Here is a 57,671-nt window from a genome sequence, read left to right as displayed (position 1 = left end):
CCTGTCACGCAGGAGACCGCGGGTTCGAATCCCGTCGACTCCGCCATTTAAATCAATTATGTAAGGCTCGGTAGCTCAGTCGGTAGAGCAGAGGACTGAAAATCCTCGTGTCGGCGGTTCGATTCCGTCCCGAGCCACCATTTAGCAATACAAAGGAATATGCCGTTGTAGCTCAATTGGTAGAGCAACTGACTTGTAATCAGTAGGTTGGGGGTTCAAGTCCTCTCGACGGCACCACATGGAGGCTTAGTGAAGTGGCTAAACACGGCAGACTGTAAATCTGCTCTCTACGAGTTCGGTGGTTCGAATCCATCAGCCTCCACCATTTTTACCTATAGGGGCATAGTTTAAAGGTAGAACAAAGGTCTCCAAAACCTTTGGTGTGGGTTCAATTCCTGCTGCCCCTGCCACTTATGCAACAAAAGAAAATTTAAATTATGGCGGTCGTGGCGAAGGGGTTAACGCACCGGATTGTGGCTCCGGCACTCGTGGGTTCAAGTCCCATCGATCGCCCCATTTTTTTATCAAAAAATAAAAATAACGTTGGGGATTAGCCAAGCGGTAAGGCAACGGACTTTGACTCCGTCACCCATAGGTTCGAATCCTATATCCCCAGCCATTATATGCGGACGTGGCTCAGCGGTAGAGCATCGCCTTGCCAAGGCGAGGGTCGCGGGTTCGATTCCCGTCGTCCGCTCCATTTTTTTATCTGGCGCCATAGCCAAGTGGTAAGGCACAGCTCTGCAAAAGCTTTATCCCCAGTTCAAATCTGGGTGGCGCCTCCAACATGATTTTGCGGGAGTGGCGGAATCGGCAGACGCACAGGACTTAAAATCCTGCGGTAGGTGACTATCGTACCAGTTCAAGTCTGGTCTTCCGCACTTTTATGAATCATGCGCCCTTAGCTCAGCTGGATAGAGCGTTTGACTACGAATCAAAAGGTCAGGAGTTCGAATCTCTTAGGGCGCGCCATTATGTACCAACATTTTTTAATTTCATACGCCGGCGTGGCGGAATGGCAGACGCGCTCGACTCAAAATCGAGTGGGAAACCGTGGAGGTTCGAGTCCTCTCGCCGGTATTAGCTAAAAGAGTTCATTAGAGATTTTCTCTAGTGAGCTTTTTTTATTTGAGTTTTAGTACGCCACTCATTGCTTGAGCTGAAGATACCTTCGTTTACCGAGTGAATTTCTGGAACTAGCCCAAATAGGTGCCAAACTCTCTGGCGTAGCTGTACACAAGAAAACGGTTAAAATGATGATAAAGGTATGATCTTACCTATGCTGGGATTGGCTAGCGAGAAGAAACGTGTATTAGGTTTAGAAGTTGCAGGAACAATTGATGCTGTAGGGAAAAATGTGAACCAATTTAAAGCGGGAAACCGCGTATACTATCTGCGCAGCATTAATAATTTGGACGGCGGATTCGCAGAGTATTCCCGGACCACCACCCATACAGCCAGCAAGTTGCCCAGGGAGATTCCTTTCGGGGTTGCAGCGATGGTTCCGGCGGCAGGTTTCACAGCCTACCAGGCGGTCATTCAAAAGCTTAGACCCCTGCCAATAATATTGATTCACGGGGGAGCAGGCGAAGTAGGTGGCTATGCGATTCAACTGGCCAAAATTATCCTACGTGCCTAGGTAAAAATTTCGACTATGTTAAAGAACTAGGCGCGGACCAAGCCATTGATTTTATGTCGGAAGATGTGTACGCTGTGATTAAATCACTGACCCAACGGTAAAGGGATGGACTATGTCCTGAATAAAGTAGGTCCCGAAAGTGCAACGAAGATCTGGAGGTGCTTGCCTTTGGAGGAGAGATGGCAGTTACTGCGGGATTCCCTGATATGTCACTGCATGAAATTGCTTTGGTGCAGTTTATACCGACGAAGATGAAGAAGCGCAGGCAAATCTGGCGCAAATTGGAGACGAATTTGCCAAGTTATTGGCAGAAAAGAAAATCGTGCCTCCGCGAATTACTACCATTACGATGAAGGAAATCCCCGATTATTTGGTTAGATTGAAAGAAGGAAAAATTACTGGTAAGGTTGTTGCGAGAATCAATGAATAACCGCCAAATAGTAGTCCCCACCCAATGATTTTAACCCATGGGGTATCCTATGTTTCAGTATTTTTTACCACTGCCGACTTTAAAAAAGATCAAGGTGTTGTCACGAACAGCCCCTTGATCTTTTTTTGCTAGTTAAGTTCAAGAAATCGGGAAATAAATGTGCAGATAAAAAACGTCTTCCTCTGAATGAAATGACAGTGTTCCATTGTATTGTTTAGCAATATGGCGCATGCTTTTAATGCCAAAACCGTGACGGTTCTTATCTTTTTTGCTAGTTTGCGGCACCTGATCTTTAAAAGAAGAATCACTATTAAAATAGTTAGTGACGTGAATGCCAATAACACCGTTTTCTTTGCCTATAGAAACAGAAATCATCCGTTGATTGACATTACTAACAGCTTGCACGGCTTCCAAAGCATTCTCTATGGCATTGCTTAAAAGAGAATATAAATGTGTAGGCGATATAAAAGATAAACAACGGCCATCGGCCATACAGCTCATACGAATCTGATTTTTTTCACAGTAGAGCTGCTTCTTATATAGAATCACATCAAGGATATCGCTTCCAGTTTTTATTGTTGTATCGTAAACCTCAATAGCAGCTTTCAAAGAATCAACTTCCTGGTTGGTTAGTTTGTAGCTGATATTTGCCAGTTGTTGACGAAGGTCATGAGCTTTCATATTAATAATCTCAATTTCATTTCGCATACTGTCAAACTGTTTTTTTTCTGAATACAGTAATTCATCCATGATTAACAAATCCTGTTTAAGCTTGCTGGTCTCCAATATTCTTGTACGCAGCAATAAAGTAAGCAATGCATACAAAATTGCAAAAGTCCGAATGATAAAATCTAAGATATTGTTCTCGCCTTCAAAAGTGCGGCTAACAGAGTTAAGAATCACTGTAACAAGAATAAAAATTAACGAGAAAATAATGATTAATCTCTTGTTAGCTCTGTCATGTTCATAAACTCTGTTCCGGCGAAAAAGAAAAGCAAGCAAAGTACAGAAAATAAAATGGATCAAATAGTAAAGTGCCCAATCCCGCAATGGAACCATTTCTTTAAAAAGTGAAAGAGTTTCATAAGGATTTTTATCCAAAACTATAATCAATATTTCGTATAAACGTCCTACAACCACCTGAATTGCTACTGCGCCACAAAGACACAGCAATAATTCCGAAATGGTTTCCCTGTAAAGCAAGTATAAAGCGGCCAAAACAAATAAATACATGAAAATATTCATTATCCCGGAAAACAGCTGAGGATAGAGCGAATTAATTACCGACATTAAGAGAATAAGCGGAAAGGCGAACGGAGTGATGATACCTAATTTCAATCCAAAACCGTTCTTTTTTTGAAATGGCAGTGTCAGCAGAAATACACAAAATATAAACTCAACTAGACTAGCCGAACGAATAATAAACTGCTTGGAGTAGTCACCTAATAAATCATATATAATTCCGCTCACAAGTCTTTTCTCCTAACATACTCCATTAATTTTTCCACAAAAGCTTTTTTTCTAGGCTGACTGATTTTCAAGTCGACGCCATCTAATATAACCGTATAACCTTGTATTCGTTGAACATACGCCAAATTAACAAGATAACAATTATTACATCTGAAAAAATCATAAGTCTGCAGTTTTTTTTCGATAGATGAGATTGTTGCATATTGCCGGAAATCGCCATCTGCTGTGTGATAAATGACGTGATGTCCTTCAGTTTCTACATAGCGGATACTTTTAGGCGAAACTTTACGGATACCATTGTCGGCAGTAATGAGAATGTCATTTCGTGATTCTTCGCTAATTCTCCGGATGGCGCGGGACATTTTCAGAGCAAAATCATAGTATTCAACCGGCTTTACAATATAATCAAGCGCTTCCACTTCATAACCATGAATAGCGTACTGGGTAAGATTTGTAATGAAGATCAGGATAACACTTTTGTCGAGGGCTCTAATACTGCGGGCAGCATCCATACCATTCATATAAGGTAGTTGAATATCCATAAATATAATATCAAAATTTGCTGTGTAATTTTCTAGCAGTGCTACAGCTTGCGGGAAATGCACAATGTTGAAAGAAAGCGCTTTCTCTGTGGCGTAATTTTTCAGGTGACTTTCTAACAAACGGGCTTGTTGAATATCATCTTCCACAATAGCAATCTTGATAATCATCTTTCACCTCTCCGGTTTTACTCAAGTCAACTTTCACTATATGAAGCAAACTTCACTTTGTCAATAAGGCAACCTGAGGCGTGTCACAAACTAAAAAAAAACCTCCTAAACTAAATGTATTAAGCTAAATTTTCTTTGATTGTTTGAGAGTATGCCAGGAATCACACAAAATAATGACGATCTAATACAATAGAAAAGCAATCAGGAAGCGTATACAAAACTTGATCAAAGGGGTAGAAACGATGAAAAAAAGAACAGTAAAGAAAGCTTTTATGGTAGTTTGCTTAACTGTGATGGTGATGGGACTGGCAGCATGTGGAAAAGGAGGGGATTCGGCTGGATCTGGATCAACCAAGCTAACAGGGTATTATGCTTCTACAACAAATGTCGGTTTTGTAAGTGCTTACCCGGAGCATACTTTTAAACAGGCTACTTTCGGCGTACAGAATATTGAGACATTTGCAGACAATACGTATGTTTTAACTAGCACTGAAACCTATTTTTCTGGTGCCTTAGATTTCAATGACAACGGGAAATATGATGTTGTTCCCAGAGGGGCAAACATCATGAAGTACTACGGAACCTTTACTTCAACTGATGAAGAAGGGCTAACTACACTTGAATTATCAAAGCCCACAGCAGTCATTATGAATAGTTCATACTCAGCAGGTGCGAATCCAATTGGTTACGTTAACACGAAAGAATGGACCGAAGAGATGGGTACAGCAGTTGGTGGCGAGGGACCGGCATTATCTGCTGAAGAGTATCTGGAATCCGTTGCTTACCCGGAGACCTCAATTGTCGTCGATGCAGCTAAATTCAGCTTCGATTATGTCGCGTTGACCGATGAAGCTGCAGCATCACATTAAGCCAATCAGCACCTGTGCGAGGAGGTAACACTTTTGAGAAGAAAATCAAACATCTGGCGTGGACTTACATCTGTTACAGCTGTTCTCTTAACATTTAGTATTCTTATGACGCAGCTGTTAATAAGCTGGAGCGGTCAAGTTAACGTCTTTTTAAATGTGACGGCACCAGTAATTGAAGCTGATGACAGTACTATGCATTATAAAAGCAATTACGAGTTATCTGATGCTGGTTTGCAAGCTATGCTGGAAGATTCTGATATGCATGATGTACAAACAATGGAAGAAGGTACGGTTCTATTAAAGAACGATCAGGCTGTTCTGCCACTGAGTTCTAAAGAACGCAGTGTTACACTTTTTGGCCGCTCAACAGCTGACCCTGTGTACAGCGGGAATTCCGGCGGACCGGGGATGGACGAAAAACGCCAGATCAGTTTGCATAGTGCACTTGCAGAGGCTGGATTCAAAATTAATGATAAGTTATTCGATGCCTATAAAAACAGCGAAGTTGCCAGAGTGAAGGCAGCTCCGGACTGGTTTATTGGAGAAGTTGAAAAAAGCTTCTATACCAACGATTTACAAGCCACATATCAGGATAATTTCAATGATGCGGCTATTGTAATGTTATCCCGTGATGGTGGTGAAGGCAAAGACTTAGCGACTTCTGACCGCGATGGAATTTCTTACCTTGCACTTCATGATACAGAAAAAGATTTATTAAAGATGATTAAGGATAGCGGCAAATTCTCAAAAACTATTGTCTTAATAAACAGTGCTTACGCCATGGAGCTTGGTTGGCTAGAAGAAGAGGAATATGGGATCGATGCTGCTCTCTGGATAGGAAATCCCGGTTTGAAAGGATTCACAGGCGTTGCCAATGTAATCACAGGGGCTGCTGATCCTTCAGGCAGGCTGGTAGACACCTTTGCGGCAGATTCACTGTCTGCACCAGCGGTCAGAAACGCAGGTGATTTTCAATATGCGAATGACGATGGTCATTATATTGTTGAAGCAGAAGGTATTTACCAAGGATATAAATACTACGAAACCAGATATCAAGATACTGTTTTAGGGCTTCATAATGCGAACAGCAATGCGGGGGCTTTTGTTAATAAAGACAGCTGGAACTATGCAGATGAAATGGTGTATTCGTTTGGCTATGGGAACTCTTATGCTAATTTTTCTCAAGAGTTAACAGCTGTGAATTGGGATAGACAAGCAAAAACAGTTACGGCTACCGTGAAGGTTACCAATGAAGGATATCCGGCAGAATCAGCCTATACTGGAAAGTCAAAGTCAGTAGTACAGGTATATGCACAGCTCCCGTATGAAGAAGGTCAAGCCGAGAAATCAGCGATTCAATTGATTGGCTTCGGGAAAACGGGTGAATTGGGCGCAGGCGAAACTGAAGAAGTGAAAGTTACTATTGACGAGTATCTGTTCGCTACTTATGACGCTAACGCTGTCAATGGAGCTGATACAAGCAAGAAGGGCAGTTATGTTTTTGATCCGGGCGATTATTACTTTGCCATTGGAAATGACAGTCATGATGCTTTAAATAATATCTTGGCTAAAAAAGAAGGCGCTAACGTACAAGGAAAACTAATCTCTGCAGATGGATCCAGTGTATCTGGAGCTCCGGACAAAGCAATCTCTGTTCCACTTGAGTCTCTGGATAATGTAACTTATGCCAAGTCAGAGTATACAGAAGAAATTGTTTCCAACCAGTTCGACGATGTTGACCTTAACTACTTTGCCGGAGATACAGTTACTTATTTAACACGCAATGATTGGAACACTTATCCCAAGCCTTACAGTGATCTTACAGCAACGGATGAACTGAAAGCAGTGATGTACGATCAAAAATATGAAAAACCGGCCGATGCACCTGCCTATGACAGCTTTACTCAAGGTGCAGAGGTCACCCTCAAGCTGCTTGATATGAAAGATGTTCCGTTTGAAGATGATGAAACATGGAATAAATTCCTCGATCAGTTAACAATCAGTGAACTTAGTGCAACGATTGGTGAGAATTTTGGTCAACCCGCTGTCAAATCGATTAATAAACCAGCCAACAAAAATACAGATGGCCCTTCAGGCTCACAATCCAATTATTTGTATGGCGGTAACCAGCCGGCAACTGCTCATGTTAGCCAAATAGTAGCAGCTTCCACATGGAACCAGGAATTATTGGCGGAACGCGGCAATTTTATTGCAGAGGATTGCCTGTTCAGCGGTACCACACAACTGTGGTCACCAGGCGCTAATATGCACCGGACTCCGTTTAGCGGACGTAACTTTGAATACTACTCCGAAGACAGCATTATGTCTTACCTAATGGGAGCTAATCAAGCAAAGGCGATGCAGGCTAAAGGATTAACAGCTGCCATTAAACATTTTGTATCCAATGATCAGGAAACGAACAGATCAGAACTAGCTACATTTATGACGGAACAGGCATACCGCCAAGGACCTTTAAAAGCTTTTGAGGGTGCTTTTACAGAAGGGGGAGCGCTTGGGACAATGATGTCATTCTCCCGGATTGGTGCCCGCCTCGCCTATGCAGATTCTGACACGATGACGCAGGTCCTCAGAAATGAATGGGGCTTCAAAGGTGTAACGATTACAGACTCAGTCAAGGGCAATCCCAATATTCCAACCATTGAATCACTTGTTGCCGGAACAGACACATTCAATGCGGATACCGGTCGTGCCAGTGAAATTCATAAATATCTTGCTAGTAAGAAAGACGGGTATGTGCTGCAAGAATTAAGACGGGCCAATAAACATTTTTATTACTCACTAGCCAAATCCAGCTTGCTTAATGGTCTGACAGATGAAACTGAAGTCGAAGGGTTTACACCATGGTGGCAAACACTGCTGAAAGTTATTAATTATGTACTTAGCGCGTTACTACTGATAAGTTTATTTTTCTTTATCAGAACCAGCCTTAAAAGAAGCGCAAAGGGAGGGAAAATAAATGGTCTTATTTAAAGACAGAACATTTGGCTTTTGGATTGGCTTTATGGCCGCATGTTTGATGCTTGTAGCTAACATTGTATTTATTATTTTGGACTATGGAGATCGGACCTTTTCCTTTGTAACCTTTGGCTTAATTATTGCTGGCGTTTTAGCAGAATTGTTGGTTCTAATTAAAAATTATTATTTGGCACCGTTGTTATCATCGATTTGTTTTGGCGTAGCGCTGTCAATGCACCTTTATTTGGGCTTTCCAACCTTGTCGGATGTTGTGAACGGGGTCAACTTCATTGGAGGAAACCCTCAAGCCGTCATTATTTTTGGGATTGCTTTCCTAATCGGAACCGTTGCTTCACTGGTCTCTTGCTTTATGAATCAATCCAAGTCAGAAGGATTAGTCCACACTGTTAATACTTCAAAATGAAAATATGGAGAAGAGTAAATGAGAAAAATTAGTATCTGTGATGGATGGAGTTTTATAGAGAATATTACTGATGAATTTTTCAACTTTACAGGAGAGGGGACAGCCGTAAGGCTGCCCCACACCTGTAAAGAAGTACCGGTGCACTACATGGAAGAAAGCTCTTGTCAGATGATATGCGGTTATAGACGTCATCTTGAAATTCCTGAGACTTTGAAGGGCCGGCGTCTGTTCCTGCAGTTTGATGGTGCTGCTCATGTGGCAGAAATTTTTGTTAATGACGAGAAGGTAATGACCCATAACGGTGGCTACACCGCATTCAGAGTGGAGGTAACTGATAAACTGGTGTATGGAGCCGAGAACAGAATTGTTGTCCGCTTAAATACACGGGAAGATGCAAATGTGCCGCCGTTTGGCCATGTCATTGATTATATGACCTATGGTGGACTCTATCGTGAAGCATGGTTGCTGTTAGCGGATCAGAGCTACGTGGAAGATGTGTTTGTTCGGACACCGGATATGAACCATGCGCTAATTGATGTTACCATCAGTCAGCCTGACACAAACCACACGCTGGAACTATATCTGCTGGATAAGCAAAAAAAAGTAGTTGGCCAAAAAAGTTTAAAGGTATCAGGGGCATCAATCACTAATTGCAGTATTGCTGTTTCAAACAGTCATGCGTGGAGTCCAGAAACTCCTTATTTATACACATTAGTAGCGATGTTAAAAAATCATAATGAGGACATTATTGATGAATACAATGTATCTGTTGGATTCCGTCAAGCCGTATTTCGCAGTGACGGTTTTTATTTAAACGGCAAGAAGTACAAGATTCGTGGAGTAAACCGCCATCAGAGCTATCCTCATGTAGGTTATGCTATGCCTGCATCAATGCAGATAGAAGATGTAAGAATATTGAAGGAAGAACTACATGTTAATGCAGTTCGTACCTCTCATTATCCCCAGTCTAAGCATTTTCTGGCTGCTTGTGATCGCATGGGATTGCTTGTATTCACAGAGACACCAGGTTGGCAGCATATCAAAAACGATGAAGAATGGAAACAAATTGTTTGTGAGAATGTAGAAGAAATGATTCTGCAGTATCGGAATCATCCTTCGATTATTCTCTGGGGAGTACGAGTTAACGAGTCACAGGATGATGATGTCTTATACTCAAAGACAAATGAAATAGCACGCCGTTTGGATCAGAGCAGACAGACCAGCGGTGTCCGTTTCCTATGGAGAAGTAGTCTGCTGGAAGATGTTTATGCGTTCAATGATTTCTCTCATACAGGGAAGAATGGTGCTTTACTGCCGAGATGGTTGATTTCACCAAATAAAAAGAAAGCCTATTTGATAGCAGAATTTAATGGTCATATGTTCCCGACCAAAGCAACGGATACTCCTACTCATCGGCTGTCGCATGCGATCCGCCATGCCAATGTGTTAAACGAGGTTTATAAAAGAGAAGATATTGCAGGGGCATTTGGCTGGTGTATGTTTGATTATCAAACGCATGGCGATTTTGGATCAGGAGACCGTATTTGTTACCACGGCATCATGGACATGTACCGTAATCATAAACTTGCCACTAAAGTGTATGCGAGTTTCTCGGAAGAAACGCCAGTTCTGGAAGTCGGTTCAGATATGCATATTGGCGATTATCCCGGAGGTTCTGTTGGTGAAAACTACATCTTCACTAATGCCGATTCAGTGCGCCTGTACAAAAATGAACGGATGATCAGGGAATTTATGCCGGTCAATAATAAATACCGTTATTTGCCGCATCCGCCTATTGAATTCTACGACACAGTGGGAAATGTAATTGAAGAGGGAGAAAAGTATTCCCATAAAAAAGCCGAAGCCATCAAAGAGTGCTTGTTAGCTATTCAACGCTTTGGTACCGCTTTACCACCAAAATACATTTTTAAAGCGATGTGGGTAATGCTGCGACATCTTGTATCGCCGGTAACGTTTTACAAGTTGTTCTTTAAGTATATTGAAAATTGGGGCGTATCCGCGCCGGTTTATCGTTTTGAGGCTATTAAAAATGGACAGGTTGTCGCTGAGGTAACCAAAGCTTCAAACGCAAATATTCACTTAGATACTACAGTCAGCGGAACTACTTTAACTGAAGTAAATACATTTGATGTCGCATCAGTCCGTATACGAGTAGTGGATGCAAATAATAATAACGCAACTTACTCCCATTTGCCTATTTTCTTGAAAGCTGAGGGTGCTATAGAAATTGTAGGTCCTGACTGTGTCACTGCAGAAGGGGGCATGTGCGGCACCTATGTTAAGACAACCGGGATAGTTGGAGACGGGACATTGACGATTACTTCCAATCAGACAGAACCAATCCAGTTACGCTTTAGTGTAAAAATAGAAGGAAGTGGTATTAGTGAGTGGAATTAAAGCGTTCTGGAGTAATTACAGTATAAAGCATCCCCAAATAGCGCAATTTATTATGTTTTTTATATTAAGCAACGGCATTACCGTTTTTCAGATGATCCTTATGCCAGTTTTGAAGGCGATTTTTAGTGGATCTGCTTTGGAAGCTCACAATTTTCAAATTCTACCGATTGGTCATAATTCTGATGGATCAGCCTATTATATTTTTAACTATCCGTCAGGCTCTATCGCCTCTGGTGGAGGCGGGGGGCTTGCCTACTTCATTGCCGTTCAACTGACTCTGGGAATCGCACAGGTGATTAATTTCTTTGCTCAACGCAATATAACTTTTCGGTCTAAAGGAAATATTTATAAAGCGGCTATCTGGTACCTTATAGCTTACATCTTGATAACAATTTGCGCTGGGGCTCTCCAGGGATGGTATAAGGACCCTATCTATCAATTCTTGATTGATAGATTTGGAGGAACCGGCGAAACAGCTGCAGATTTAATTACGATGATTATTAATGCCGCTATTTCATTCTGGGTATATTTCCCGATATTAAAAATTATTTTTAAAGATAGAAAGCAAAAGGCGGCCTAAAAAAGAAAAAAGAGGTTTTTGTTAATGAAACTATTATCTTTCATAATCCCCTGTTATAATTCGCAGGATTACATGGACCGCTGTATCAGCAGCCTGCTTGTTGAAGGAGAAGAAATAGAAATCTTAATCATCAATGATGGGTCCAGTGATTTGACTGGAAGGATTGCTGAGGACTATGTGGCAAAGTATCCATCTATTGTACGAGTGGTGCATCAAGAAAACTTAGGTCATGGCGGTGCGGTTAATACGGGTCTTAGGTATGCTGCTGGGTTATTTGTGAAGGTAGTTGATAGCGATGATTGGGTAGACAGAAATGCGTATCAAAAAATACTAATGACTCTAAAGAAATTGATTACGGAAGCGAAGTCCGTGGATATGGTGGTAAGCAATTTTGTCTATGAAAAACAGGGTAAAAAGCATAGAAAAGTAATGAGGTATGACAAAAACTTTCCTGAAGAACGTATTTTTACCTGGGAAGAAATCCAGGCCTTTCGTAAAGGTCAGTATATTTTGATGCATTCCATCATTTATCGAACGAATCTATTGAAGGAGTGCCACTTTAAGCTTCCAGAGCATACTTTTTATGTAGACAATCTGTTTGTATTTAAGCCGCTGGAAAAGGTAGAGAAAATTTACTATGTAAATGTAGATTTCTACCGGTATTTTATTGGAAGAGAAGACCAGTCTGTCAATGAGAAAGTGATGATCAAGAGGATTGACCAACAACTAAAAGTTAACAAACTCATGATAGACGGAATAAGTATTGAAGAAATTACAAATCCCAAGCTTCGCCAGTATATGTTGAATTATCTCGAGATTATAACAGTTATTTCCACTATATTGTTAATTCGTTCAGGCAAAAAGGAAAACTTGAAAAAGAAAAAAGAGCTGTGGAAGTACCTTAAGGAAAAAGATATTCAGCTATACAATACGATCAGATACGGTGTAATGGGAAGATTAATGAATATACCTGGTCGTTTGGGCCGCAGTATTTCCATATCTGCCTATAAATTATCACAGAAAATTGTTGGATTTAATTGAGAGAAGACATAATGCTAAACTTTTTATAACCTGTAGATATCATTTAGAATCCACGGGTTTATTTTTTATTTTCAAGTTGTGGATGAATGAAAGGCAGGGCGAAAATGAATGCAGTACGACTATCTGATCGTGGGCTCAGGACTATTTGGCAGTACATTTGCTTATGAAGCAGCTAAGCGAAAAAACGGGTAAAGGTTATTGATAAAAGAGATCATTTAGGCGGTAATATCTATACAGAAAAAATTGAGGGTATTCAGGTACACAAATATGGTGCGCATATCTTTCACACAAATAGTAAAGAGATATGGGACTATATTAATCAATTTGCAGAATTTAACCGGTACACCAATAGCCCCATTGCTAACTACAAAGGGGAAATTTATAATCTACCCTTTAATATGAATACTTTTAATCAGTTATGGGGGATCATTACCCCTGAGGAGGCGGTAACAAAGATTGCAGAACAAAGAAAAGCTGCAAGAATTGAAAGTCCGAAAAACCTGGAAGAACAAGCGATTTCATTAATTGGAACCGATATATATGAAAAACTGGTAAAGGGATATACGGAAAAACAATGGGGTCGAAAAGCAACTGAACTACCGTCCTTTATTATTAACCGAATTCCTGTCCGTTTTACATATGATAATAATTATTTTAATGATCGGTATCAGGGGATTCCTGTGGGAGGCTACACACAAATAATTAAGAGGATGCTTTCTAGTGAATTCATTGATGTAGAACTAAACCAAGACTTTTTTAGTAAAGAAGATTACCTGAAAAAATATCCAAAGATTGTTTATACAGGAATGATTGATCAATTCTTTAATTATAGATTTGGTGAATTAGAATACCGAAGCTTAAAATTTGAATCCTCAACATTAGACCAGGAGAACTATCAAGGTAATGCGGTTGTTAATTATACGGATGCGGAAACTCCATATACCCGGATTATTGAGCATAAACATTTTGAATTTGGCAATCAGCCGAAGACAATCATAACTAAAGAATACCCAACACCTTGGGGAAAATTCGATGAGCCTTATTATCCTCTAAATGACGACAGTAATAATGAGAAGTACAAAAAATACCTTGGACTGGCACAACAATACCCAAATGTTATATTGGGAGGACGTTTAGGTATGTATAAATATTATGATATGCACCAGGTCATTGCAGCTGCATTAAGTGCTGTGAAGAGGGAATTTAGTTGAAGCGCAGGAGAGGTGTTGTTATAAAAAGGGATATGTATGAAGATATGGAGGATTTGAAGTCCATTGGCACTTGCCAGAAAGATCTGCTCTGCGGGCACTATCCAAGCGTATGGGAAATGTCTCTGAACACGAATAATGCCCTTCCAACTTCCTACTGGGAAGCAAAAGGGCTGAAAAGTTCGATTTTGCGTTATCTGGAATTTTGTAAACCTTTTGAATCCTCCGCCTGCTGATCCGCAAGTAGGGTTGTGAAAGAGGGTAGGGGGCCGTCACTTCCTACTCGGTCATAGTCAATATTTTCTTGAAACTATTTCTTTAAGAAATGTAACTTAATTTTATCAAATGTTGCTCCTCCCATAGAATCCTGCTGGAGACCAGCTTGAGAGAGAATGCCCGAACCATAGTCAACAATCAGTAGGGCTCCGGAAATGTAAGAGGCCATGTGACTATTCAAAAAGACGGCAGGCTCGCCCATTTCTCGGGGAGTGGCAAGGCGGTCCGCAAATCCTGTATATTGCATTAATTTGTCTGCTCCTCCTGCTGCAGCACTGAACTCTCCAGTCAATCCTGTATCGGTTGAACCTGGAAGAATTGCATTAACTCGGATATGTTTTGATGCAAAAGTAGTTTGTAAATGAGCTACATAGTAGTTCATAGCAAGTTTAGCGAAGGAGTACCCTAAAGGACCCGGTAACCTGTTCAAGTCCAATTCATCCAATTTTGTGATGGCTTCTTCCCATGTTTTTGCCTTTATTAAAGGCATGTATTCTTTCTGGTTGTTTTCCTTTTCCCATCCAAGACCGCCTGTGGAAGTAATGAAGACAATACCGCTATCTTCTTTCATGCGATTGGTTAAATAAGCTTCACTTATATATTTGTTTGCAATAAAATCAATGATTACAGTCTTGTTAAAATCTGTTGTGATACCAGAAACACCGGCAATCCCGAAAAAAGAGTCAATCGTGTCCGGTAGCAGATTAAATGCTTCGTCGATGGATTCTTTGCTGCTTAAATCTACATGGATATACTTGAATATCCCTTTAACTTCAACTTGATTCCAATCCAAAGCATAAACTTCTGCTCCCAAATCTACTAACATTTCAGTGGTTGATTTGCCCATTCCAGATGCGGCGCCGGTAACCACACATACCTTATCCTTATACTTAAAGTAATCTCTCATGGTTTATATTCTCCCTTCAATACTATAGCCTCATCATAATTAATTGTTTACATTCGTTCAATTACGATAAAGTCAATTCATACACATTGTGTGGATTTGTAGGAATATGGAGGAAGGAATACTATGATTATTAATCCAAAATCAGAAAGGGCACGCCATAAAATAGTTGAAGCATTTCTTCACCTTTTAGGCATTAAAGCTTTTGAAAAAATTACAGTTAAAGAAGTGATGGAACAAGCAGGTGTATCGAGATCGGTTTTCTATTCCCATTTTGAATCAAAAGAAGCTGTCTTTAGTTACATCATGGATCATATATTTTATCCTTTTTTGAAAGAGCATATGATGGAAGAAGATTATTTTTCAAACGATCAAATAATTTGGGATTACATTAACCTCTACGATCAATACGGGCAGGTTTTTATTATGCTACAACGTTATAATGTCGATGTGATATTAACAAAAAAAATGATTGCTGAAATTGGGAGAACAATGTGCACATCTTTTGAACAGGATTCCATTATAAAAGAATATGCTCATTATTTTTTTCCTTATATTGTTTCATCAATTATCTCCGTGACAACTAACTGGGTCAGAGGCGGGAAAAGGGAAACGAAGGAAGAGTTATTTAAAATCATTAAACATTTTAAATATAAAGGTGTTGATGTTGGTTCTCTTAATCAAGGAGGAGTCAGAAATTAACGCTTCAAATGGGTTCCTACAACCGCACAGGATTCACTGCCAGAAGTCCTCTTTTTAGCTATCTGTTCTTCACAAAACAGGGAGAATAAAGGAGGATTTTTTTGGTACCAGCGAGATTTGTGTAGATGCTGCGGAAACTGAGACGCAATTTTTCTGTAGTACACAATGGATGATCTGAATCAAATATTTGCGACATTTAAGCTCATTAGGAAAATGCTTCTGGATTTCACACGAAAAATTGAACGCAACAGGCTGATTTTGGTGAATATGCAGAGACGTTCTGTCCTATCTCTACGAGAAAATTTCTCCCTCCTTGAAATTAAAATCGGTGAAAGCAAGCGGATTTTGGAACAAACAGAACTATCCATTGGGTAGGCCGTGAAATTACAGTTTAATCTAAATAGCTTTTTTTTAGCAATTCATTTTAGTAATTTAATTATTAAAAGTAAATTACTCCGAGGGGCTTACTCCAACAGTAATCCGTGTAATATACTCTGTTTCATTTTTTACTGCAACTTCGTCTATCAGGTATTCCTCATAGGCAAATTCGAGCATGCGAAGATGATTTTTTTCTGAAAATGCTATCAGCTTCTCATAGGTTCTGCCTATTGTTTCATAGCTTCCAGGGTGATAGGCGACGGCATACAATCCCTTTGGTTTTATGGCGATGGATAAGTTAGGCTGTCTATTGCTGCTGGTTTTTACAAAAAAGTAGGATTGATTGCTGTAATTACTGTTTAAGATATTCTCTCTACTTATCATTGCCCCAACAAAAGAGGTTTCTTTGGATTGGGTTCTGTTTTCGAAGCTCCTGAATGCCAGCATCCATTTGATATAATCTTCTTTCATATTTTCCTCATTGAGCAAAGTGCTGAGGATAATGCTCATTTCCTCCTGCTCTTCCACAATAATTTTTTCTAAATCTGCTCGCAATCTCTGATTTGTAAAGACAATGGTCTCCTCAAGGATGTGCTTGATATGATTTAATTTTTCTATCTCTCTTGCTACTTCCGCGATTTTCTGCTTGGATAACTCCAGTATACGTTCAGGAGTTCTCTCATCCAGATAGAGTTTGATCTCCTTTAATGGCACCTTCAATTCCTTTAAGATGGATATGATATTAAAAACATCAAACTGGTGATGCGAATAATAGCGGTATTCTTTATCATTTGTAATGGCAGGCTGAAACAGCCCGATGTCATCATAATGAAAAAGAGTTCTTTTATTTACTCCGCAAAGCTTTGCAAATTCCCCTGTTGTAAAATACGTTTGTGGATTTTTACTCATAATTTCCACCTCCTCTTGACTATCTGGTTACGTTATACCCTATTGTATAAATAACAACAAGGAAAAAGGGGATATATTGAGCCGTGCCACTACTAACGACCTAGAAAAAATTGCGGATAGTCTGCAGGACGGCTCCAATGTGTCTCAGGGGCAAAAGCAATTGCTGATCATCGCAAGAGCCATTCTTGCTAATCCAACAATACAGATTCTGGACGAAGCAACTTCCAGTGTCTATACAAGAACAGAAAATGAAATTCAAAAGGCAATGAAACATCTGATGCAAGGCAGGACCAGCTTTATGATTGCTCACAGATTGTCTTCCATTCGTGATGCGGATTTAATTTTAGTCATGCAAAACGGAACCATCATAGAGCAAGGAAAACACATAGAGCTAATGGATCGAAAAGAATTTTATGAGCAGCTATATAACAACCAGTTTGCAAATAAGGCAACCGCAGAAGTATAGTCCTTTGCGTTGCAGTTTGATGAAAAGGAGAAGAAGTATGAAAATCGAAATCAGAGAAAGATCAAAAGAAAACTTAAAAGAAATACTATCTTTACGTGTAAGTGAAGTCCAAAAATCATATATCGAATCTACGGAACAAAGCTTGGAAGATGCCACAGAATGTAATTTCTATCGGCCCGCAGGACTTTACCGGGATGGAGTTTTGGTTGGATTTTCTATGTATGGTTATTTTCCAACCGAAGGCCGCAATGGACGGGTGTGGCTGGACAGATTTTTGATTGATGAGAAATATCAAGGACAAGGGCTTGGAAGCATCATGCTGAAAGCCGTCATTTCACATCTCATTAAGCTCTATCAGTGTAATGAAATTTATCTCAGCCTTTATGAGACCAATCAAAGAGCGTTGCATTTATATCAAAAATTTGGTTTTCATTTTAATGGAGAAAAAGATATCAATGGAGAGTATGTAATGGTAAAAAAGATTTAGTATATCAAAATATTCTTATTTGGTGGGGGCTAATGGTTAAGGAGTTATACTGACTTAAAGTTCTTTTCAGCTTGTAATAGACTCCGGCAAGATCTCAAAAGAAATTCTCGAAGAAATTGTTCGTAATCAGGATTACGAAGAAGTAATTAAGCTATTAACCCGTATAATGGAATTGGGGATAGAGAGAGGAGAATTTATTCCCGGAATCGCTGAATATCATGCATTTTATTTTTTAACCATTCTGCAGGGCTCAGTTTCTATAAAAATCCAGAAAAATGCATAATGAGTCCTATGGTGTTAATATGTTAAGGTATCTTTTAACTAATAATTGAGTATCGTAAAAAACACGACAAAACAACCGATTAATTCTCGGTTGTTTTATTCATATTACAGATCGGATTCTGCTGAAGCTGCCGACAAACCGTTTAGTTATATTTTGACGGTGAATCGCGCTACCGTATTGCTGGCCGTCCATCTGTTCCAATTGGTTTTATGATGTATGCAAAAACTCTTCTATGAACCACAATAATCACCATCTACTGCTTCTATAATTTTATAGCAGAGCGTTGCCATTTCGGCGACTGATTGCTTTGCACCGCTTTTAATCCAATGAGCAGCTACACTGTAGACAGCACCGCTCCAAAAGTAAGCAGCGTAGTTGGTAAGTAAGGTTTTCTCAGTTGATGTATTCATCTGTGCGCTTTGCATTTCGTTAAGAATAGCATCAGCCAAGTTAACTTTCAGGATAATGCGTAAGCAGTCCATATGTTGTTCTAAAGTTTGAAATAAAGCAAGCCAATATTCGTATGAGTTTCTAATTGGATGATGCAGATTCATCGCAGTAACGATTTTATCTACAATCTCCTTCATCGTACTCTGTAGAATATCTTCTTTGGATTTGTAATTCCGGTAGTAAGCGGTACGGGACACCCCGGCTCGTTTAACAATACCTGTAATCGTTATTTCTTCAAAAGTCTGATCTTTCATTAGCAGCACCAAAGCAGATTCAATACTTGATCTAGTAATTCGATTGGATTCTTCATTAGACAACCTGAGCCCTTCCAAACGTTGTAATTCTGTAACTTCTTTCGTAGACATTACAATTCCTCCTGCTTTGTTTAGTCCGTTTTATAATGCATTGACCCTGTATGATATGATGTTACAATTGTAATGGCAGCTTAAATGTATGTTATTTATAGAATATTGTCAATTAAATATGGGAGGGAAATTCTTATGAAAGCACTTATTCTTGAGGAATCAGGTAGTTTAGATGGTCTTACTATAATAATGGACAGGGAGAAACCAGTACCTAAAGATAACGAAATAGGAGTTAAGGTATTTGCAGCGGGTTTAAATCCATCAGACTATCAGACTGCATCGTACGCTGGTTCCCTACCAACAAGTGAAAAAAAACGCGTATTAGGGCTAGAAGTTGCTGGAATTGTTGATTCAGTTGGAAGTAATGTGACCAACTTCAAAGTAGGAGATAGAGTCTACTATCTTCGTGACATAAACAATTTGGATGGAGGATTCGCAGAGTATTCTGTTACTACAGCTCATACTGCAAGTAAGTTGCCTGAGACAATAGCATTTGAAGTGGCAGCAGTAGCTCCCGCAGCAGGATTTACCGCGTACCAAGCAATAATTCAGAAACTCAGACCCCGATCCGGAAGTACAATACTGATTCATGGAGGCGCAGGCGGAGTAGGGGGCTATGCCATACAATTAGCAAAGCTCTCTGGCTTGAAGGTGATCACTACTTGTTTAGGTAAGGACATTGAATATGCTAAAAAATTCGGAGCAGACGAGGCTATCGATTTTTCATCTGAGGATGTATATGCTAGGATTTCAGAATTGACTAATGGAACGGGAGTTAATTATGTGTTGAATACGGTAGGTCCTGATAGTGCGACCAAGGATCTGGGTGTTCTTGCCTTCGGTGGAGAAATGGCGGTTCTTGCTGGATTCCCTGATTTTAACCAAATTAAATTTTATGATAAAGGGTTATCTTTGCATGAACTAGCTGTTGGTGCTATCTATACAAATGCTGATATTGAAGCACAATCCGAGTTGGCTCGAATTGGTGAGGAATTCTCTAGGCTATTAGAGCAAAAAAAGATTAATCCTCCACAAATCACTTCGATTACGATGGAAGAAATACCAGCATATTTAACCAAATTGAAGGAAGGCAAGATTACAGGAAAAGTAGTTGCCAAAATCGTTTAACCTATTTTAGCCAAAGGGGTGAATTGGTTGAGTTTATTGGATAATCGAGTAGCACTTGTCACTGGTGAAGTTCATAAGTTACGCGATCAAGTACGAAATAACGTTGGACTGATTCCATGAATCTATTGAAGGATGCTAAAGGAAATTAAGAAGTTATAAGATTCGTATCGCGCGGTACTCAAGTTATCTTGAAGGACTGCGCTTTTTTCATTTTCCAAAGTAATTATTCAACCCATAAACAATGGGGAATTGTGTAGTAGAATTCTTTATTTCATGAGTGACGCGCCACTGTCAGATAGTTCGAGCACTGCAGACAGCATTGGTTAGCTTTCGTATTTACGTCCTGCTATTGTATGGCAGATGCCAGCATCAGTTTTCATTGACATGAAAGGAACAACGGCGAGGGTGAAGTACTCCTTTAGAAGTTTAGCAGAATAAAGAAAATAAAGTTATAGACTGCATTTATTGATCCGTTCGGTCGCCGAGCCGTTACAAATACGTGTGTTCTGTAAAGTCCATCTGCGATCAGATTGACAATTACCCTTTCTTCTCGGATGTCATGATGAGAGGCTATTATCCGTCATATATGAAGCGATTCTTTAAAGAAAACAATATTAAAATTGATATGTTATCTGGAGATGAAGAATTAATTCAACAGTATACAACTGATTTTTTATCTTTTAGCTATTACATGTCCACTGTTATTGCTAGTAAGGCGGAAGAACAGCTAACAGGAAACTTCTCTTGGAGTGGATCTAATCCTTATTTGGAAACAAGCGATTGGGGCTGGCAGATTGATCCGGTAGGGTTGAGAATTTTGCTAAATCAGTTGTACGATCGTTATCAGAAACCTCTTTTTATTGTTGAAAATGGTCTTGGTGCTGAGGATCATCCGGATGCCCATGGTGAAATTGTAGATGATTATCGAATCAATTACCTGAGAAGCCATATTCATGCGATGAAAGAAGCAATAGAAGATGGAGTAGAACTGATGGGTTACCTTCCATGGGGCTGTATCGATCTCGTAAGTTGCTCTACGGGCGAGATGAGAAAGAGATATGGGTTCATTTATGTGGACAAAAACAATGAAGGTGAGGGTACTCTCGAACGCAGCCGAAAAAAAAGCTTCCTTTGGTATAAAAATGTGATAAAGTCGAATGGCCAGAATCTGTAAAATAAAGCCAAGAAGGTTTCTTAAAAAGAGGGTTACCTATGTGGTATGTTGGACTCGGTTGTTATCCAAAATCAAGGAGATTTTTCAGGGCGTTACAATTTCCTGATATATGTTTAGTCCATCTCTGTTTAATTGACGCTCAAAAATACTCGGTGTTAGTATAGTTATACTGATACAATAATTTAGAATTTTATTAATTCAAGTGAAAAATATCACATTTTCCGGAGGTTGCGAACATTATGAAATCAGCTATATACCATGGAATCAAGCAAATTAGTATTGAGGAAAAGCCTATGCCAAAGCCTGGTTTAAATGATGTTATTGTACAAATTAAACGTGCGGGAATCTGTGCCACAGATGTAACAGCATATAATTACAATGGTGATATTGTTTCAATTTTTCCAGGGGCAGAGTTTGGACATGAGATGGTAGGTGTTGTCTCAGAAGTTGGTGCTTCAGTGCAAGACATATTTGTGGGTATGCGAGTTTTTGTTAATCCTTTAACTTTTCGTAACCCAACTGATACTGATCGTGGTGGGGCTTTCTCAGAATATGTTCTTGTAGCAAATGCACAACTCAACTACAACCTGTTCGTATTGCCGGACAACGTTAGCTATGATGATGCCGTAGTCATTGAGCCATTTAGTGTAGGAGTTCATGGGAAAAATGTGCCTGGAGCAAAACCTGGCTCGAATATTGTGATCTATGGGGCTGGTGCAATTGGGCTTTGTACGTTATCTGCTCTTGTTGGCTCAGGTGTAAATAACGCTGTAATTGTGGATTTGGACGATCAACGTCTTGCACTTGCCAAAGAGATGGGAGGAGTGCCTTTCAATTTAAAAGAAAGCAATTTCAGAGAATTTTTAATTGGGCATTTTGGACAGTCAGACAACTGTGTTGGTTTACCGACTCCAAATGTCGACATTTATATTGACTGTGCGGGTGCATCGAATATACCGGATCAATTTCTAAGCATGGCGAAAGCGGGGGCAAAGCTATCAGTAGTGGCTGTGCATAAGAAGTCCCCTGAAGTTGCATTTTCAAGTCTGATGATGACTGAAGCCGTTATTATGGGTTCATTTATGTATACGCCAAAGGATATAAATGAAACCTTGGGCTATCTCAGTTCACACAGCACGCAGATTAACAAGATTATCACCCATCGCTATCCTCATAGCCAAATTACGGAGGCTTTTGAGATGGCATGTGATGCATCCCAAGCAATAAAGGTAGTTATAGATTACGATCTATAGTTGAATGTGGGGATTCCCGAGCGACCGATGAAGGAACGTAGACCAAGTGAAACGTACAATTGTTTTATCGTACCTTGTAATGCCAGTTCTAATCGTGACTAATATTATGCGGGATTTTGTCATTAGTGAAGTTATTCGACTATTTGTTTATTAGTACAAGAATATAAGATAATGCACAAGCAACTCATCCGCAAATGGAGTGTAGAAATTAGCGTCGCCAACCTTTACGGATAATGGAATTTGAACATCAAAGATATAGAAGGTGGGTGCAAGGCCGATCCGAAGGGCAATTCGCCCCTAACGATCCGGCGACAAGAGCCGAGACTGCACAGTTCATGCTAAATTATTTGAAATAAGTCACATTACAGGAGCGTTCCTCCCACAACTATTTGTGGTGGAGCGCTTCTTTTAATTTCGAATGGCCTTTTCTCCCTATAACTGATTGTATCAATCGAGGTTCTAAAGGATTCTGTTGATCATGTAGAAATGATTATAGTAAGGGCTTTAACTTGAAACAGCCTCTTCGCTATATCATCTTAATAAATCAAAAAATCAATAAGAATTGTTGACAATTGATTCTGAGTCACTTATAATTGACTCAGAATCAAATACGAGAAATACGGAGGTTTTACTCATGAGTCAAAAAGTTGTATTAATTACAGGGGCATCCTCGGGTATCGGTAAGGAGGCGGCCATTGAGCTGAAAAACAGAGGGTTTACAGTTTATGCTGCTGCACGGCGCATCGACAAAATGCAGGATCTTGCGACAAAAGGCATTCGTCCCATTTCCATGGATGTCACCAATGACGAATCCATGATTCAGGCTGTCAATGAGATCCTTAAAAAGGAAGGAAGAATTGACGTTCTGATTAATAACGCAGGATATGGTTCCTATGGAGCGATTGAGGATGTACCTCAGGAAGAAGCCCGTCGTCAAATGGAAGTAAATGTGTTTGGGCTTGCTAGAATGATCCAACTTGTGGTGCCGAGTATGAGAAAAAATCAATTTGGAAAAATTGTTAACGTAACTTCAATGGGAGGTAAAGTTTGGACCCGATTTGGTGGCTGGTATCATGCGACAAAATTTGCGGTTGAAGGTCTTTCGGATTGCCTTCGCTTAGAATTGGAACCGTTCGGAATTGATGTCATCGTGGTGGAACCTGGCGGAATTAAGACGGAGTGGGGTTTTATTGCCGCAGAAAACCTTAAGCAGGTATCTGCCAAGGGTCCATATGCAGAGGTAGCCAGCAAGGTAGCCGATAATATGATCAAGAATTATACAGGTAATCAATTATCAAAGCCGGCGCTAATCGCGCGGACCATTGCTAAAGCAGTAACCGTTAAAAGACCCAAAACACGTTATCTTGTAGGTTATATGGCAAAACCAATGGTATTCATGAAAAATATTTTTGGAGATCGTACCCACGATAGAATTATCAAAATGTTCAGCTAATCCTACAAATACAATTATTTCGAAAAGGATGGATATAAGATAATGGCTAACTTTGATTCTCTTCTACCAAAGACAACCACTTACTGGAAAAAGGACGGAATTTTCTTTATCAAGCATACTAATTTTTTTGTAACCATGGAGGAAGCTTACGCCATTGGGGAATTGCTTAAGGAAGCTCATCGTGACAAGGAAACGGATGCCATCGTCATAGATAATCGTGAGGCAAAAGGAGCTTGGACACAGGAGGTTAATAAAGTATGGATCGAGGTATCGATGGACGTCAGCAATGAAATCCCGAAAAAGGTCGTTACGTTAACCAGCGATGTTGTCGCTGCCATGCAAATTAACCGGCTTTCCCGGAGCAATGGAGCAGAAAAAATGTCCAAAGCGTTTTGCAGCGATTTCGATGAATCGGTTAGGGCCTTCTTGATGGGATAAAAAGAGGAAGGCGGAACTATTTTGACTCCAAATCGATGAGCCATAAAAATGAGTCGAATGGAGTGATAAACACTATGGCAAAACGTGCAATGACTCCCGAAGCAAAAGCCTTAAAGGCAAAAGCTATTATGGATAAAGCGGCTGAAATGTTTCTTTTATCGGAGTACGAAAAAATAAAGATGTCCGATATAGCCAAACAGATGGGCATGTCAAACGGGATTCTGTTCGTGTACTTTAAAACAAAAGAAGCATTGTTTTTTAGCCTGCTGTGCCGGGAATATGAGAAGCGGCTCGCTCGTCTGACGGAGATGGCAAGGGAAGTACCTGTGCGGAGCTTCGATGACTTCAAAAATCTCGTTATGAATGAGCTGATGGAACTCGTCGACCAGAATCCTCTTTACGTCAGACTGGAATCCATGCGCACAGCGGTTTTCGAGAAGAATGTGGACCCGGAAACCATGCTGAACCATAAAATTAATTTGTACAAATTGATGTCAGAGCTAGTGGCCATCATTTGCGCTTCACACGCATTAACCCAAGAGGATGTGATGGAGATCCTTCAAGCAGAGGCCTCTATCATAACCGGCTGCAAATTATCAGCCACCTTGCCCGCAGAGGTTGTTGATATCATCGAGAAGAACGATCTGGATGGGCTCCAACGTAATTTTAAGGACGATGTTCAGAAAACGATGATTTGTTATTTGGATGGATATTATAGGAATTATATAGTCATTCGTACTACCGAAGGATAGGTGATGGGTTGTGCAAAAGGGGCCGATGCTAGAAAGTGGACTCAGGGGTGCTTTTTTTACCGAAAAGAGATAGAGTCCGGTTCAGCCAAGGAGTAGTAAAAGTTTTGATGAAAAAATGGAGGGTCAGGATGACAAATAGAAAACAGACAGACACGGCTGTTGTAGCTGGCGCTACAGGAATGATGGGGAGACAGCTTGTACGGCTCTTGCTTGAGGATCCGGCATATCAACGAATCATCGTACTTGTACGTCGGGGTATCGGCATATCTCACCCGAAACTGGTGGAAAAACAAGTATCTTTTGACAGACTGGAAAGCGAATTGGATACTTCTGTGCTGAAAGACGCCGATGTCTTTTGCACCTTAGGCACGACAATGCAACAAGCAGGCTCAAAAGAAGCCTTTCGTAAAGTTGATCATGAGTATCCGTTGGCTCTGGCTAAAGCTGCTATGCAGCACGGTGCTGCCAGCTACGTCATTGTTACCGCAATGTGGGCGTCCGAACAGTCATGGATGTTCTACACACGTGTTAAAGGGCAATTGGAGCAGGATTTATTGTCACTTGGGTTACCGCGTCTTGTCATCCTGCGCCCCTCTCTCTTGTTAGGGGACCGGGAGGCTGAAAGTTTTGGGGATCGGGCAACAGCATCAGTCTTTCGCTTGATTGATCCATTATTGATTGGGCCGCTAGCCAGAATGAAAGCCATTCAGTGCAAGGATGTAGCTCAAGCCATGGTCAAGATGGCGCGTGAATCAGGTCCAGCAGTTGAAGTGCTGGAGTCTGAAGTTATCTCATTAAGAACCAGCAAGAAAAACAGCCCTACCAAGGTTTAACATAACTATAATCTGGAGGCGGATATTTGATGAAAACATGGTTTATAACTGGAACTTCAAGTGGATTTGGACGGAGTCTGACGGAGCTTTTATTAGAACGCGGTGATCGGGTTGCTGCTACGATTCGAAAAGATAATGCATTGAATGATCTAAAAGATCGATATGGTGAACAATTGTGGGTTGCTACATTGGATGTAACTGATAATAAGGCTATTCGAACGGTTGTTGATCAGGCATTTAAGGATTTAGGGAATATTGACGTTGTGGTTAACAATGCTGGATATGGATTGTTCGGAGCGGCTGAAGAAGTGAGTGATGAACAAATTACGCATCAATTCGATACGAACGTCATCGGGTCCATTCAAGTCATTCGTGCTGCTCTTCCTTATCTGCGTACGCAAGGTGGTGGTCGCATCATACAGCTTTCCAGTATGGGCGGGCAAGTAGCATTTCCAGCTCTGAGCATTTATCATGCAACGAAGTGGGCTATGGAAGGCTTTATTGAATGTCTCGTGCAAGAAGTGGCCCCCTTCAATATACAGGCTACACTCGTCGAGCCTGGAAGTGCACGAACAAACTTCGGTGGAAGCAGCATGATAACAGGTGAGCCCATGAGTGAATATGAGAATACCCCTGTAGGCCATATTCGGCAAATGTCGCAGCAAGCCGGGACGGAGCACTTCCCAGGTGATCCGTTCAAGATGGCTCAGGCCATAATTGTAGCTGCAGATTCTGATAAAGCTCCGCTGCGGCTAACACTTGGAAGTGACGCATATGAACTCGTTCATAAAAGCTTGTCTTCGCGTTTAGCTGCACTAGAGGAACAAAAAGAGGTAGCTTATTCCACGGACTATAAGGATTAACGGGGACTTAATGTCTCAGTATAGTAAAAACCAAACACACTTTTAGAAAGAAGAGGTATAAAAAATGAGTAAATCAAAAAAGACAGCACTAATCACAGGATCTTACGGCGGACTCGGAACACGCTTTGCAGATATTCATGCGGCATCAGGTGGAGATCTGATCCTAGTAGGCAGAGTTCAGACGAAACTTGATGCACAAGCAAAGGAAATGGAGAAAAAATATCATGTGACAGCACACACGATTGCAGCAGATCTTTCATCTCCAGATGCAGCACAGCAGATTTATAACACATGTAAAGAAAACGGATGGAATGTAGATTATCTGATCAATAACGCAGGCTATGGTGGACAGGGTGATTTTGCTCGTGAGCGTACCATGGAACAGGATCTCTCTATGATTGCGGTGAATGTAGAAACTCCTACAAGGCTTTGCAAACTCTTCCTTCCAGATATGATAAAGAGAGGAAGTGGCAAAGTTCTGAATGTCAGCTCAACGGCAGCTACCATGCCAGGACCACTTCAGGCATGTTATTACGCAACAAAAGCCTATGTGACAAGCTGGTCAAATGCAGTATCGAGAGAATTGAAAGACACAGGAGTAACGATGACATGTCTTATGCCAGGGGCTATGAGCACTGGATTCGCAAATGCTGGTGGACTTTCCGATACAGCACTTTTTGCCAATGCAACTGATCCAACACCTGTTGCGCAGGCAGGATATGATGCAATGATGAAGGGGAAAATGAATATCACAGCAGGACTTGTAGGAATTCAGAAGATTTTCATGAAGTTGACACCAATCCTTCCTAAGAAAATGCTGATGGACAATGTTTATAATATGCAGATGAGAGGCAGTGCAAAGAAATAACGCCAGAGAAAAAATGAAAATAAAAAACTAGAGAATGCAATTGCAGAAAAAGCCGATGTACGTACAGAGACGATTGATCATGCTATTAATGACAATACTCATCTACTATTTATGATTTTATTACAATATACGGAGCTACGTTGCAGACATCATGATTAAGAGAATCTGTAAGCAGCACATGTTTGCACGTAGCATAAGTAACAAGTCAAAAATCTGAAGTTAAAGAAAGTGAGGACATAATTATGGCTTATAAAACAACAAATCCTTACACTGGTGAGGTAACAGCAGAGTTTAACAATTTAACAAATGAGGAACTTGAGGCAAAGCTTGCTAAGGCACAAGAGGCATACAAATCCTGGTCTAAGACAACATTTGAAGAAAGAGCAGCAATTCTACACAAAGCGGCAGAGCTTGCAGTAGAGAGAAGAGAAGAACTTGCAGCAATCAATACAATTGAGACGGGCAAATTAGTTACTATTGCAGCTTGGGAGATGAATCTCTGTGCAGATATTATGAACTATTATGCAGATAATGCAAAGGAACTGTTAAAGCCTCATTTTGTAAAAACAACAGACCAGATGTCTGGAAATGCAGTGGGTATCTATCAGCCGCTGGGTATTATTTACATGATTGAACCATGGAATGTACCTTTCTTTCAGATGACAAGGCCGGCAGCGGCACAGCTGATGGCAGGAAATGTTGTTGTTTTAAAGCATGCTTCGAACTGCCCACAAAGCGCGCTTGCAATGGAGAAGCTATTTAAGGATGCTGGACTTCCGGATGGCTGCTTTACAAATCTTTTTATCGATTATGAGCAGTCGGATAACCTGATTGCGGATCCACGCATCTGTGGAGTTACTCTTACAGGAAGTACACCGGTAGGACGTGGTGTTGCAGCAAAAGCAGGTCAGAATCTTAAGAAATGTGTTATGGAACTTGGTGGTTCCGATGCCATGGTTGTTATGCCGGATGCAGATATGCAGAAGGCTGTGCAGGGTGCACTTTTGGGACGTATGACAATTTCCGGCCAGGTATGTGCAGGTGATAAGAGGATGTTTATACATGAATCCCTTTTTGAAGCATTCAAGGGAGCTATCTCTGATGCGATTGATCAGTTCATCATAGGAAATCCATTAAATCCGGAAACCACACTTGCTCCATTGTCCTCAAAGAAATCTGCTGATAAAGTAAGAGCACAGATAGAAAAAGCAGTGGCCAATGGAGCAACAGCAACTGAAGTAGGACCAAAGGTACCAGAAAACAGTACATTTGTACAGCCGACGATCTTGACTGGTGTAACACCAGAGAATCCAATCTTTAAGGATGAAATCTTTGGACCAGTGATGATGCTTTTCTCATGGAAGACAGAGGAGGAAGTCATTGCCCTTGCAAATGGAACAGATTTTGGACTTGGAAGCTCTGTTTACAGTGAAGATCCTGCAAATGCTGCCAGAATGTCAGCAGCCATGGAGTCAGGAGCAGTATCCATTAATCAGCCAACAATGGCATCACCGGGAATTCCATTTGGTGGAATCAAGACCTCCGGATTTGGAAGAGAACTTGGTGCAGAAGGTATCCGTGAATTTACGAATCAGAAGTATATCAACAGTGCGGGAATTGACATGGATAAGGTATTTGGGCAGTTTCAAACATTAATTGCTGATTGAAATAAAAAACAGTACTTCCTGTATTGTTGTAAGTCCTACCCGACAACAAAAAAAGGAAATGACAGATGCCACTCCAGTATATCAACGAAATGCTCGAATTACCAGAGCTAAAACTGCATAGTGTTCTCTCCCTTAATGCAACGGAAGTGCATTTGGAAGCCTCGCCGGTGGCGTATAAACAGCCCTGCCCAATATGCTGTTCCGAACAATCCGTGAAGTGAGAGGGCCGCAATAAGTTACCGCTAATATTTAGGTTGAGTCCTTTTAAATAGCATATTTATCCCTATTTCACGAGGAAATACTGGCCAAGACCCCACGTTATGAACATAGAAAAAAGATCTTAGCCTTATAAGTTGCTTCCGTTACTCAAGTGGAGGCAACTTATTTGGTCCTTGTGGTGTAGATTAGCTTAGCTACCAGAAGACAACAAAAGAATTCAATGTATGATACATAATATAACCAATCTGGCAGACCGCAATATTGAGAAAGTAAATGCGATTGTAGGGAAGCAATAGGAACTGTCGAATGAACGAAGGAGGAACAACTCATGTCAAAAAAACAATCAGCTACAGCCGTCGTCGCGGGGGCAACCGGGCTCGTTGGACAACAGCTTGTGAAGCTGTTACTTGACCATCCGGCTTATCGCCGCGTCATTGTGTTTGTGCGGCGAGATATGGGTATTTCTCACCCGAAACTAGTACAAAGGCTCATTTCTTATGATCGGCTTGAGGAAGAATTGGATGGGGCAACCATTAAACAAGCTGACGTGTTCTGTACGCTTGGTACAACGATTAGACAAGCCGGTAGTCAGGAGGCATTTCGGCAAGTGGACTATGCGTATCCTTTCACTTTGGGAAAACAAGCGAAGAAATACGGAGCAGCTAAAATGGTCATCGTTACGGCAATGGGCTCGTCAGATAAGTCGAAGCTTTTTTACAATCGCGTAAAGGGAGAATTGGAGCGGGATTTGATCGCCTTAAATCTTCCGAGACTGGTCATACTGAGACCTTCGTTTATGCTCGGGAATCGGAAAGAGAAACGTCTGGGAGAGCGAGCGGGCATTATAGCGTTCCAGTTACTGCGTCCCTTCATGATTGGTCCTCTCTCCCAGTACAAGGCAGTGCACAGCTCGGATGTTGCTCAAGTCATGATTGAAGCAGCACGCCGGAAAACGCCGGCGTTGGAATTCATTGGGTCAGATGATATTGCTCGAAAAGCAAGCGGGTAAAACAGATAAGACTTCGCCAATGCTCTTTTTCTTGTAAATAGACTGAGAGAAAGTCGCTGAACGGCGGCTTTCTTTTTAAACCAGTTGAGCACGCGAAGCGTGGGAAACAGAAAACTATCCGCTATGCGGGTGGTGTAGTCAAGTCTTATAGCAAAAAAACACCTGATGCCGGATCATATTCACATGCTGGTTAGTATTCCATCGAAGATGAGTGTATCGATCTTTGATCTTCGATAAGCATGCAAACTTGATATATAAGTGCAGAAATCATCATTTCCGGGCGGAAGGTTACTATGAGCCAAATGTATTCAAAAAACTACAAGACCTTAAGGTTCTGCAACTACATTTGCTTCATTAATGCAACCGGAATTGTATCACTCAGATAACCTTGGATCCTGTATGCGCATCAATCAAGAATTGAGTTTCAAAGGCATTACCTTACATAAAAGATGTTTAAATCGGAGACCGCAGGCGAAATTCGACTTTAGATCACAATTCTTCAAGAACCCGTGTGGGCACAGGTTGTCAGAAGACAGAACATAGTCCATTGCTAGGACCGTCTGAGGCGGTATCGTCTGACATGCTGGCGGCCATGCTTCGATATATGCCGGTACGGACATTGATGTCTTTCTCACACGGAGCGATTACCGAAGAGGGACTGTCCGAACTGCTGGACAAGTTTAATCAAGCAGTAGCCTCGAGCCAATCCCATAATAGCTAAAGATGTGCTGGAGAGGGATGCTATCTTCCGAATAGCATATGCGACTCAAAATCGTGAGGGAAACCGTGGGGGTTCGAGTCCCTTCACCGGCATCAAGAAAAAAGCCAACCCTTGTGGGTTGGCTTTTTTCGTAGCATGAAAGTTATCGCTTAAAAGGATATAAGATTCCCCCACCAGAAGGTGATGGTATATCTTTTTTTAGTTTTGAAAACGTGATATAATTATTCAAGTTCTATTGATATATTTGTAAATTGTGGAACTCTTTGCTTCATGTGCGAATGCTTTTTGGCGGTGATGATAGAGATATGGATTTAAGAGTTGAAAAAGTTGCAAATAGCAAAAGGAAACAAGAAGTAAAGAATATTTATACAGCTTCTTTTCCTAAAGAAGATAGAATGCCTTTTGGTATGATGCTTATGATGTCTTATTTATGGAATACCGAATTTCTATCTTTTTATGACCGAGATACATTATGTGGCTTTGTTTATATGGCAACGATTAGAAAACTAACATTTGTAATGTTTTTTTCAGTTGCTGAAAATCTTCGCTCAAAAGGTTATGGTAGCCGCATATTGGATGAAATTCAGTCAATCCATGCCAATAATAAAATAATTGTATCCATTGAACCATGCAACCAAGATGCAGATGACATTGAACAAAGATTAAGACGTAAAAAATTCTATACCAATAATGGATATGAAGAAACAGGATATTGTATCAAACTCGGTGGTAAAAAACAGGAGATTATTATAAAAAATGGAGCTTTTGATAAACGAGAACTTATGTTGTTTTTAATGCTATATAGTAATTTCACACTTATCCCTAAAATTCGAAAATGTTAGCTTTGAAGAAACCTTTGTTGAGAATAGAAACCGTAGCGCTTAATAAGCATATTTACCGTGCATCTATTTTGACCTAATGAAACATAAAAAAGGGGATTAAATTGCTGATAACAGCAGTTTAGTCTCTTTTTTTTATCTAACTATTAAGGATACCGTCCATTTGCTTCGTAAACCAGAAAGCTCTATCATATATAATATCAGAAAATATTACATACGATCATCGTTATACGTGGAGGAGATTTATCATGGTTTCAGAGTTACGTATTGAACAATTGAAACAAATGAAATATGAGTTGACAAAGCTGCTGCTTTTATATCGATGTGCACTCGATGAAATCGAGACTAAGATAAATATTTTGAAACAAGAATTTCAGGCTTTACACGATTATAGTCCAATTGAACATACGAAATCGCGCATCAAGACACCGGAGAGTATTCTTGAGAAAATGATACGCAAAAATCTGGATCTTTCTTTTTCTACAATTAAGGAGAATATCAAAGACATTGCAGGCCTGCGTATTACCTGTTCCTTTATACCGGATATTTATAATGTACAGGAAATGCTAATGAAGCAAAATGATCTTGAAGTTTTGGAAATTAAGGATTATATTGAATCGCCAAAACCTAACGGATATCGCAGCCTACATATGCTGGTTAATGTACCGGTCTTTATGTCTGACAGTGTAGAGAAGGTGTGTGTAGAAATTCAAATTAGAACGATTGCTATGGATTTTTGGGCAAGTCTGGAGCATAAGATCTTTTATAAATACAGGCAGACTGTACCGGAGCAATTACTTAAGGAATTGAAAAACGCAGCTGAGTCTGCACATTCCCTCGATCTGCAAATGGGAGATCTACATCGCGAGATAAATGAAATTAAACATATGCAGGGAGAGGACGATTTTGATATAGATATTCGAAAACTTGTTATTAACAATCAGCAGTTTTTATTGCCTGAAACGCTGTTAGAACTATTAGGTGGTAAAAAAGAGAATAACACAGGGAATCTCAACGAATAAATTGGGGTTCCCGGTGTCGATTATAAAAAACTATCCACTGTTCTATGGAGCTAATCATTTTTACGGCTGCATACAGCAATATACTGAAGGTCTTTTCCGGATGTATTAAAAAAGGAAAACATCTTCTTGAATTGTGTCCGATTCTCTTTCTTCAAGCCGTTTCTTACAATTCGTATGGCACCGAGAAGTCCTTCATCACGAATTAGCCCTGTCGGTTTCATGAGTGACATAGCTCCTGAAGAGTGACTCACGGAGGTTATTTTCAGAACAGATGATGTTCTGGATGAGGTAGGGATCATTTTGCACGGACAAGTGCTGCTGTGCAAGGAGAACATCTCCGGAATGAGATTTATATTTTCGGAGCTGGGTGAGGGCGGAATTTTGGGAGAGACTGCACTTCGTCTATCGCGAGAGCGTAGCAACTATGAGGCCGTTGCCGGCGTAGAGTGCAAAATATTGTTTATTAAAATTAATAAAATTGTGCGGCCCGGACAGAAGACCTGCCATCTGCGAGGGCGCATCATCGAAAATATATTAGCTTTATTGCTGGAGAATAACCGCTCTATTTATCAAAAGCTGGATCTGGTATCCCATAAGTCACTGCGTGCCAGAATCCTTCACTATCTTAGTCTGCAGGCTCAAAAAAACAATGCCACAGTGTTTGAAATTCCGTTCTCCCGCAGCGATCTCGCGGACTATTTGACCGTTGATCGCAGTGCCTTATCGCGTGAACTGCAGCGGATGGCACAGGAGGGATATATTCGCTTTTCCAAAAATCGATTTGAATTGCTGGATGCAGAGAGTTATATGCAGGTATTTTAGCCCCATGCCTCCATTAGCGTGACACTATCGAGATTAAATCCTATGATGACGATATATTGGGGACCTTTATAGTTTGAAGGCTCCCATTGGATTTGCTTGCCAGCAAACTGGATCAATAAGATTTCAGACGAAGAGTTAACAGAGACGTACCCTTTAGCACGAAGAATCTGATTTCCCCAGCTTTTTAGAAACTTCTCTATCTTTCGTAGGGAGAGGGGCATATTTTGTTGCAAGGGAATGTATACGGTCTGAATTCTGGAAAATGAAGTGTGATTTTGTTTATGTCCATCATTATGGTGTGAGTGCCTCGATAACATGTTGAATGGTGAAGATTTTTTAGCTGGAAGATTTAATGGCTGCAAGCCATCAAGCAAAGGAATAAAATCTACTTGTGTTTGAATCGTAGTGAATATTCGGGCATTGTCGTTATGCTTCTCAACCAGCTTCACTACTTTGGATAAATGAGAATCGTTGATGAGATCTCTTTTGTTGACGATAACAATGTCTGCTACTTCGATCTGACGGCGCAGCGTATGTACAAGCTGTTTGTCTGAGGAGAAGATGCTGTTGTACTCAAGTACATTTTCTGCGTCAATGACAGTAATAATTTTCTGCAAGAAGACCTCGTTAAGTAATCCAGGCTCTGCCATCTCGTCAACAACTTCCTCAGGATTCGCCACACCTGTTAATTCAATCAATATAACATCAGGAGACTGTGATAGCAGCGTTGTAATAGCATTAGAAATTTCGCTTTTTTTGCTGCAGCAAATACAGCCGTCCAGCAATTTCTCCATAATAAGGCCATCCGTTGCTTGGGCTAAAATATGTCCATCCACATCCTGGCGACCCAGCTCATTCATAAGAATGGCTGGTTTGATTCCACGTCTATGAACCTCTTGTATTAATTTGAGAAGTAACGTAGTTTTGCCACTTCCGAGAAAGCCGCTAATGACGATAACTGGTGTTTTCATTGAACCACTCCTTTTGTCTACTCTACGTTCTCATCCAGAAAACTAAAGTTAGGATATATATATGGGTTGTCCGGTGCTTTCATGATGCTGGATTCAGTAACGTCGATTTTCAAAATTTTGTTGCCCTTATATTCGGTATAGCCAATAGTGCCTCGAACGGAGAGCCAAGTATCATCCGGAAATTCCGGGGCTTCATCAAACTCAGTTAGAACACCATAAGGCGCAGCATCTGCTGTACAGCATTGAACGGCGATTCGTCCAATGACTAATTGATTGTCAGCCATGTCTGGTTCACGATATGCAAAGCCGCTGATTTCTATTTCTTTTCCGACAAAATGATCTATAAATACTACTATCGAGGATAGGACCTCCATATAAATTTCTGGTTTTACCTTAATAACTGGAAGGATATATAACCGTTTGCCGAGCTCAGCTAAATCAGTTTCAAATTGATCCTCTGTATAGAACATTTGGTTCAGCTGCTCTGGCGTTGGATCTGATGGAGGCAATAAGTGATCGATAGAGTCATCCGAGACAGTTAAATCAGATTCAGTCTTAGCGATGGGATTATTCCGATTTGCAAACACCGAGTTTAAAGTTATTCCTTTTGTATTGGCAAAAGATCCACCGAGTACAGTTGAAGGCAACAGAAATCCCAACAGTAGTGGAAGCATCAACAAGCTATATACGAGCCCATTGCGCAACCATGATTTAGATGGGGCAGGGGTACAGCAATCACAAGCTTTCATATCTCCCTTAAAATGGCGATACGCAATAACTGCCTGAATGACGGCAAGTGGATAGATAAGAACAGCTGACCATTTGACCAAAGGCATAATGCGCCAGCCAATGTATAATTGCAAAGTATTCGTCTCTACCAGATACACAATGTACCCCGATATCCCAAGGAGAATGATCGTTCTTAGTGTATAGTGAAAAGCCATGAGGTAACGTTGCTTTCGCATGATATTTTGCACCTGCCTATAGGTTGTTGTGAATTGCTCTTAAAATAAAAAATCTAGCCCAATACTAAGCACAAGCACTGTGATTACGATCATCGTACTCAAGCTGATGACAAACTTCGTTTTGAAAACAGAAAGAAGCATTAAGGTACTTTTAAAATCAAGCATTGGACCTAACACAAGGAAAGTAATTAAAGATCCTGTAGAGAAGGTGTTAACAAAGGAAGAAGCGACGAAAGCATCTGAAGTGGAACAGATCGAGAGCACATAGGCAAAGCCTGCCATGAACAAGTGAGAATTAATCGTACCTTGGCCGTAAGCCAGCAATTGGCTAGTATTGACGAAGGTATGAATCAACGCTGTAACGAATGCACCAAAAATCAAATACTTACTCATCTCAAAAAATTCATTAATCATATGCATAAAGAAACTAGTGAATCTCTCTCCAACCCTTTGATGCGTTGTTTCAACATTCCGATCATCATACATAGTCTCTGCACTTAGGCGTAGAGGGTTGTAACGAATAAACCGGTATACAAGCATTCCTATAACTAGAGAAGTTATCAAAGCCAAGCCCATTCTGGAATAAATGACTTCAGGTCGACTACGAAAGGCAGTATAGGTAGCAAAAAATACGATAGGATTTAGAATCGGTCCACTCAGTATAAAGATCACTGCAATGTAAACAGGCATTCCTTTTGAAATAAGGCGACGTATCACGGGAATCATTCCACATTCGCAAATAGGAAAAATGAATCCGAGAAGACTAGCGCAAAGCATACCTAATATGGGGTTTTTGGGTATAATACGTGCTATAAGCTGTTCAGATACAAACATTTGCAGCAGAGCGGAGAAGAACACACCCATAAGAATAAAGGGCAGGGCTTCAAGAAAAATACTGATGAACATCGTTTTGAAAGTAAGCAAATTAGCTGAGTAATCCAGGGAAAGAGCTGCCATTATGTAAATAAACTCCTTAAGAAAAAAATGATAAATATATCTACGCTTATTTTAATCGTAACCATTACAAATAACAATCAGTTGCTCGAAAAAATTTTGACACTCGCCTTTTTCACGTTCTGGACAATATTAAAGAAGCCCTGTTCTCTCATTGGTGAGAGAATCAAGGGCTTCTTTAGATAAATAGGCTGTTTAACGCAAGTCCTGGATACTGACGTTAGTACTATAGGTAGAAGAGTCGCTGCTCAGCTTAAAAACGGGATAGTTCGCTTCTGCATCCAGTCTGAGCATATCCTCATAAAAAATTTGATGCTGCTGATCGACTACAAAAGTGAAAGGAGGGGCATCGATTGGAGTGTCAAATTGTCCGCTCTCGTGCTGAATCAGCAATCGGTTAATCCCATCGCAGCCACAGCCTTCTGTATCATATATGAGCTTTATGATGCCAGGCTTATCACCGAGGCTTTCTTGAATTCTCTGCGTGGCTAACGGAGTTATTTCTATTTTGATCATTATTTGACTCCTTTCAAGATGAGTAAGTACATATATTTTTTCATAAAATGAGCTCCTTGTCATTATCATACGCTTTATATTCTCCTGGTGTGTCGCAAATCACAAGTTCAGATTACTAATTCAATATACTAGTGGTAGATTATACTATTTTGATCATGTACATATGGATGGGGTGAGTGTTGATGACAACAAAGAACTCAACGAAGGATTTTGCTTTTGAGGATCTAACAAAAATATCAAGGGTCAAATTGGGAAATTCTGTTCCATTAGAGCTATATAGAGCCATTCGGCTGATTGGGATGTATCAGGGACTTCCACTAAAAGGAAAAGGCACTACGTTAACTATAGGCAGAAAGATAGGAGAAGAATTGCCGGTACATTCACTGGAAGAGTTACTTGAGATGCTGCGGGATTTAAAAGTAGGATTTGGAATAAGAGGGTCAGTGTTAAAGAAACAAAATGTAATGTTAATGGGGATGAGCATTGCGAATATGAGGTCAGGTTTTAAAAAATACGAAATGAACAGCAATAGTCTGTTCTCTTTATGACTGCTATAATGATCCTGTTAATCATTTTATTACCAAATAATCTGTAAAGTGGTCATAAGGAGGAACCCTATGAAAAAATTCAACGATGAATATTGGATGGATAAGGCGATCCATGTGGCACATGAAAATGTTCTTCAAGCCATGGGCGGTCCCTTTGGAGCAATTGTAGTGAAGGAAGACAAGGTGATCGGAACGGGAAGAAACATGGTCACTTCGTTAAATGATCCTACAGCTCATGCAGAGGTGCAAGCGATACGTGAAGCCTGCCGGCACTTAAATGACTTTCAGCTCAAGGGATGTACGATTTATACGAGCTGCGAGCCTTGTCCTATGTGCATTGGAGCCATCTATTGGTCACGTCCGGACGCTGTGTATTTTGCCAGTTCCAAAGAGGATGCTGCTCAGGTTGGATTTGATGATCAATTTATATACAAACAAATTGACTTGCCTATGGATCAGCGATCCATCCCCATGAAGCAAATCAAAACAACCAAGCATTCACTACCATTTGATGCCTGGAGAACGTCAAACAACAAAGTTGAATATTGATATAGGTAAAAGGATCATCCCTGGCTTTCAAGCAAGCAACGGGGATGATCCTTTTACGTTTAGAAATTCGTTTAACATAAAAGTAACACATTAATAGCGTAGACTTAATAATTCCCTAATAGAATATAACAAGATAAAAGATAGGAGTGATTAGATGAAAACGAGAAAGAAAAAAATTTGTTTATTAGTGCTAACGTTTGCACTAATGATGCAAGCAATGTGGGCAGCTATATTGCCGATTGCTGCAACTGCGGACACGGTTAATACCGATCCTACGGTTGCCTTACATACCGAGACGAAGATCGGGGATGACAGCATCGAGTCTATAACAGATGCTGTATACACGATAGGATGGACAGGCAATCTCAGCAAAGTGACCAGCACTCAATTGATTAATGTGCCGACCCGCAGCATTTATGCAGAGATTTGGATTGATAATGTGACTGGAAAAACGGATCAAATCGCCAAACTTAAGGTTCAACTGGGTTATAAGCTTGCTGAAGGCGAACATGACTTTGTCTGGTCGGATGCCGTTTATGCAGGAGCAACTGGTAATAATGATCGTTATAAGGCCAATTTTACACCGGATCAAGTGGGGATTTGGAAATATACGATGAGAGTATCGGGCGATGGAGGGAATACTTGGGTGTCCTCCGGAGAAAACACTCTGATAGTTGTGGGATCGGAGGATGAGTTAACGCCATTAACGATCAATTCATTAGAAAATCTAACGGATTTAAACGATAGACTGATGATTGGCAACCCAACCCCGGATATTTTGGGGGAAATTTATGTGGAAGGCATCACAGATGAACCTGGTCAAGGCAAAAACATAAAGGCGCAGCTTGGGTACAAAATCGAGAATGATACAGATTATGTATGGGTAGACGCGGAATATCTGGATGAAGTGGGCAGTAAAGATCGCTACAAGGCGAACTTTACGCCGGATCGTGCTGGTAAATGGTATTATGCTATGAGATTTTCTTTAAACAATGGTGCTACGTGGGAAAACAGGCTGCTTGGTTATAAAGTGAATAAATTTTATGATGATATTACAATCACGAAGCCATATGATGTTACGTTGACTTGGTCACAAGATCCAAAAACTACACAGACGATTACTTGGAAGACGACGAATGATATATCGGGTGGAGTTGTACAATTTGCCAAGCAGTTAGAAGAGGGGACATTTCCCGGTGAATCTCGATCCATTGCAGCGGATACCAAACCCTTCCATGCAGATATGATGCATACAGTTACATTAACCGAATTGGAGCCGGGAACAACTTACGTGTATCGGGTGGGAAATGGAACACAGTGGAGCGATATTTTTACATTTACGACAGAATCGGAGGCGACGGCTCCTTTTTCATTTTTTGTTTTTGGTGACAGTCAAAGCGGCAGACAGGAAGAAAGTGATTATGCCAAGTGGGGAGAAACAGTCAATACTGCATATCAAACTCATCCTGACGCAAAATTTTTTATGAATCTTGGAGATCTTGTGGAATTGGATTCCAGTTATGATCACTGGCACAAGTGGTTTGAGGGTGCGGAAGGCGTAATCGAGAGAATCCCACAAATGTCTGCAACCGGGAATCATGAATACTATGCTGGGTATAATGCGAATCAATTGGCGGATAATTATATTGCTCAGTTCAATCTTCCGCAAAACGGGCCAGATCGTTTGAAGGGAACCGTGTATTCCTTTGATTACGGTGATGTGCATTTTGTTGTCCTGAATTCACAGCAGGCCGAAGCAAATGTGAACCTGCCTAACCCGATGGGAGATATTTTGCTGGAACAGAAGGAATGGCTGGAGAATGATTTGAAGAACACGGAGAAAAAATGGAAGGTAGTACTGTACCATAAGGCATCTTATTACAGCAGGGCATCGAGAGATAAGGACGCCGAACCGATTAAGCAGGCATTTCAATCTGTATTTGATAAGTACAAGGTAGATGTTGTATTCAGTGCTCACGACCATACAGTTACAAGATCATACCCGATTAATAACAATAACTTTGTAAACAGCCCTGCGGAGGGAACGGTTTATTATCTGGTTGGCCGAACAGGGAACAAAAATTACAGTGATCCGATTCGCCAGATTTGGAACGCATACTATTTGAATGATACGGAAGATACAAACTATGTTCATATTAATGTGGACGGGGATCAATTAACAATTTCAATGCAGGAGAAGAACGGCAAGCTGCTTGATCAATACTCCATTGATAAGGCAAAGGGAACGGGAACTCCTGCTGAAGAGCTGCCGAAGATTCAGATTGATAAAGTGGACAAACTAAGCGCCTTTGAGGAAAAGAAAAATGTTGGAGATACTGTCTCTGTTTTCGCGGAAGTGAATGCGGCCAATGTCACCAATTACGTGGGCAGAGGTGTGCACATTCTTGCACAATTGGGTTACAAGAAGGAAGGTCAAGCCTCCTATACGTGGGTCGATGCCTCATATTCCAAGGATAGTGGCAAAAATGACATGTATGGGGCCAGCTTTGTTCCGAATTCAGCAGGGGTTTGGAATTATGCCATGAGATTTTCCGGAGATGCCGGAGCAACATGGACAATGACAGATCCCAAATCGTTAACTGCAGCAGGAGATTCATCCCAAGGTGGTAACACAGGCGGCAATAATTCAGGCAATACAAACAGCGGTAATAATTCCGGAAGTACCAGCAGCGGGAGTAAATCCTCAAGCGCAGGCTCCACTACTAATCCAAGCACTCCAACGGCAAATGACAAAAATCCGGTGCTGACGCTTGAATCGACAGTGGAGAAAACGGCTGACGGAAAATCCGTTGCCACAGCAGCGCTTGAAGGAGCGGTTTTGACTCAGGCTTTGGGTAAAATCCAGACTTCTTCGGGAGCTGCAAATCCGAGATTGGTGATTGAGCTAACAGGAAAGGAGCCGATTGGCAAAATAGAACTTCCATCCGATTCACTTTCTGCTCTGTTAGCTGAAACTCAGTCTCTTGTTTTGAGCATGGTATATGGAAATACGACCTATGATCTACCGCTGCAAACCTTGAATATACCGGCTTTAGCCAAAGCGCTTGAGGCGGATTCCCGTGATGTAAAGATCAGCATAGTTATTGAACAAGTTAGCGGAGCGCATCAAGCAGCACTGGAAGCAAAAGTGGAGCAATCCGGTATGAGGCTGGTAGCTTCTGCTTATGACTTCCAAGTGATTGCATCGGCTGGCGGAAAACAGTTTAAAGTTAATGATTTTGGGAAAAGGTATATTTCCAGAACGATTGAACTTGATAGACTGGCAGATACCGGAAAGACAACAGCCATTCTATTTGATCCGACAGCAAATAGGATCACGTTTGTGCCGGCGCTCTTTGCGAAGAAGGATGCAAAAACCATCGCAACGCTGAAGAGATCGGGCAACAGCATCTATGCCATTGTTGAAAATTCCAAAACATTTAGCGATTTGACCAACCATTGGTCCAGAGCGGATGTTGAGCTTATGGCATCCAAGCTCGTGATTCAGGGGGTTACGGATACCGACTTTAAGCCGCAAAGCCAGATTACACGGGCGGAATTTGCTGCGATGCTTACTCGTGCGTTGGGCTTGTCAGAGACGGATGAAGTTCAGTTCACCGATGTGAAGTCAACGGATTGGTTTGCAGGAGCAGTGGGGGCTGCCAGTAAAGCAGGAATGGTAGAGGGCTTCGAGAATGGAGCATTCCAACCAAACGCAGGCATCACCCGTGAACAGATGGCTGTCATGATATCACGCGCGATGAATGTAGCCGGGCAAAGTGTTGCGGTGGATCAAGCGGATTTGGCCAGATTCAAGGATAGCGGAGCCATTAGCGGCTGGGCGAAGGAAGCTGTAGCGCAGTCCATAAATACGTCAATCCTGAACGGAATGACCGATAATTCATTTGTACCGCAAGCGCAAGCTACCCGTGCAGAAGCGGCAGTCGTGTTGAAGCGTATGCTGCAGTACGTGCAGTTTATGAACTGAAAACTTACACAAGTGATAAGAAAGGCCCTCTTCCATATTGGAGAGGGCCATCTTTATTGTAGTTCCATAAGCTAAACGTCAAAGGAAATTTCACTGTCCGGATCACAATTTTTGATGACCGCTACCAGTCTCGATGCTTCCCAACGATGGCATTTGCATTCCATGACACCAAGATAACCACTTTGGGAATCAGGACTTTCTAGAATAGCGACATTCCGGTTCAGATAAACGGCTAATGCTTCCTGAATACGGGCACATTCGTGGCTTTTAATAGAGACGGATAAAGTGAATCTAAAGCCGCGCAGTGGAAGCTTAACCGATTCGTAAGCAAGAATATAGGCTGTCACTGAATAGACAGCTTGATCAAAACCGAAATGAAATCCGGCGGCGATCAGGATGGAGCAATTAAGCAGCAACATGATTCCTTCCGGCGATAGGCCTTTTTTAGAGCAAAAGGTTTCTGCTACCTTTTCCGCTGTATCCAACGCGCCTCCAAATCGAAGCGCCAATCCGATGCCAAGTCCGAGAGAGAGTCCCCCAAACAGAGCTGCTGGAAGAGGATTACTCGTTAAAGCTGGATAGGGGTGAAGAAAAATGGTACCCAGCGAAAATATGAGTAGTCCAAATATAGTGAAGATGGCAAAGGAAGCATCAATATTTTTGCGTTGTATCAATAGCAACGGCAGGTTAAGCAAGAACAAAAATAGTCCAAGCTTCATTTCCGTAGTCAGGGCAAACAATGCGGAAAGTCCAGTTATTCCCCCGACAATAATGCCATGTGGTATCAGAAAAAGCTCTAAGCCTATCGAAGCAAGCAGGGCTCCTGCAATAACTCCTATGACGTTAAGGACTTTGGAATTAGATCGGCGATTCAATGATCATTCCTCCTTTTCCAAACCTTAGGTAAGAAGTTACTCCTGAACTATACTATTTTATTTTGAGCAAGTCGTTGGAGATGCCTTTTTTCAAATTTAACGCAAAGGGCTGAAGAATTTACATTAAGCCTGCGGCTTTCCCGAGGTTGACGAGAATAATGGAAAATTCGCCTCGTCCGAGTATGGTAATACCGGCGATAACAAGAATTTCGGAGATTGGAAATCTGGAAACCCAGCCCAATAATAGGTCAAGGGTAAAGTTAATAGCGATATAAATGGTGCGCGGAGATCAGACTGGCTGCAGCAATTAAGGTCAACGCGAGCCCGATCTCGAACACGATATGATCCATTCAACCACTTCCACTCGAGAGTATCTGTCTAATCTGTTGTTGGTGTAGGCGTTCTCCGATAACGACAACTGTAGCATCGGCGGTAAGCATTAAGTCAGGTCCTGGATTTACATGTTTTGTGTGATTTTTTTCAATTACAGCAATAATTGTTGCTCCGGAACGTTGACGTACGCGCAATTCACCAATTGTTTTACCAATCGCTTTATAATTAGGTTCAAGTCTGTACCATTCAATAATAAGGCCCCCAAGTGCGACTTCGATATTCTCCAAAGCAGTAGGTTGATACGTAATTCCACCGATAATTGCCGACACGTATCTCGCTTCATCATCGTCAAGGCTGATCATGGAGATGCTGTCATCAGGATTATCATTGTCATAGTGGTACATTTCACGACGTCCATCATCATGAATAATAATGGTCAATTTTTCACCACTGCGTGTTTGAACTACGAATTTTTTACCGATTCCCGGCAAATCCGTTTCTTTCAGGTTCATTTGCTTCAAGCCTCCAGTATTTTAGATACGCAATCGTTTTTTTAACTGCAAAAGATTCCTGCGCACATTTCTATAATAAGCTTATAGAAAAGGCAAGGCTCAGAAGGACTGCGTGGAATAACAAATGTTATGCCACATACTTGCTCGTGAATTTAATGGGTAATAGGAGTTTACGTTTCAGAAGTAAGTTAACGAGCGGTCGAAATTGAGCCCATGAGGCGGTAACGATTAAAGATACCGCTAAAGGTAGAACAAAAAGATATTTCGAGGTTTTTTCCCCAGTCATTTTACTGCTGTGTGCTGGATTTAGTCTAACGGCTACTTTGTAAGTACGGATAATTTGCTCTGTCTCATAAGCTTCGCGTTCCATTGCTTCGTTACTACCCATATTTATTGAAGTAATCGGGAGGGATAATGTCATAAACAAAGCGAGCAAAGAAACAGACAGCAGATATAACAGTTTATTATGTCGTATGTTCATGTGTTATCCCTCCCTGAAGCTATATAGTACTTAAAGGATAGCATACAATCTTATTTATCTCAAAGCTATGGCTCGAAATAACGAGGTACTGTTCAGAAAAATCGAATCAAGATATATATACTGGAAATAATGACGGTTAACAGCATGAGCGGGAATCCATATTTAATGAATTTAACAAATGTTATAGGTTCTCCTTCTTTGGATGACATACCAGCTGCAATCAGATTGGCGCTCGCACCGATTAAGGAACCGTTGCCTCCAAGACATGCTCCTAATGCAAGGCTCCACCACAAGGGCTCTAAATGGGTAATTCCCATATTGCCCAAATCCTGAATCATTGGAATCATAGTCGCAACAAATGGAATGTTATCCAGAAATGCCGAAGCGATAGCGCTTAGCCAGAGAATCAGCATGGAGGCAAGTAACGGATCTCCTCCGGTCAGATTCATGGCTCGCTCAGCAAGCAAAGTGATCGTCCCGTTCTCCACTAATCCTCCAACTAATACGAACAGTCCAACAAAAAAGAAGATGGTTGGCCATTCTACAGAGCGAATTGCTCTCTCCATAGCATGCTCTCCAGTCATTAATAAAAGCAGGAATGCCCCAGCGAGAGCAATCGTTGCTGATTCAAGGTGAAACGTCTGATGGAGAAAAAATCCGATCAGAGTTAGTCCAAGAATACACAGACATTGTACAAGGAGCTTCTTGTCTGTTATGAGACCATCCAGGCTAATACTCATCATGCTTTGCTGGTTTTCCTTGGTTGCTTTTAATCCTTTACGGAACATAACAACAAAGAGTGGAAGAATAACAGCCATGATGGCGATAACGACAGGTGCTAAATTTTGTAGAAATGCTGCAAAAGTAAGTTCTTTCACTGCACTGCCGATCATGATGTTCGGCGGATCACCGATTAAGGTAGCCGTTCCTCCAATATTTGATGCAAGAACTAGAGAGAATATATAAGGGAAGGTTTTTACTTTTAATTGTCTTGTAATGCTGAATACTACAGGAATCATGAGTATAATCGTTGTCACGTTATCTAAGAAAGCAGAAGCTACTGCAGTAAATAAGGCCAGAAGCCATAGTATGGTAACGGGATTCCCTTTAGCCTTTTTGGCAGTCCATATACCAATATAATGAAATAGACCCGTCTCAGCCGTAGTATTTACAATAATCATCATTCCAATCAACAGACCGAGTGTATTGAAGTCAATGTGATGAATAGCAGAATCCTGGTTAATGATACCGAGCAAGACCATCAGAACGGCGCCACTCATAGCAAGTATAGTGCGATGAATCTTCTCAGAGATGATTAGGGCGTAGGTAAGCAAAAAAATGCCGATAGCCCAAATAGCTTGTTGTTCCAAAGTACCCCTCCTAGTGTGACAGCGTTACAGATGTATCAGCATAGTTTCATGAAAAGGCCAAATTATGCCGTATAATCCTGAAAAAAGACAAAAAGAGCCCGCAACATGGCAGGCTCCTCCGATAACTGTCGTTTTCTATTGTTTGCTAATGCATGTATCATTATATTATGAGCTGGTATAAAAGTAAATATTGAAACTGAAGGAAAAGGAACACTGAGGACAAACTTAAGGCGGACACGTACCTCGACTAAGGTCTAGGAAGAAAAACCGTCCACGGTCCGTTTTGAATAATTACGATTGGCTCTAGAATATAGACATAAGGTTGATAAATTTGAAAGGCGGTGAAAATTGAATGAGAAAGAATGGACCTCAAGGTTTTGCGATAATACTTATAGCACTTGGTGTTCTGATCTTGCTTGGTAAACTGACCCCACTATTGGGTAGCCTGTTCGGTTTATTGATAGCGATCGCGATGGTTGGTCTTGGATATTACGGGATACGCCGAGGGAATGCGTTCTTTGGATGGATTATTCTGTTCTTCGGAGTTATCTCCCTGATTTCCAAACTGGCTTGGCTGATTGTTCCGGTAGTCGGGATCGGATTGATCTTGTACGGCATATCAACGCTAAGAGGAAAACGGAGTTACTAATACAGTAATTGGACATAAGAATTTAACCCGAGAGGTTAGGAGGGATGGGGTTTCATGAGTGTATTTCGTCGAGTACGTGACATTACAGTAGCTAATTTGAATGAACGATTGGAACAGTCACAAGATCCAGTTCGATTGATTGATCAGTTTCTGATCGAGACACGTCAGGAAATTGCAGAAGCCGAGAAGCTTCATTATCAATACGCAGGCCATACAAAACAACTTAAGCAGCAAGCGGATCAGGCCAAGGTGATGCGCGATAAACGTGAGGAACAGGCTTTGCTGGCACTGAAAGCAGGAGAAGAACATCTCACTAAGCTGGCTTTGCAAGAAAAAATGCTGTACGAAGAAAAAATCGAACAGTATTCCTCGTTATATTCACAAAGTCTGGAATCACTACAGGAGCTGGAGAATCAGCTGCATGAGCTCAAGACCGAGTATCAGGTCGTTTACAGTAAACGACAATACTATTACGCAAGAATGGAGACGCTTCGTCTTCAACAGCGTATGAACAAACGGATGAGTGACTATGGCATGCAGGATGTACCTAAGATGTTCAACCGCCTGGAGGATCGGGTATCCGATATGGAATGGGAGGCTCGCAGTCTCCGGGACATACGTAAAGCGGGTCAGGATTTCGCCAATCAGGCGGGATCGGTTATCCAATCTACTCTGGAAGAGGAGCTCTCCCGGTTGAAGCAGAAGCTGAAATCACGAGGGGAGGAGTAACAAGAATGGCTAATTTATACCGCTCAAGACGAGATAGATGGGTTAGCGGATTGCTTGGCGGACTGGGTGAATATTTTGGGATCAGTACTACAGCGCTGCGTATTTTAACATTGGTCAGCATTCCTTTTACGGGCGGGACAACAATATTTATATATTTGATTGCCGCACTGGTAATTTCTAAGGAACCGTACCAGCCGTTTGATCCTTATCATAATGGTGGCTGGCAAAGAGGTTGTCAAGGTGGCAACAACTATGGTTTCGGAGCCGGACCTGGATCACAGCGTGGTCCTCAAGGATTCAACGAGCAACCGCCGTTCGGAGGGAATTCGTATCCTGGAGGTTCGCAGCAATATAACGGACCACATAACGGGCCACAAAAAAATGCGGAATTCGCTTCGGGAGAATCATCAAATCTGGATTCTATGATGCAAGATATTGAGAAAAAAGCAATGAAAAAAGAACTTGAGGAGCTTCGTCAAAAGCTCGCTAAATATGAGAAGGGGGAAGTGTAAACAATGGGAGTATTTAAAAGAATTAAGGATATTACAAAAGCGTCTGTAAATGATTTGCTCGATAAGGTGGAAGATCCGATAGTTATGCTAAATCAATACCTGCGCGATATGGAGGCTGAAATCCGTGACGCTGAGGTGACTGTAGCCAAACAAATGGCAAATGAACGTAGAATGAAACAACGTTTGGATGAAGCTATCCGCATCTCCACACAAAGAGAAGCACAGGCTGAGGTTGCTCTGAGAAACGGTCAAGAGGAAGCAACACGCAAGCTGCTTGAGGAAAAAATTCATTATGATCAAAAAATCGTGGAATTTACTGATTTGCACACTCAAGCTGAAGCGCAGGCAAGTGAATTGAAGGCTCAGCTTCATGAAATGAAAGATGAGTTCTACAAGCTGCGCAACAAACGTAATGAGCTCGTGAGTCGTGCCCAAATGGCTAAAGCAAGAAAGCAAATGTCACAAGTGAGCAGCATTCATACCATCGAAAGCGGTAATGCATCGTTGGGCTTCCACCGTATGGAAGAGAAAATCATGCAGCTTGAAGCTGAAGCTGAGGTTTCTGGAGTTCTGTACCGTGGATCAGCAACCTCCTCATATGTAAACCCTGCTGATGCAGAAAAACAATTGAAAGTGGACGCTCAGCTTGAAGCACTTAAAGCTAAGCTTAATCCTTCAGCAGCTAAACAAGAAGAAAACGCTGAATAAATCGATACACGTCGAAGAGACATTGTGGTATGCTAGGCAATAGTAAAGCCATGCGATATGAGTTATCATATCGCTATGGCTTTTCCAATTATATGAACCTGTAAGGGGGTGCGACATGGATAGACGAAAAAGGTTCTTGGCCATCGGTCTTATTGGACTTGGAATTTTATTAATATTCGGTAAATGGCTGAGCTTTATTACCATCGTCGCCCTTGTTATTATCGCCTACGGTATTTATAAAATTCGTAATGGTGAAGAGGTCAGGACAGGTTACACCTTACTTGCTGTCGGTGGCGGTTTGATTTTGCTAGAGCATTTTATGCTTGTAGTGGCGATCTTAATGATATCGTTAGGATTTTATTACGCAAAGATTAGAAAGACACAATCTGATGGCAACTATACGCAAAGACAAAATATTACGTCCAGCATTCATTGGGATCTCGATCCATGGAGCCTGAGAAATACTAGTATGTGGCATATTTTTGGGGAACTCGATATCGATTTATCTCTCGCCATAGTAGAGGATTCAAGTAACGTTCTGATGTTCCAAGGAATTGTTGGGGACATTGACCTTGTTGTGCCGGAAGACTATGGGGTAGAGATCGAAGCTTTTGTCATGTTTGGGCAAATTGAGTTTGAGCCTAATCGGGAGACGGGCATGCTGAACAAATTGTACTGGAAGTCACCAAACTATGATAACCGCGATCAAAAAGTGAAAATTATCATCTCTTATGTTGTTGGAGATGTAGATATACGATTAACATAAACAGGAGGATCACTTGCGCATGAAGAGTAAAAAACCAGGAAATATGGTTTCTCGCAGTATGCGGGAAGGGGTTCTCCTGAGCTTTATTTTATTAGCTGTTATTTCGTATGTATTGTATACATATGGTTACTTTAAACCGTCTACTGACTGGAGAAGAGGGGTACAGGCCGGAATCATGTTGCTGACTCTGCTTCTTAGCATAGGGGCAACATATGGATTTTTTCAGGGCTATCGCAACAAACGAAAAATAGATCAGCTTCGCGATGCGCTACTGCAATGGGAGAAGGGTAATAAGACCGATACGGTTCCAAAGCTCGGAGACGATGAAGTCGGCCGGCTGGGGGAACAGCTAGAGAGAATTGGAAAGAGATGGGAAGAACAGGTGACCTCACTTCAGCGTTTATCGACGCATAATGCCCAGCTTGCAGAGCAAGCTCGTGTCTCGGCTATTGTAGAGGAAAGACAGCGTTTAGCTAGAGAGCTGCATGATGCGGTTTCTCAGCAGTTATTCGCGATTTCAATGACTGCTACAGCTGTAGGCCGTACATTGGAAAAGGATTTTGACAAGGCACAGCGTCAAGTGGAACTGATTGAAGAGATGGCCTCAGTGGCTCAATCCGAAATGAGAGCCTTGCTGCTTCACTTACGCCCGGTCTATTTGGAGGGCAAGGAATTGTCTCAAGGCTTGCTGGATTTGGTAAGAGAGCTAAAGACAAAAGTACCGATGGAGCTTACACTGGAGATGGATGATGAGCTTAATCTTGGTAGAGGAATAGAGAATCATTTGTTCCGTATTATTCAGGAAGCGATGTCTAATACACTTCGGCACTCCAAGGCAGATAAGATGGAGATTCGAATTCACCGTAAATTGAATGTCGTTAAAGTAACTCTAAGAGATAATGGTTTAGGCTTTGAGCTGGATGAGAAGAAGCAGACCTCCTACGGCTTGTCTACGATGCAGGAACGTGTAAGGGAAATTGGAGGATCTATTCAATTTATTACGGCTCCCGGCAAAGGGACGCGCATTGAGATCACAGTACCTTTAATGAACGAGGAAAACGAAGGGGACGAGTTCGATGGAATTGGACAGAGAGATTAAGGTGTTGCTTGTTGACGATCATGAGATGGTTAGAATTGGACTGGCAGCGGTACTCGGTACTGAAGAAGGGATCGAGGTCGTTGGCGAGGCCAGCAGTGGGGAGGAAGGCATCCGGCTGGCACAAGAGTATAAGCCCGACGTTGTATTAATGGACCTTGTCATGGAAGGTATGGACGGGATAGAAACGACAAGACAATTGCTAGCCCTCTATCCCGATTGTAAAGTGATCGTATTAACAAGTTATTTAGATGATGAGAAGATGTATCCGGTTATTGAAGCTGGTGCATTCAGTTATTTGCTCAAAACCTCCAGAGCTACTGAAATAGCTGATGCGATTCGTGCTGCAGTTCGTGGACAATCGGTATTGGAGTCTCAGGTTGCATCTAAAATGATGAACCGTTTCCGTCAACCTAAAGCAGAAACTCCGGCCCATGAAGAGCTCACGGAGCGGGAAATGGATGTTTTGCGTTTGCTGGCTCAAGGCAAATCTAATCAGGATATCGCAGACGACCTTATCATTGGCATCAAAACCGTAAAATTTCATGTAACGAATATTTTGGCCAAGCTGGGCGTGGAAGATCGAACTCAAGCGGCCATTTACGCATATAAGAACGGTTTGGCAGAGTAGGGTAATAGCATATTTTATGAGTTAGACAACTTGTAAGAGGTGGAGTGAGTAACCCGAAGATCTATATTCACTTCGCCTAAATTGATTTTTGAAAGGGCGTCGTGCTCGTTAGAACGGTATTTTTGCCATTCCCGATTATGCATACGGTACAGAAAATCATCTAGCTTGTATATATCTAAGTTGTTTGCTTTGGCAGACTCGTAGTCAGTGCGTATCTGCTTCTCCATCATTTGCTTAGCGATTTGCTTGATTTCTACGGCGGTTACTCTGCTACCAGCATCAATATCAACAACGTTAGCTCGGACGCGAACGTTTATGTTTGCCTGAATGTTATCGTTAGCTATACGAAGCTTAACTGTTGAAACAGGATGAATGACGTTAATCACCACTTTTTTACCCTCTTTGGTTTCGAACCGAAGAGGGTATTTATGCATATATTTGTAGGACACCCATCTAGCCCCATTAAGCTGTTTTTGATCGATAAATCCCCGATTTTTTCCTCTGGAAATAACGTATACACCATTTAATTTAATGAGAGATTGTGGCTTGTTATCGTTCTCCCAGACACTGTCTGTAACTGTGATTGAAGGCAGTAATAATGATGCCGCAGGTTCTTTGACACCGTTAACGAGCTTCAATAGTCGCTGAGGCTCTACAGATGAATACTGTTTATATAGCTCCTCAGGGTCCATTAGCTCCGAATTTAGTGAGGATTGGTTCAGTAGGGCAACGCTGCTGAATAGCTTGGAGATGTCCTGCTCCGTGCCGAATACCCAAGGTGTGTATCTCAAATCACGAGATCTGAGAAGACCGTTAAGGGTATCGGGCAGTTCTTTATCCAGCAATGCTTTGGACATCACAATCGCTTTGACATGTGTCCACAGGGTTTGCTGCTGTGAGGATGGATACATATGGTTGAGCGCTTCGCTAATTGTACCTCCTTCAGCTTTGCCAATCCAAGTATCTGACTTTTCGATACCGCTGGAAGCCCCTTCTTGTTTGGAGATTTTTGAAAAATCAAGTAATTGAGCGTAAATAACATAGTGATCTTTTACATAGTCGATTCCTAGGGCAGTCACGAAATTGACAGTCTGCACTTCTTTTAAATCCCAGCAGCCTGTAAGCATAGTGATCATGATAAGAAAGACGATGACATTTCTCAAGGATTATTACCTCCTTTGGTATCATCATTGGTGCGCATAATTTGAGGTCTTTTTATTTGCTTGAGCTCAGGTTTTTTAAAGAGTGAAAAAAAGAGATCGTTCTTGCGAAAAGGAGAGAATGGAGATAAATATGGAACTCCGTAATTTTCTAAGGACGCTATATAGAATACAACGGCGATTGCGCTGATCAAAAAACCAAACATCCCCAGTACAGAAGAAGCAATAAGGATAATTAAACGAATCTGGGAGGTCGTTCCACTTAACGTCTGATTGATGAGCGTAGAGGCAGAAACAATAGTGATAGCTACGGTTACGATAATTGTAGGTGACGTTATGCCTGAACGAATCGCTGCATCTCCGATAATTAAGCCTCCAACAACGGTAACAGTCTGGCCAAGAGCCTTGGGAAGACGTCTTCCTGCTTCATTAAAAATTTCAAACAGAAAAAGCATCATAAAGGTTTCAAGTGGGATCGGAAATGGCAAACCGTGCCTTGAATTACTTATCGTTGCCAACAGGGGTAGAGGGATTTGCTCCAGATTAAAGCTGGTCAAAGCAATATAAAATCCAGGCAGGAATAAGGCGATACAAAGCCCGAAAAGCCGCAAAAATTTTTGAACGATTTGGAGATAGTAGACAGTACTGGAGTCCTCCGGAGAGCTCAATAAGTTGGTAAGTGTAATGGGAGCAATAATGCCCATAGGTGATCCTTCGACAAACACTGCAAATTTTCCGTTGAGCAATGCGGATGTGACAAAGTCAGGGCGTCCTGAATAATCAGTAAGCGGGAAATAAGCCCGATGGCTGGAGCCTGTAATAACAGATTCAATAAAAGACGTACCAATAATAGCATCGATGTTGATTTCATCTAATCGTTTTCGTATCTCATAAAGAATGTCGGAGTTGATAATGTCCTCAATATAAATCAGAGCAACACTTGTTTCGCCTCTTTTTCCTTTTACATAAGTTTCAACGCATAGTGAATGAGAGCGCAGCCTTTTGCGGAGCAGGGCGATATTAGTAGATAAATCTTCGGTGAACCCGTCGCGAGCTCCTTTAATGGAGGCTTCGGTCAACGGTTCATCTGGAGAACGGGCAGGCGGGCTGGCTATATCCAGACGAAAAAAAGCTTGAAGAGCACCAAAATAAACAATCAGACTCCCGCTATAGACGTAATATGATATTTCATGAAGCAGGTCTTTTTCTTGTAATGGCGTAAACGGCAAGTGCCTGTTCATGGTAATGTCTGAGGTTTTTGGATGAGGGAAATCCTGAAATAATGCGTCGAATCTAGGCAAAACAAATTGATTAATCTGTGTAACGTCAGACATTCCAAGGCAATAGACCAGTGTGATCATCTGCTCATCGTGCTCGGACCCTGTTACATTGAATTCATGGACTACAACATCAGCAGATTTTTGAAAATAAGACCTTAGAAAAGCTGTGTCTATTTGGAGATCATCAGGAGAGGCCGTTGTATTTGAATGATCGTTTTCGTTAAGAGTCATGAATAGAACTCCCTTTCTTCAGTGTGCTGATGAATATGCTTAAAGAAAACATCAGTGCAAAAGCCGTAAGCAGAATTAAATTTCCCGGGAAAATATAATCCATCGAGAGTTGGAGAAATGTCATGTCATTAAGAGCATAGGAGCCGAGCGGGACCAACAAAATAGCCAGACATAACAGAAAATAGGATCTTTGTTTTGGCATTTTGAACTTCCACATATCTGCTGCAAAAAACAAGGCTAAGGAAATACGAGTACAGGTTCCAGATAACCATTGGTAGGTGGAGAAGAAGTCTGTCTGGGAAATATATTTTCCAAATCCAGCTATTCTCCATTCTTCGTATGCAGGATATCGCTGTGTTGCGGCCTCAAAAGGATTAAACTCTGCGATTGATCCAGTCAATGGACCAAGGGTTAATCCAAGCATAATGACGAAAAGAAACAGATAATGTCTTTTTTTGAGTGGCTTGGCCAAATGAGGTTGCAGGAACAGGAGAAAGGATAATTCAAATAAGCCTGTACAGGAATAGAGTCCACCTCGTAGAATAGGCATCCACCCATTTTCGAATATAGGAAACAATTGGTTGTAATCTTTCTGCTCGATATTGACGATTCCGACATAGAACCCAAGTACGATGACTAAAGGCAGGAGAAGTCCTGCGGTAAAAGTGATCGACCTTATTCCAGCTCTTGAAGCACTGAAGCATAGAATCATTAGAGTTAAAGAAGTAACAATGACCGGGGTAAAAGGCATAAAGGAAACTTTGGTCCACATCACGGTATCGAATAGACTGAACCAGGCGACAGTGAAAAAAAACAAAGTGAAAATTACGCGGAATACATAAGAAGGGATTTTGCCAAAATACACCTCTAGCCACTCGTGAAGCCGCATATTTCGAGTATGAGATGAGATGTATATGAGCAGGCCTGTATAAATCGCAAATGGGATTCCTGAGAGCAGTACCGCTACCCAAGCATCTCGTAGAGCTGATTGCAAAATGGCGGGAATAATAAATACATGATTTGTAATGCCTACAGTAAGCATAATGGTCATGATGGCCTGAGATATCGTCGGTTTTAGTGTGCTCAGCATAGCTTGATAGTCCCCCGGTTTTGCAAATTTCGCCTTAGTATTTCCAAATAAATGTGAGATATGCGGTATTGGAGGGTATAAATGGTTCCCTATCAGGGCATTCTAATTTCATAGATTCATAGAGTGCGAAATCAGAATCGGGGGATATTCGGAGATGCTGAACTCATTTATTTTAATTAGAAAAATCGGATGGTTTGTGATCGGCTGCATTATAATAACAGTGGTAATCGTCTTTAGCAGTGCAAAATCCTCAGAGGCAAATGCAGATCGTGCTGTTAATGCTGATTCAGTTGAGCAAGCAGGGAAGCAGTGGCAGCAACTAATATCTATTGCACAGCAATGGAGTAATGACAATATAACTGCTACAGTTAAGTGGCAGGGCACATGGAATACTTTACTGTCACCGGAGGAAGCAGCAGTAGTACTTACTTCACGTCTTGGATTGCCAAATGCACTTGAAGAAAATGTACAGGGTCATAGCGTGTATAGTTCATATAGCGAAGTGGGCAAGGTTTATTCTAAATTGACGGTAACACCACAAGGAACAGGAATGTATTATGTTATGCTTAGAATGGAGACAGGCGGCTCAGAACAGTTGACTGAATTTACAGAAATGCAGCTGGGGTACGGAGAACTGCTTATAGATGAGGGCGTTGCTGCCCATTGGAACGGAGCACTGCAAGGAACAGCAAAAAAAGAAATTGTAGCGCCAAATATTTCCGAATCAAGTCTTATAGAAACAATCGAAGAAGATACTGTTCAAAAATTAAAAATGAAGCAAGTGGAAAGTTATGATGATTTGGGCACAGTGAGCCGTACGTATGAAATAGAAGAGTGGCCGATTGCTGTATTCAGCGGATCTCATAAAGTATCCCTGCAGCTAGGTGTTCATTTCAATTCAGGTGACAATGCATATGAAATTTCTGCAGGTTCTCCACTTCTCACAGTCGAATATTAAGTGAACTAGTAAATAATAGTTAAATATTAGATAAACATTAGATAAATATTAGATGAATTTTCTAAATTGATAACATTTTTTGATATGAATTTGATGGCATCCTTTCTGTGAATATGCTAAAATGACATCACATCCAGTGATGCCGTGTAATTTCATGTCATTGATGGGGATTGAATAAAAATACACTATATTACATAGAAAGAATGAGGAGCCATGGCTGAAATTCAGAATCTAGAATCACTGCAGACACCTGGAGCGGTATTTTTTATTTTTGGAGCAACCGGAGATTTAGCACGTCGTAAGCTCTTTCCTGCTATTTATTCATTGTATCGCGAAGGAAAGCTGGCTGAGGATTTCGCAGTGATCGGCGTGGCACGTCGCCCGCGTACAGAGGATGAATTCCGGGACGATTTGTACAATTCCATTCAGGAATTTTGCCGCTACAAAGTAGATGATACAACAAAATGGGCACAATTTGCAGAGCATTTTGCTTATAAATCTTTGGATATCAATAATGTTGATGGATACCACGAACTACGTGAACTGACGGAATCTGTTGAATCACGTTTTGATATCCCAGGTAACCGTCTATTCTATCTTGCACTTGCACCGGAGCTGTTCGGAAGCGTTTCGTTCAACCTGCAAAAGGGTGGCATGCTGGAAAGCAAGGGATGGCATCGACTGGTTATTGAGAAGCCTTTTGGTTATGACCTGCATTCGGCTCAGAAGCTTAACGAAGAGCTGAATCAAGTCTTCAAGGAAGAGGAAATTTATCGGATTGACCACTATCTCGGTAAGGAAATGGTTCAGAACATTGAAGTGATTCGTTTTGCGAATGCATTCTTCGAACCGTTATGGAATAACAAGCATATCGCTAACATTCAAATTACGCTCAGCGAAACGGTTGGCGTAGAAGAACGCGGCGGATATTACGATAATTCAGGTGCTCTTCGCGATATGGGTCAAAACCATATGCTGCAAATGCTCACTATGATTGCGATGGAGCCGCCTAGCCGTCTGTACCCTGAAGATATTCGGGATGAGAAGGTGAAGGTGCTTCGCTCACTCAGACCTTTTGCTTCTGGGGAAGAAGTGAAGGAGAACGTGGTGCGTGGTCAGTATATCCAAGGCGAGAGCAAGGGCAAGACATTGCCTGGATACCGTGAAGAGGACAAGGTGAATCCTGAGTCCAATACGGAAACTTATTTTGCTGCTAAAGTTATGGTTGATAATTTCCGTTGGGCTGGAGTTCCTTTCTATATTCGTACAGGTAAACGCCTGCCAGTTAAAACAACAGAGGTTGTCGTTGAGTTCAAGCAGATGCCGACTAACGTTTATTTGGGCCAAAAGCATAATCTGGAACCAAACTTGTTAGTTATTCGTGTTAATCCGATGGAAGGAATCTACATCAAGATCAATGCGAAGAAACCAGGCTCTGAGTCCAAAATCGAACCGTTGGCTATGGAATTTTGCCAAAGCTGCCAGGTTGGGATTAACTCCCCTGAAGCTTATGAGCGTCTGATCCATGATGCTGCTCAAGGAGACTCAACGTATTTTACTCGTTGGGATGAAGTAGCAACCGCTTGGGCTTTCGTGGATCGCATTGCTGAAGCATGGGCTCAAAATCCTGCTGACATTAGTCGTTATGCTGCTGGATCATGGGGACCTCAAGAGGCTGAGCAGTTGCTTGCTAATGATGGTTTCCACTGGTGGCCGGTAAATGGTCAGGATGAAGACGATGTAGTATGGACTG

At 41.4% G+C, this 57,671-nt stretch carries 56 protein-coding genes, 12 tRNA genes and 3 pseudogenes (2 of these 71 running past the window's edge); 54 read left to right on the top strand and 17 right to left on the bottom strand.

The genetic code is table 11. The features are described 5' to 3' along the window. The 14 genes from BLS49_RS08085 to BLS49_RS25220 all read left to right on the top strand — a co-directional run. Positions 1–46, top strand: a tRNA-Asp gene (locus BLS49_RS08085); it begins 31 nt to the left of the window's first position. Between the two features lie 18 nt (positions 47–64). Further along, a tRNA-Phe gene (locus BLS49_RS08080) sits at positions 65–140 on the top strand. A gap of 21 nt (positions 141–161) precedes the next feature. Further along, positions 162–237: transfer RNA gene (locus BLS49_RS08075), tRNA-Thr, on the top strand. Positions 238–240: 3 nt separating this feature from the next. Continuing rightward, positions 241–325: transfer RNA gene (locus tag BLS49_RS08070), tRNA-Tyr, on the top strand. An 11-nt stretch (positions 326–336) separates the two neighbouring features. Continuing rightward, positions 337–410: transfer RNA gene (locus BLS49_RS08065), tRNA-Trp, on the top strand. A gap of 30 nt (positions 411–440) precedes the next feature. Further along, positions 441–516, top strand: a tRNA-His gene (locus BLS49_RS08060). A gap of 28 nt (positions 517–544) precedes the next feature. Next, a tRNA-Gln gene (locus BLS49_RS08055) sits at positions 545–619 on the top strand. A 6-nt stretch (positions 620–625) separates the two neighbouring features. After that, positions 626–700 (top strand) — tRNA-Gly (locus tag BLS49_RS08050). An 11-nt stretch (positions 701–711) separates the two neighbouring features. Next, positions 712–785 (top strand) — tRNA-Cys (locus BLS49_RS08045). Positions 786–795: 10 nt separating this feature from the next. Further along, positions 796–881, top strand: a tRNA-Leu gene (locus BLS49_RS08040). 14 nt (positions 882–895) lie between these two features. After that, positions 896–972: transfer RNA gene (locus BLS49_RS08035), tRNA-Arg, on the top strand. Positions 973–1,001: 29 nt separating this feature from the next. Next, positions 1,002–1,080 (top strand) — tRNA-Leu (locus BLS49_RS08030). A gap of 187 nt (positions 1,081–1,267) precedes the next feature. Beyond that, positions 1,268–1,639: an alcohol dehydrogenase catalytic domain-containing protein gene (locus BLS49_RS25225; RefSeq protein WP_245742300.1), complete on the top strand. Its 372-nt coding sequence runs from the start codon at positions 1,268–1,270 to the stop codon at positions 1,637–1,639. Positions 1,640–1,818: 179 nt separating this feature from the next. Then, the gene (locus BLS49_RS25220; protein WP_245742299.1) at positions 1,819–1,992 is read left to right on the top strand and encodes a hypothetical protein; all 174 of its coding nucleotides are present in this window, start codon (positions 1,819–1,821) and stop codon (positions 1,990–1,992) included. A 215-nt stretch (positions 1,993–2,207) separates the two neighbouring features. Here the strand turns inward: BLS49_RS25220 and BLS49_RS08020 are convergent, their stop codons facing one another. Together BLS49_RS08020 and BLS49_RS08015 are read right to left on the bottom strand one after the other, a co-directional pair. Beyond that, positions 2,208–3,539 carry an ATP-binding protein gene (locus tag BLS49_RS08020; RefSeq protein ID WP_091228206.1) on the bottom strand — a complete coding sequence of 444 codons (1,332 nt, stop codon included), beginning with the start codon at positions 3,537–3,539 and terminating at the stop codon, positions 2,208–2,210. Next, positions 3,536–4,249, bottom strand: a complete 714-nt coding sequence (locus tag BLS49_RS08015; RefSeq protein ID WP_091228204.1) for a LytR/AlgR family response regulator transcription factor — start codon at positions 4,247–4,249, stop codon at positions 3,536–3,538. The genes BLS49_RS08020 and BLS49_RS08015 overlap by 4 nt, the downstream gene beginning before the upstream one ends. Before the next feature lie 242 nt (positions 4,250–4,491). Here BLS49_RS08015 and BLS49_RS08010 point away from each other — a divergent pair, with 242 nt between their 5' ends. From BLS49_RS08010 to BLS49_RS07975, 8 genes and pseudogenes are all read left to right on the top strand, one after another. Next, the gene (locus BLS49_RS08010; protein WP_091228202.1) at positions 4,492–5,118 is read left to right on the top strand and encodes a hypothetical protein; all 627 of its coding nucleotides are present in this window, start codon (positions 4,492–4,494) and stop codon (positions 5,116–5,118) included. A gap of 33 nt (positions 5,119–5,151) precedes the next feature. Continuing rightward, positions 5,152–8,109 (top strand): glycoside hydrolase family 3 protein, encoded by a 2,958-nt coding sequence (locus BLS49_RS08005; RefSeq protein ID WP_091228199.1) that lies wholly within the window; start codon positions 5,152–5,154, stop codon positions 8,107–8,109. Continuing rightward, the gene (locus tag BLS49_RS08000) at positions 8,096–8,518 is read left to right on the top strand and encodes a hypothetical protein (RefSeq protein WP_091228197.1); all 423 of its coding nucleotides are present in this window, start codon (positions 8,096–8,098) and stop codon (positions 8,516–8,518) included. Before BLS49_RS08005 ends, BLS49_RS08000 begins: the two co-directional genes overlap by 14 nt. Positions 8,519–8,536: 18 nt before the next feature. After that, a complete protein-coding gene (locus BLS49_RS07995) occupies positions 8,537–10,936 on the top strand; it encodes a glycoside hydrolase family 2 protein (protein ID WP_091228195.1) in 2,400 nt (799 codons plus the stop codon). Beyond that, positions 10,923–11,516, top strand: coding sequence for a hypothetical protein (locus tag BLS49_RS07990; RefSeq protein ID WP_091228193.1), 594 nt, complete (start codon positions 10,923–10,925; stop codon positions 11,514–11,516). The genes BLS49_RS07995 and BLS49_RS07990 overlap by 14 nt, the downstream gene beginning before the upstream one ends. 24 nt (positions 11,517–11,540) lie before the next feature. Next, entirely contained in the window at positions 11,541–12,557 is a 1,017-nt protein-coding gene (locus BLS49_RS07985; RefSeq protein WP_091228191.1) for a glycosyltransferase family 2 protein, read from the top strand. A 108-nt stretch (positions 12,558–12,665) separates the two neighbouring features. Continuing rightward, a pseudogene (glf, locus tag BLS49_RS07980) lies at positions 12,666–13,768 on the top strand (UDP-galactopyranose mutase). Further along, on the top strand, positions 13,765–14,001 hold the full coding sequence (locus BLS49_RS07975) for a hypothetical protein (protein ID WP_091228188.1): 237 nt from the start codon (positions 13,765–13,767) through the stop codon (positions 13,999–14,001). Before glf ends, BLS49_RS07975 begins: the two are co-directional and overlap by 4 nt. A gap of 74 nt (positions 14,002–14,075) precedes the next feature. Here BLS49_RS07975 and BLS49_RS07970 read toward each other — a convergent pair whose 3' ends face one another. Further along, positions 14,076–14,948: an SDR family oxidoreductase gene (locus tag BLS49_RS07970; RefSeq protein ID WP_091228186.1), complete on the bottom strand. Its 873-nt coding sequence runs from the start codon at positions 14,946–14,948 to the stop codon at positions 14,076–14,078. Positions 14,949–15,071: 123 nt separating this feature from the next. On the opposite strand from BLS49_RS07970, the gene BLS49_RS07965 reads away from it, so the two are divergent. Further along, positions 15,072–15,647 (top strand): TetR/AcrR family transcriptional regulator, encoded by a 576-nt coding sequence (locus BLS49_RS07965; RefSeq protein WP_091228184.1) that lies wholly within the window; start codon positions 15,072–15,074, stop codon positions 15,645–15,647. Positions 15,648–16,097: 450 nt separating this feature from the next. Here BLS49_RS07965 and BLS49_RS07955 read toward each other — a convergent pair whose 3' ends face one another. Further along, on the bottom strand, positions 16,098–16,934 hold the full coding sequence (locus BLS49_RS07955) for a MerR family transcriptional regulator (RefSeq protein ID WP_091228180.1): 837 nt from the start codon (positions 16,932–16,934) through the stop codon (positions 16,098–16,100). 34 nt (positions 16,935–16,968) lie between these two features. Between BLS49_RS07955 and BLS49_RS07950 the strand changes: the two genes are divergently transcribed. After that, the gene (locus tag BLS49_RS07950; RefSeq protein WP_217640043.1) at positions 16,969–17,400 is read left to right on the top strand and encodes an ATP-binding cassette domain-containing protein; all 432 of its coding nucleotides are present in this window, start codon (positions 16,969–16,971) and stop codon (positions 17,398–17,400) included. 37 nt (positions 17,401–17,437) lie between these two features. Then, a complete protein-coding gene (locus BLS49_RS07945; RefSeq protein ID WP_091228178.1) occupies positions 17,438–17,887 on the top strand; it encodes a GNAT family N-acetyltransferase in 450 nt (149 codons plus the stop codon). Positions 17,888–18,400: 513 nt separating this feature from the next. On the opposite strand, the gene BLS49_RS07940 is transcribed toward BLS49_RS07945, so the two are convergent. Next, positions 18,401–18,985: a TetR/AcrR family transcriptional regulator gene (locus BLS49_RS07940; RefSeq protein WP_091228176.1), complete on the bottom strand. Its 585-nt coding sequence runs from the start codon at positions 18,983–18,985 to the stop codon at positions 18,401–18,403. Positions 18,986–19,120: 135 nt separating this feature from the next. On the opposite strand from BLS49_RS07940, the gene BLS49_RS07935 reads away from it, so the two are divergent. From BLS49_RS07935 to BLS49_RS07870, 16 genes and pseudogenes are all read left to right on the top strand, one after another. Continuing rightward, positions 19,121–20,113 (top strand): zinc-binding dehydrogenase, encoded by a 993-nt coding sequence (locus tag BLS49_RS07935; protein ID WP_091228174.1) that lies wholly within the window; start codon positions 19,121–19,123, stop codon positions 20,111–20,113. A 544-nt stretch (positions 20,114–20,657) separates the two neighbouring features. Further along, a pseudogene (locus BLS49_RS07930) lies at positions 20,658–21,287 on the top strand (family 1 glycosylhydrolase); the annotation flags it as partial. A 239-nt stretch (positions 21,288–21,526) separates the two neighbouring features. Further along, a complete protein-coding gene (locus BLS49_RS07925) occupies positions 21,527–22,540 on the top strand; it encodes a zinc-dependent alcohol dehydrogenase (protein ID WP_091228170.1) in 1,014 nt (337 codons plus the stop codon). A gap of 233 nt (positions 22,541–22,773) precedes the next feature. Then, entirely contained in the window at positions 22,774–22,896 is a 123-nt protein-coding gene (locus tag BLS49_RS25745; protein ID WP_139173111.1) for an S-layer homology domain-containing protein, read from the top strand. A 278-nt stretch (positions 22,897–23,174) separates the two neighbouring features. Beyond that, entirely contained in the window at positions 23,175–23,993 is an 819-nt protein-coding gene (locus tag BLS49_RS07920) for an oxidoreductase (protein WP_091228168.1), read from the top strand. Between the two features lie 42 nt (positions 23,994–24,035). Beyond that, complete coding sequence (locus BLS49_RS07915; RefSeq protein WP_091228166.1) at positions 24,036–24,431, top strand: hypothetical protein; 396 nt, start codon at positions 24,036–24,038, stop codon at positions 24,429–24,431. 74 nt (positions 24,432–24,505) lie between these two features. Continuing rightward, positions 24,506–25,183: a TetR/AcrR family transcriptional regulator gene (locus tag BLS49_RS07910; protein ID WP_091228164.1), complete on the top strand. Its 678-nt coding sequence runs from the start codon at positions 24,506–24,508 to the stop codon at positions 25,181–25,183. A 128-nt stretch (positions 25,184–25,311) separates the two neighbouring features. After that, positions 25,312–26,016: an NAD-dependent epimerase/dehydratase family protein gene (locus BLS49_RS07905; protein WP_091228163.1), complete on the top strand. Its 705-nt coding sequence runs from the start codon at positions 25,312–25,314 to the stop codon at positions 26,014–26,016. Positions 26,017–26,045: 29 nt separating this feature from the next. Continuing rightward, positions 26,046–26,879 carry an SDR family oxidoreductase gene (locus tag BLS49_RS07900; RefSeq protein WP_091228161.1) on the top strand — a complete coding sequence of 278 codons (834 nt, stop codon included), beginning with the start codon at positions 26,046–26,048 and terminating at the stop codon, positions 26,877–26,879. Between the two features lie 64 nt (positions 26,880–26,943). Further along, the gene (locus BLS49_RS07895) at positions 26,944–27,747 is read left to right on the top strand and encodes an SDR family NAD(P)-dependent oxidoreductase (RefSeq protein ID WP_091228158.1); all 804 of its coding nucleotides are present in this window, start codon (positions 26,944–26,946) and stop codon (positions 27,745–27,747) included. Between the two features lie 242 nt (positions 27,748–27,989). Continuing rightward, positions 27,990–29,414, top strand: coding sequence for an aldehyde dehydrogenase family protein (locus BLS49_RS07890; protein WP_091228156.1), 1,425 nt, complete (start codon positions 27,990–27,992; stop codon positions 29,412–29,414). A 547-nt stretch (positions 29,415–29,961) separates the two neighbouring features. Beyond that, complete coding sequence (locus BLS49_RS07885) at positions 29,962–30,642, top strand: NAD(P)H-binding protein (RefSeq protein WP_091228154.1); 681 nt, start codon at positions 29,962–29,964, stop codon at positions 30,640–30,642. 147 nt (positions 30,643–30,789) lie between these two features. After that, positions 30,790–30,949, top strand: a pseudogene (locus BLS49_RS07880) (transposase); the annotation flags it as partial. Between the two features lie 240 nt (positions 30,950–31,189). Beyond that, a complete protein-coding gene (locus BLS49_RS24775; protein ID WP_175471346.1) occupies positions 31,190–31,363 on the top strand; it encodes a hypothetical protein in 174 nt (57 codons plus the stop codon). A gap of 272 nt (positions 31,364–31,635) precedes the next feature. Next, the gene (locus tag BLS49_RS07875) at positions 31,636–32,205 is read left to right on the top strand and encodes a GNAT family N-acetyltransferase (RefSeq protein WP_245742305.1); all 570 of its coding nucleotides are present in this window, start codon (positions 31,636–31,638) and stop codon (positions 32,203–32,205) included. A gap of 245 nt (positions 32,206–32,450) precedes the next feature. After that, positions 32,451–33,224, top strand: a complete 774-nt coding sequence (locus BLS49_RS07870; protein ID WP_091228150.1) for a GTP pyrophosphokinase — start codon at positions 32,451–32,453, stop codon at positions 33,222–33,224. Positions 33,225–33,274: 50 nt separating this feature from the next. On the opposite strand, the gene BLS49_RS07865 is transcribed toward BLS49_RS07870, so the two are convergent. Continuing rightward, on the bottom strand, positions 33,275–33,445 hold the full coding sequence (locus tag BLS49_RS07865) for a hypothetical protein (RefSeq protein WP_245742298.1): 171 nt from the start codon (positions 33,443–33,445) through the stop codon (positions 33,275–33,277). 91 nt (positions 33,446–33,536) lie between these two features. Here BLS49_RS07865 and BLS49_RS07860 point away from each other — a divergent pair, with 91 nt between their 5' ends. Then, positions 33,537–34,046, top strand: coding sequence for a Crp/Fnr family transcriptional regulator (locus tag BLS49_RS07860; RefSeq protein ID WP_245742304.1), 510 nt, complete (start codon positions 33,537–33,539; stop codon positions 34,044–34,046). On the opposite strand, the gene BLS49_RS07855 is transcribed toward BLS49_RS07860, so the two are convergent. The 4 genes from BLS49_RS07855 to BLS49_RS07840 form a co-directional block, all read right to left on the bottom strand. Beyond that, positions 34,043–35,017 carry a CobW family GTP-binding protein gene (locus tag BLS49_RS07855; protein ID WP_091228146.1) on the bottom strand — a complete coding sequence of 325 codons (975 nt, stop codon included), beginning with the start codon at positions 35,015–35,017 and terminating at the stop codon, positions 34,043–34,045. The two genes, BLS49_RS07860 and BLS49_RS07855, sit on opposite strands and share 4 nt — an antisense overlap. Before the next feature lie 17 nt (positions 35,018–35,034). Further along, the gene (locus BLS49_RS07850; protein WP_091228144.1) at positions 35,035–35,982 is read right to left on the bottom strand and encodes a TIGR03943 family putative permease subunit; all 948 of its coding nucleotides are present in this window, start codon (positions 35,980–35,982) and stop codon (positions 35,035–35,037) included. A 39-nt stretch (positions 35,983–36,021) separates the two neighbouring features. After that, on the bottom strand, positions 36,022–36,939 hold the full coding sequence (locus BLS49_RS07845; protein ID WP_091228143.1) for a permease: 918 nt from the start codon (positions 36,937–36,939) through the stop codon (positions 36,022–36,024). A 192-nt stretch (positions 36,940–37,131) separates the two neighbouring features. Continuing rightward, positions 37,132–37,452 (bottom strand): iron-sulfur cluster biosynthesis family protein, encoded by a 321-nt coding sequence (locus BLS49_RS07840; protein ID WP_220482809.1) that lies wholly within the window; start codon positions 37,450–37,452, stop codon positions 37,132–37,134. Between the two features lie 182 nt (positions 37,453–37,634). Between BLS49_RS07840 and BLS49_RS25600 the strand changes: the two genes are divergently transcribed. From BLS49_RS25600 to BLS49_RS07825, 3 genes are all read left to right on the top strand, one after another. Beyond that, on the top strand, positions 37,635–38,000 hold the full coding sequence (locus tag BLS49_RS25600; RefSeq protein ID WP_342707181.1) for a hypothetical protein: 366 nt from the start codon (positions 37,635–37,637) through the stop codon (positions 37,998–38,000). A 69-nt stretch (positions 38,001–38,069) separates the two neighbouring features. Further along, positions 38,070–38,549 (top strand): nucleoside deaminase, encoded by a 480-nt coding sequence (locus BLS49_RS07830; protein ID WP_091228141.1) that lies wholly within the window; start codon positions 38,070–38,072, stop codon positions 38,547–38,549. 154 nt (positions 38,550–38,703) lie between these two features. Continuing rightward, entirely contained in the window at positions 38,704–42,537 is a 3,834-nt protein-coding gene (locus tag BLS49_RS07825) for an S-layer homology domain-containing protein (RefSeq protein ID WP_091228139.1), read from the top strand. A 71-nt stretch (positions 42,538–42,608) separates the two neighbouring features. Here BLS49_RS07825 and BLS49_RS07820 read toward each other — a convergent pair whose 3' ends face one another. From BLS49_RS07820 to BLS49_RS07805, 4 genes are all read right to left on the bottom strand, one after another. Beyond that, on the bottom strand, positions 42,609–43,412 hold the full coding sequence (locus tag BLS49_RS07820) for a YitT family protein (protein ID WP_091228137.1): 804 nt from the start codon (positions 43,410–43,412) through the stop codon (positions 42,609–42,611). A 350-nt stretch (positions 43,413–43,762) separates the two neighbouring features. Then, positions 43,763–44,257, bottom strand: a complete 495-nt coding sequence (locus BLS49_RS07815) for a cation:proton antiporter regulatory subunit (RefSeq protein ID WP_091228135.1) — start codon at positions 44,255–44,257, stop codon at positions 43,763–43,765. Positions 44,258–44,384: 127 nt separating this feature from the next. Continuing rightward, on the bottom strand, positions 44,385–44,738 hold the full coding sequence (locus BLS49_RS07810) for a hypothetical protein (RefSeq protein ID WP_091228133.1): 354 nt from the start codon (positions 44,736–44,738) through the stop codon (positions 44,385–44,387). Between the two features lie 92 nt (positions 44,739–44,830). Beyond that, positions 44,831–46,108, bottom strand: coding sequence for an ArsB/NhaD family transporter (locus tag BLS49_RS07805; RefSeq protein WP_091228131.1), 1,278 nt, complete (start codon positions 46,106–46,108; stop codon positions 44,831–44,833). Between the two features lie 352 nt (positions 46,109–46,460). On the opposite strand from BLS49_RS07805, the gene BLS49_RS07800 reads away from it, so the two are divergent. The 7 genes from BLS49_RS07800 to BLS49_RS07770 all read left to right on the top strand — a co-directional run bounded on the left by BLS49_RS07800 (position 46,461) and on the right by BLS49_RS07770 (position 51,199). After that, on the top strand, positions 46,461–46,757 hold the full coding sequence (locus BLS49_RS07800; RefSeq protein WP_091228129.1) for a hypothetical protein: 297 nt from the start codon (positions 46,461–46,463) through the stop codon (positions 46,755–46,757). A 54-nt stretch (positions 46,758–46,811) separates the two neighbouring features. Further along, positions 46,812–47,486: a PspA/IM30 family protein gene (locus tag BLS49_RS07795; RefSeq protein ID WP_091228126.1), complete on the top strand. Its 675-nt coding sequence runs from the start codon at positions 46,812–46,814 to the stop codon at positions 47,484–47,486. A gap of 5 nt (positions 47,487–47,491) precedes the next feature. Continuing rightward, positions 47,492–47,998: a PspC domain-containing protein gene (locus tag BLS49_RS07790; protein WP_091228125.1), complete on the top strand. Its 507-nt coding sequence runs from the start codon at positions 47,492–47,494 to the stop codon at positions 47,996–47,998. 3 nt (positions 47,999–48,001) lie between these two features. Continuing rightward, complete coding sequence (locus BLS49_RS07785; RefSeq protein WP_091228123.1) at positions 48,002–48,706, top strand: PspA/IM30 family protein; 705 nt, start codon at positions 48,002–48,004, stop codon at positions 48,704–48,706. A gap of 115 nt (positions 48,707–48,821) precedes the next feature. Continuing rightward, positions 48,822–49,472 carry a cell wall-active antibiotics response protein LiaF gene (liaF, locus tag BLS49_RS07780; protein ID WP_091228121.1) on the top strand — a complete coding sequence of 217 codons (651 nt, stop codon included), beginning with the start codon at positions 48,822–48,824 and terminating at the stop codon, positions 49,470–49,472. 19 nt (positions 49,473–49,491) lie between these two features. Further along, positions 49,492–50,571, top strand: coding sequence for a sensor histidine kinase (locus BLS49_RS07775; RefSeq protein ID WP_091228119.1), 1,080 nt, complete (start codon positions 49,492–49,494; stop codon positions 50,569–50,571). Beyond that, the gene (locus BLS49_RS07770) at positions 50,549–51,199 is read left to right on the top strand and encodes a response regulator (protein WP_091228117.1); all 651 of its coding nucleotides are present in this window, start codon (positions 50,549–50,551) and stop codon (positions 51,197–51,199) included. Before BLS49_RS07775 ends, BLS49_RS07770 begins: the two co-directional genes overlap by 23 nt. 14 nt (positions 51,200–51,213) lie before the next feature. Here BLS49_RS07770 and BLS49_RS07765 read toward each other — a convergent pair whose 3' ends face one another. From BLS49_RS07765 to BLS49_RS07755, 3 genes are read right to left on the bottom strand one after another with little or no spacing between them, the layout of a single operon-like run. Next, positions 51,214–52,362, bottom strand: a complete 1,149-nt coding sequence (locus BLS49_RS07765; protein ID WP_091228114.1) for a Ger(x)C family spore germination protein — start codon at positions 52,360–52,362, stop codon at positions 51,214–51,216. Next, complete coding sequence (locus BLS49_RS07760) at positions 52,359–53,870, bottom strand: spore germination protein (protein WP_091228112.1); 1,512 nt, start codon at positions 53,868–53,870, stop codon at positions 52,359–52,361. The genes BLS49_RS07765 and BLS49_RS07760 overlap by 4 nt, the downstream gene beginning before the upstream one ends. Beyond that, the gene (locus BLS49_RS07755) at positions 53,860–54,960 is read right to left on the bottom strand and encodes an endospore germination permease (RefSeq protein WP_091228109.1); all 1,101 of its coding nucleotides are present in this window, start codon (positions 54,958–54,960) and stop codon (positions 53,860–53,862) included. The genes BLS49_RS07760 and BLS49_RS07755 overlap by 11 nt, the downstream gene beginning before the upstream one ends. A 154-nt stretch (positions 54,961–55,114) precedes the next feature. Between BLS49_RS07755 and BLS49_RS07750 the strand changes: the two genes are divergently transcribed. After that, the gene (locus BLS49_RS07750; protein WP_091228108.1) at positions 55,115–55,918 is read left to right on the top strand and encodes a YwmB family TATA-box binding protein; all 804 of its coding nucleotides are present in this window, start codon (positions 55,115–55,117) and stop codon (positions 55,916–55,918) included. Between the two features lie 213 nt (positions 55,919–56,131). Further along, positions 56,132–57,671: the 5' portion of a glucose-6-phosphate dehydrogenase gene (gene zwf, locus BLS49_RS07745; protein ID WP_091228106.1), read on the top strand. Its footprint extends 11 nt past the window's final position; the window shows 1,540 of its 1,551 coding nt (coding positions 1–1,540); the start codon lies at positions 56,132–56,134; its stop codon lies beyond the right edge, outside the window.

It is taken from the genome of Fontibacillus panacisegetis (assembly GCF_900102215.1).
Classification (GTDB): domain Bacteria; phylum Bacillota; class Bacilli; order Paenibacillales; family Paenibacillaceae; genus Fontibacillus; species Fontibacillus panacisegetis.
Note: the sequence above shows the minus strand (reverse complement) of the source record. Positions and strands in the feature narration are given on the sequence as shown.

Coding starts and splice junctions, on each gene's coding strand:
- BLS49_RS25225 (WP_245742300.1), top strand. CDS start 1,268: ATGATCTTACCTATGCTGGGATTGGCTAGCGAGAAGAAACGTGTATTA.
- BLS49_RS25220 (WP_245742299.1), top strand. CDS start 1,819: ATGGCAGTTACTGCGGGATTCCCTGATATGTCACTGCATGAAATTGCT.
- BLS49_RS08015 (WP_091228204.1), bottom strand. CDS start 4,249: ATGATTATCAAGATTGCTATTGTGGAAGATGATATTCAACAAGCCCGT.
- BLS49_RS08010 (WP_091228202.1), top strand. CDS start 4,492: ATGAAAAAAAGAACAGTAAAGAAAGCTTTTATGGTAGTTTGCTTAACT.
- BLS49_RS08000 (WP_091228197.1), top strand. CDS start 8,096: ATGGTCTTATTTAAAGACAGAACATTTGGCTTTTGGATTGGCTTTATG.
- BLS49_RS07995 (WP_091228195.1), top strand. CDS start 8,537: ATGAGAAAAATTAGTATCTGTGATGGATGGAGTTTTATAGAGAATATT.
- BLS49_RS07985 (WP_091228191.1), top strand. CDS start 11,541: ATGAAACTATTATCTTTCATAATCCCCTGTTATAATTCGCAGGATTAC.
- BLS49_RS07970 (WP_091228186.1), bottom strand. CDS start 14,948: ATGAGAGATTACTTTAAGTATAAGGATAAGGTATGTGTGGTTACCGGC.
- BLS49_RS07965 (WP_091228184.1), top strand. CDS start 15,072: ATGATTATTAATCCAAAATCAGAAAGGGCACGCCATAAAATAGTTGAA.
- BLS49_RS07955 (WP_091228180.1), bottom strand. CDS start 16,934: ATGAGTAAAAATCCACAAACGTATTTTACAACAGGGGAATTTGCAAAG.
- BLS49_RS07945 (WP_091228178.1), top strand. CDS start 17,438: ATGAAAATCGAAATCAGAGAAAGATCAAAAGAAAACTTAAAAGAAATA.
- BLS49_RS07940 (WP_091228176.1), bottom strand. CDS start 18,985: ATGTCTACGAAAGAAGTTACAGAATTACAACGTTTGGAAGGGCTCAGG.
- BLS49_RS07935 (WP_091228174.1), top strand. CDS start 19,121: ATGAAAGCACTTATTCTTGAGGAATCAGGTAGTTTAGATGGTCTTACT.
- BLS49_RS07925 (WP_091228170.1), top strand. CDS start 21,527: ATGAAATCAGCTATATACCATGGAATCAAGCAAATTAGTATTGAGGAA.
- BLS49_RS25745 (WP_139173111.1), top strand. CDS start 22,774: ATGGAATTTGAACATCAAAGATATAGAAGGTGGGTGCAAGGCCGATCC.
- BLS49_RS07920 (WP_091228168.1), top strand. CDS start 23,175: ATGAGTCAAAAAGTTGTATTAATTACAGGGGCATCCTCGGGTATCGGT.
- BLS49_RS07915 (WP_091228166.1), top strand. CDS start 24,036: ATGGCTAACTTTGATTCTCTTCTACCAAAGACAACCACTTACTGGAAA.
- BLS49_RS07910 (WP_091228164.1), top strand. CDS start 24,506: ATGGCAAAACGTGCAATGACTCCCGAAGCAAAAGCCTTAAAGGCAAAA.
- BLS49_RS07905 (WP_091228163.1), top strand. CDS start 25,312: ATGACAAATAGAAAACAGACAGACACGGCTGTTGTAGCTGGCGCTACA.
- BLS49_RS07900 (WP_091228161.1), top strand. CDS start 26,046: ATGAAAACATGGTTTATAACTGGAACTTCAAGTGGATTTGGACGGAGT.
- BLS49_RS07895 (WP_091228158.1), top strand. CDS start 26,944: ATGAGTAAATCAAAAAAGACAGCACTAATCACAGGATCTTACGGCGGA.
- BLS49_RS07890 (WP_091228156.1), top strand. CDS start 27,990: ATGGCTTATAAAACAACAAATCCTTACACTGGTGAGGTAACAGCAGAG.
- BLS49_RS07885 (WP_091228154.1), top strand. CDS start 29,962: ATGTCAAAAAAACAATCAGCTACAGCCGTCGTCGCGGGGGCAACCGGG.
- BLS49_RS07870 (WP_091228150.1), top strand. CDS start 32,451: ATGGTTTCAGAGTTACGTATTGAACAATTGAAACAAATGAAATATGAG.
- BLS49_RS07865 (WP_245742298.1), bottom strand. CDS start 33,445: ATGAAACCGACAGGGCTAATTCGTGATGAAGGACTTCTCGGTGCCATA.
- BLS49_RS07855 (WP_091228146.1), bottom strand. CDS start 35,017: ATGAAAACACCAGTTATCGTCATTAGCGGCTTTCTCGGAAGTGGCAAA.
- BLS49_RS07850 (WP_091228144.1), bottom strand. CDS start 35,982: ATGCGAAAGCAACGTTACCTCATGGCTTTTCACTATACACTAAGAACG.
- BLS49_RS07845 (WP_091228143.1), bottom strand. CDS start 36,939: ATGGCAGCTCTTTCCCTGGATTACTCAGCTAATTTGCTTACTTTCAAA.
- BLS49_RS07840 (WP_220482809.1), bottom strand. CDS start 37,452: ATGATCAAAATAGAAATAACTCCGTTAGCCACGCAGAGAATTCAAGAA.
- BLS49_RS25600 (WP_342707181.1), top strand. CDS start 37,635: ATGACAACAAAGAACTCAACGAAGGATTTTGCTTTTGAGGATCTAACA.
- BLS49_RS07830 (WP_091228141.1), top strand. CDS start 38,070: ATGAAAAAATTCAACGATGAATATTGGATGGATAAGGCGATCCATGTG.
- BLS49_RS07825 (WP_091228139.1), top strand. CDS start 38,704: ATGAAAACGAGAAAGAAAAAAATTTGTTTATTAGTGCTAACGTTTGCA.
- BLS49_RS07815 (WP_091228135.1), bottom strand. CDS start 44,257: ATGAACCTGAAAGAAACGGATTTGCCGGGAATCGGTAAAAAATTCGTA.
- BLS49_RS07810 (WP_091228133.1), bottom strand. CDS start 44,738: ATGAACATACGACATAATAAACTGTTATATCTGCTGTCTGTTTCTTTG.
- BLS49_RS07800 (WP_091228129.1), top strand. CDS start 46,461: ATGAGAAAGAATGGACCTCAAGGTTTTGCGATAATACTTATAGCACTT.
- BLS49_RS07795 (WP_091228126.1), top strand. CDS start 46,812: ATGAGTGTATTTCGTCGAGTACGTGACATTACAGTAGCTAATTTGAAT.
- BLS49_RS07790 (WP_091228125.1), top strand. CDS start 47,492: ATGGCTAATTTATACCGCTCAAGACGAGATAGATGGGTTAGCGGATTG.
- BLS49_RS07785 (WP_091228123.1), top strand. CDS start 48,002: ATGGGAGTATTTAAAAGAATTAAGGATATTACAAAAGCGTCTGTAAAT.
- liaF (WP_091228121.1), top strand. CDS start 48,822: ATGGATAGACGAAAAAGGTTCTTGGCCATCGGTCTTATTGGACTTGGA.
- BLS49_RS07775 (WP_091228119.1), top strand. CDS start 49,492: ATGAAGAGTAAAAAACCAGGAAATATGGTTTCTCGCAGTATGCGGGAA.
- BLS49_RS07770 (WP_091228117.1), top strand. CDS start 50,549: ATGGAATTGGACAGAGAGATTAAGGTGTTGCTTGTTGACGATCATGAG.
- BLS49_RS07760 (WP_091228112.1), bottom strand. CDS start 53,870: ATGACTCTTAACGAAAACGATCATTCAAATACAACGGCCTCTCCTGAT.
- BLS49_RS07755 (WP_091228109.1), bottom strand. CDS start 54,960: ATGCTGAGCACACTAAAACCGACGATATCTCAGGCCATCATGACCATT.
- BLS49_RS07750 (WP_091228108.1), top strand. CDS start 55,115: ATGCTGAACTCATTTATTTTAATTAGAAAAATCGGATGGTTTGTGATC.